The sequence below is a fragment of the Flavobacterium sp. GNP010 genome (assembly GCF_056428945.1).
In genome coordinates this window covers 1-57,671 of the sequence record NZ_JBWJVK010000024.1, presented here as the reverse complement: position 1 = coordinate 57,671, position 57,671 = coordinate 1, and the positions used below count along the sequence as shown (strand labels likewise).

Here is a 57,671-nt window from a genome sequence, read left to right as displayed (position 1 = left end):
CATCCATATTCAATTTTCGCTCTCCAATTTTTTCTTCAAACAAAAAGCCATTGGTGTATACTCGGTGCTTTAACGGGATGGTTTTTACTACTACTTTTTGGTCTTCAAAAATAATTTCACTTTCGTTAGATTCTAATTCATGAAAAAACAAACTATAATTGGGCCAAGAATTGGACAACCTCAACTGTAACTTAATGATTTCCTGAATTCCCTTTGGACCATAAATATGTAAATCTGTAGTTCTGTTTAAGAGCGTAAATGTGGACACTAGACCAATTAATCCAAAAAAATGATCGCCATGTAAATGAGAGATAAAAATATGATTGATTTTCGAAAAACGGATTTTGTTTTTTCGCAATTGCACCTGAGTACCTTCGGCGCAATCAATAAGAAAAATTCTATTTTTTATTTCTAAAATCTGTGAAGTAGGATTCGTAAACGTTCTGGGAGTTGCGGCATAGCAACCTAGTATTGTTAGTTTCAATTTCTAATTTCATTTTAAAAGTTAGGATACAAGTAAATATTGAACAGTAGCAGCTAGTTTTTTAAAACTTATTTACAAACTATCAAGATTTTTTTCCTTGTTGTATTTTTTTATTTTTAAAGCTTGAGAAATTATTACTAATAAGCTAATGATTATGGCCCAATAACTGTGCAAATCATTTGTTATACATAAAGAATACAAATTATGGCAAAGTAGTATCGTAGCCACCACTAATAAAACAATACTAAGATAAGGCACTTTGGTGCTGTTAGTTTTAAAATTCATTACTTGTTTTTAAAATCCTAAATCTCTTTCTATTTCTTCCATTTCAATTATGTCATGTGCTTCCAATAAAGATGGAACTACAGTCAGTTTTGCTGGAACTGCATTATAATCAAAATCAGCAGTAACGATAACAAACGATTTTTTAGCTTTTTTATGAAGTTTTGACAACGGCATAAATAATTTAATATCATTTGTAGTCAAATCTGTGTGCTTTAAAAGATCAACAATGATGTTGTGTTTTTCAAATGTTTTATATTGATGCGTAATCTTCATTAGAAAAGAAGTAAAATCACCTTGAGTATCTCTAATGTTAATTGTGTGTCCTTTTTGATCTACTTTCATCTTTATTAAATTTTAGGTCTACTTTTCGTAGATGATTTCACAAATAGCTGTTTTGCTTTTTTTATCTTAAACTATTGAATTTTTGAAGCCAAAAGATAAATTACCGCCATTCTAATAGCGACACCGTTTTCGACTTGGTTTAGAATAACAGATTGATTGGAATCAGCCACTTCGCTAGTGATCTCTACACCGCGATTGATCGGTCCAGGGTGCATAATAACAATCTCTTTGCTCAAGGAGTCTAAAATAGTTTTATCTACACCATATTGCTGTGCATATTCTCGTGTAGAAGGAAAAAAATTCACATCCATTCTTTCGTTTTGCACGCGTAGCATATTGGCCACATCGCACCACTCTAAGGCTTTTATCAAATTAGGTTCAACCGTAACGCCAAGAGATTCAATATATCTTGGTATAAGTGTTTTTGGTCCGCAAACTTTAACTTCTGCACCTTGCATTTTCAACGCATAAATATTAGACAAAGCAACTCTTGAATGCAAAACATCACCAACAATTACCACTTTCTTTCCGGCTACTTCACCTAGTTTTTCGCGAATGGAATAACTATCTAATAATGCTTGTGTAGGATGCTCGTGCGCCCCGTCACCGGCGTTTACAATACTGGCTTTTACATTTTTCGATAAAAAATAAGCAGCACCAGGATTTGCATGACGCATAACTACCATGTCAACTTTCATCGAAAGTATATTATTAACGGTATCTATTAGAGTTTCCCCTTTTTTGACTGAAGATTGTGCTGCCGAAAAACTGATAACATCAGCAGATAAACGTTTTTGTGCTAATTCGAATGAGAGTTTTGTTCTAGTACTATTTTCGAAAAAAATATTGGCGATGGTAATATCTCGTAATGAAGGTACTTTCTTGATTGGTCGATTGATAACTTCTTTAAAATGATCGGCTGTTTCAAAAATGAGGTCAATATCATTCTTATTGATGTATTTTATACCTAATAAATGATTTACGCTTAATTCTTTCATTTTTGTCTACGATTATAATTTTTAATAGCTAGTATTGAAACAACCTAACTGGTAATTAAATACACCCCGTCTTCTCCCTCATTTTCTTTCCAACTTACTTTTACTTTTTCATTATTAATTGCATCAACTTGTCGGCCTCTATAATCCGGTTGTATAGGTAAATTGCGGCTGAAACGTCTGTCAATAAGAACTAGAAGTTCAATTTCTGATGGTCGCCCAAAAGATTGTATGGCTGTTAAAGCAGAACGAATACTGCGCCCTGTAAATAATACATCATCTATAAAGATGACTTTTTTATTTTCAACGATAAAATTAATCTTGGTTTTATTGGCTTCTAAGGGCTTGTCAGTTCGTCTAAAATCATCTCTAAAAAAAGTAATATCGAGATAACCTAGCTGAATTTCTGGAGTTTGATATTCTTTTTCTAAAATTTCTTTTAAGCGCTCAGCTAAAAAAACACCTCTGGGCTGAATTCCTACTAATATTGTATCGGTAAAATCTAGGTGTTTTTCAATTAATTGACAAGCCAAACGATGCAATATGATAGTAACTTCTTTTGCAGTAAGTAATACTTTTTGGCTCATTGTACTTGTGTAATTTTGTTTGACAAATATACAAATTCAAATGTATCATTTTATAAATAAAAACATAGAAAATGTATGCTCCAATATTTCGACCAGCAGCGATATTTTGAAAGTCAATTTTGTAACTATCTATAAAAATTATATAACAAATACTTTAAGGCAAACTGTAATTTTGAAAATTAATAATTAATAGTTTAAAATATAAAACCATGGAAACCAAAATAACAAGAATACTAATGCTGTTAGTAATATCCCTTTCATTTACAAGTTGTTCCATTATTGAAGGTATATTTAAAGCGGGAATTGGTGTTGGTATCTTTATAGTTGTTGCAGTGATAGCCATTATAATCTTTATTATTAGCAAAATTTTCGGTAGAAAATAAACAACAATACTTTCGAATTACTATTTGAAACCAATTCAAAAAAAAATCTCCCACTATTGCGGGAGATTTTCTACTTTATATAAATCACTTTTTATATGGTATACATTTTAGTTCTTAATTCCTGAACACCTTCGTTATCCAAGTATTCATCAAACGTCATATATCTATCAATAGCGCCATTAGGTGTTAATTCTACTACTCTATTTCCAACGGTTTGAGCAAATTCATGATCGTGTGTGGTGAAAATTACGGAACCTTTATAGTTTTTTAATGAGTTATTGAAAGCCGTAATCGATTCCAAATCCAAGTGGTTGGTAGGCTCATCCAGCATTAAAACATTAGCTCTTTCCATCATCATTCGTGACAACATACAACGCACTTTTTCTCCTCCGGATAATACTCTGCAGGTTTTTAAAGCTTCTTCTCCCGAGAAAATCATCTTTCCTAGGAAACTACGAATGTTTACCTCATCACGCTCTTCTTCGGTTTTTACCCATTGACGCAACCAATCTACAAGAGAATAATCACTTTCGAAAAATGAATGATTATCACCTGGCAAATAGGCTTGGTTAGTTGTAACGCCCCAATCAAAAGTTCCTGAATCTGCGGTTTGATTTGCGTTTAATATTTCATAAAATGCAGTTGTCGCACGTGAATCTTTCGAGAAAAGAACGATTTTATCGCCTTTGGCCATATTCAAATCTACTCCTTTAAACAAAATTTCTCCATCAATAGAGGCGCTTAAGTTTTGTACATTTAAAATTTGATCTCCTGCTTCACGCTCTTGGTCAAAAATAATTGCCGGGTAACGACGGCTTGATGGCTTTATCTCGGAAATATTCAACTTACTGATCATTTTTTTACGAGAAGTAGCTTGTTTAGACTTGGCCACATTCGCACTAAAACGACGAATAAATTCTTCTAGTTCCTGTTTCTTTTCCTCTGCTTTTTTGTTTTGTTGTGCACGTTGTTTTGCGGCTAATTGACTGGATTCATACCAGAAGGTGTAATTTCCAGAATAATGATTTATTTTACTGAAATCAATATCAGAAATATGCGTACAAACTGAGTCTAAAAAGTGTCTGTCGTGAGATACTACAATTACAGTGTTTTCATAATTAGCCAAGAAGTTTTCTAACCACGCGATCGTTTCAAAATCCAAATCGTTGGTAGGCTCATCCATAATAAGCAAGTCTGGATTCCCGAACAAAGCTTGCGCCAAAAGCACTCTCACTTTTGTTTTTCCTTCCAAGTCCCCCATTAAAGTATAATGATGCTCTTCTGTAATTCCTAGATTAGACAACATTGATGCGGCATCAGAATCAGCATTCCAACCATTCATTTCTTCAAATTGTACTTGCAACTCCCCTATTCTGTCTGCATTAGAATCGTTGTAATCTAAATACAAAGCATCCATTTCTTTTTTGATTGCGTATAAGGTTTTATTTCCCATCATTACGGTCTCCAATACGGTACTCACATCAAACATGTTGTGGTTTTGGTTTAAAACCGACATCCGTTTTCCTACCTCTAAATGGATATGTCCAGAGGTTGGATCCATTTCACCCGCAATTATTTTAAGAAAAGTAGATTTTCCAGCGCCATTGGCTCCGATAACGCCATAAATATTACCGTGTGTGAAGGTCGTATTTACTTCGTCAAACAAAATTCGTTTGCCAAACTGAACTGATAAATTATTGACTGTTAACATGAATGTTTATTTTATAAAATTTTTGCAAAAATACGAAAAAAAATACACAGATATGAACTAAATAATAATGTAGTTATCAATAGCTTTTTTTGGCATTTATTAAAATTTTAAAAAGTTGATTTCGGTTTTTTTGTTTGAGAAAAATTGCTTCAATTTTAATACCTTTATCTAAATTATATCTTACATAATTTAATTTTAACACTAATAAATAGAAATACATCAACAGACCGAAACCAATACCTCAATTGATTTAATATGAAAAAAAATTGTACTTTCTTATTGCTTTTAATTTCTTATCTAACGTTTTCACAAACTGAAAAGTTATTCTATTATATTGAAAAAGATAGTCTTCTAGGTGTAAAAAATCAAGATGGAAAAATAATTGTTCCTGCTGATGTGACTTGGGAAACAGTTGCTTATAATGATAGTATTGAAATCAAATCTAGTATTTTCTTATTGAGTTTTAAGAATAGAGGAGATTTATATTTTGACAGAAAAGGAAATTACTTATTCAAAACTGCACTAGCTGCATTGGGAAATAGTGATTTTCATGAAGGATATATTCTTTACGAAGAAAATGGAAAGTATGGATTGGCTAACAGACTTGGAAATAAAATCATTTCAGCCCAATATGATTATATCTCACCTTTGGACTTTGGGTTTGCACAATATTGCAATGGCTGTTATTGGGACACCTCCAAAGATGAAGAACATCCACCTTTAGTTGGAGGTGTTTGGGGTTTTGTTGATAGGAATGGAAAAGAAATTACTACAACTTCAAAACGAAATCATCCGAAAGATATAGAAACAAAAGAGCATCAGTTCATTCCCTATCAGTTTAAGTACAATAAAAAAGAACAAGAAATTTTAGCTTTTTTTGAAAAAAGAAAAAATCAAATCATCAGGATTAATGGCTTTAATTGTTCTGATAAAAAGTTGTTTTTTGAAATTGTCGAAAAACCATCTGAATTTGAAAACTTTTACAAGATTAAAACTTTTGAATTATGTGATAAACATCCTAATGGAGCCGATGAAAATTATGATGATTATAAAAATTTTAAAGTATCTGCAGACGGAAAAAATTATTATGTTTTATACATTGATTTAGTTAATTACAAAGAGTATTCAGAATATGTTGAAAGAAAAATTCCTGTTGATAAATGGATTAAAAAAAATCTTAATAAATAGTTTGGCTTAACACACCGATATCATTGACTTAATTTCTTCAAACTCCCATACACTGCTAATTCTACATCAGCGGAGTTTCTCACGTTACATTTCTCAATTAGCTCTTGTAATACTAATGAATTTACTTTTTGTTTTTTTTCCATTACAAGCAAAAGCTGCTGAGATACATCACTTAAACTTTTTGATAAAGGCAACAGCGGTTGTATAAGAGGAGCATTGGCACTCAAAGCAATTAAATTAGAGTTTAAGGCAATCCACTTCTTGAAAAAATCGGTCACCACAGCTTTATTCTCCTTGCTTTTATTCGCTAAATAATTTTTCACAGCTGCATTAAAATCTAATGCTTCCGAAGCATCCGCGTTACAAGCATCCGCGAATAAGGTTAACGGGGAATGCATGCGGTATTTCTTTCCGCCACCATTGCGTTTGTAATTTTTTAGTGGCTCACAAAGGTTCGAAAAATCATTCAATGCGCGTGTATCTTGGTTGTTGCTAATGTTTCTCAAAATCACTTCTTTGTTTCTAATATGAGTAATTCCAAGTTCTTCTAATCGAAAAGAAATCGTTTTCAACCTTTTGCGCAAGCTGTTCATATCATTTACATCGGCGTTTGACCATAATCGCTCGGCTATTGCGGCGGTTCGTGGCCAAATCCTAGAATCTATATTTAATGGCGTTACAAGTTCGCTCCACATGGCAGCTTCTCCTCCTAAAACCCTTGCTTTTTCCTCTGGAGTAAGAATGATCTTTTTAGGCAAGGGATCATTCAAATAATGACTTTCTAAACCTAGCATCAAATCGATATAAAAGCCATTTGACAAAATAGTATTGTATCCGCTTTTTGCAGCTTTGATTAATGCTCCGCCAGCTTCTTGACCTTCATTTGTGCCTCTCCAAGCATGAATTATGGCGTCTTTAGACATATTTTCGGTCATTATTTCCTCCCAACCCATTAATTTTTTGTCATGTTTTTTTAGCATTGGAATCAACTTCATGTTAAAATATGTTTGCAAATCATTCTTGTTTCCTATACTATTTTCTTTCATAAATTGCTGAATAGCTGGGTTTGCATTCCATTCCTTGCCACTGTTCTCATCACCACCAATATGAAAATAAGTACCTGGAAATAGTGGGCATACTTCATCAAAAATAGAATTTAATATTTCATACGTTTTAGGATTAGTAGGATCTAAAGTTGCATTATAAATACCTGAATTGCGTTGTACTTCATAGGATACTTTGCTATCACTTACTTTGCTCCCAATTTCTGGATACGCCGTCAACAGTGCCGAGGCATGTCCCGGTACATCAATTTCGGGAACTATTAAAATTCCACGGTCATCTGCATATTTTACAATGTTTTTTATTTCCTCTTGCGTATAAAAATTCCCATCCGAAGCTAATTTTGTTAATTTAGGATGATTTTTCAATTCAATTCTCCATCCTTGGTCATCGGCTAAGTGCCAATGAAAAACATTCATTTTCATAGATGCCATAGCATCCAGATTTCTTTTGATGACATCAACTGGTTGGAAATGTCGAGCTGCATCTATCATTAGTCCTCTCCAAGTAAAACGTGGTGCATCTGATATTTTAACAATTGGAAAATAATAGGAAGTACTGTTGTTTTGTAGCAATTGCAAAAGTGTTTCTAATCCATGTAAAGCACCTAAATCTGTAGTTGCATCGATTGCTATTCTTTTGGAGGTAACTGTTAACCGATAACTTTCGTCTTCATTGATTTCTATTTTTCCATTTCGAGTACAATTTATTTGTAATTCGGCTTCGGGATATTCATTGGTTTTAGTCAAAAAGGCTTGCTCTAAAAACAATCCTGTTCTGCCATCCAATCGACGTAAAAAGTTAGTTGCACCAATAAAAATTCTACCATTTGGTTCCCCTGTAATATTTATTTTAAAGCTCTTGCTTAAAGCAAAAGTACCTTCGGTTAAATTTATATTTTGAGGCCAAGGCATAAGGTTCAATTGCTCTTTTTGTATTTGAGCATTTGAAACCATGCCAGCAAATAATAGAATTAAAATGAATTTCATAAGGAGTTGGTATTGTAGATTTTTAAAATTTCGATAAACGCGCAGTTATATTTAGAGAATAGGTTTTAAAATTATAGGTTCAAATACACTTCTGCTTTATTTTTAAAGTACACTTTCTACTTTATTTTTTAATGATTGATAAAGATACCTTTTTTAAATAGCGAGAAAAAAACAATTTGACTGTTCCTAAAAAGAAGGTCGTAAAATTATTGTATTCTCTAAATTTAAACTCAATATTACAAAATAACCCAATACTCTAATTTGTAGCCTGTTCTTTAATTGTTTTGCGTACAGTAAACTTTGAAAAAAAAGCAGACATTTAGAACAAAAAATGGTTATTTAATAATTATATCAACATTTAGCCTGATTTATTTTTTTTTAATTTACTTAACAAATATATTTACAATCTTGCAATCGAATCAAATTCATTTCAATAATCATTAACCAACTTAAACCTATGAATTCAGAACAAACTAAGTCCAACAATTCCGCACTTTATACGCTAATTACCGTATTTTTCTTCTGGGGATTTATTGGAGCATCAAACGGAATTTTCATTCCATTTTGTAAAGCTAAATTTGGCTTAGACCAATTTCAAAGTCAACTTATTGATTTTGCTTTTTACGGTGCGTATTATGTCGGAGCTTTATTGCTTTTCATTTTTAGTAGTATTGCCAAAAAAGACATTCTAAACGGATGGGGATTTAAGAAAGGAATTATTTATGGATTGCTGATCAGCACTTTGGGTGCTGTATTAATGATAGTAGCAGTAACTCAAGGTAGTTACCTTTTTATTCTTGGAGCATTATTTATAGTAGCACTTGGTTTTTCATTGCAACAAACATCAGCACAACCTTTTGCAGCATCTCTCGGAGAACCACATTCAGCATCCAGCAGATTAAATCTAGCGGGAGGTATAAATTCATTAGGAACCACAATTGGTCCAATCGTAGTTTCTATTGCCTTATTTGGTGTTATAGCTGGAGTAAATATTGAAGAATATGCTCAAAAACCAGATTCATTAGATTCCATGAGAATTCTTTATGTTTTTGTAGGTGGCTTATTTTTATTAGCCGCTGCATTATTCCAATTCTCAAAAAAATTACCGTCAGGAAAAAGCGATCCTACTTTTGAAACCGCAAATAAAGCGATGAAGACATTGATTGGTATTACTGTGATTTTAGTTGCAATTTTTGCCTATATCTTTTCCCGGTATGAAGACACTGAATTCATAACACGTTTTATAGAGAATAAAGAAAAAGATTATTTAGGATTAGCATTAACCGCTACAACACTTTTAGTCATTGTTATTGGATTATTATTTGCTAATACAACAGCACAAAAAAATTCTGAAGGATGGGGCGCCATGAAATACCCTCAATTGGTTTTGGGAATGCTTGCCCTTTTCTCTTATGTAGGTGTCGAGGTTACAATAGGAAGTAATCTAGGTGAGCTATTGAAAACGGATGTATTTGGATCCATTACTGGACCATCATTAGCACCATACATGTCTATGTACTGGGGAAGTTTAATGATTGGTCGTTGGGCTGGTGCTATTACCGTTTTTAACCCATCATCACAATTAAAGAAAATCTTATTAATCGTAGTTCCTTATATCGCTTTTGGCGTGGTATTGGCCGCTAACGCAATTTCTGGTCAAGATGTAACACCGTTATATGCTTACGCATTCGTGATTTTGTTTCAAATTGCTGGTTTCTTTTTAGGGAAAGATCAACCATCAAGAACCTTAATGATATTTGGTTTAATGGGAATGACAGCCATGCTTATTGGTTTATTCACTACTGGAACAATAGCTATTTTTGCTTTTATGAGCGGTGGATTATTCTTAAGCATTATGTGGCCATCTATTTTCTCATTGGCAATTGCAGGATTAGGTAAATACACTTCTCAAGGTTCTGCCTTCTTGGTTATGATGATTCTAGGTGGTGGAATTATTCCGCCATTACAAGGAAAACTGGCAGATATCATCGGAATTCATGCTTCCTACTTTATTCCTGTTTTATGTTTTGCATTCATCGCATTCTACGGATGGAAAGTAATTGGAATTCTAGAAAAACAAGGAATCGGAAAAGAAATAGAAGTTGGTGGAGGACATTAATTTCATCACAAACTAACCAAAACCAAACCAACCAAAAAATCCCATTTCAAATTTGAAATGGGATTTTTTTATTTAATTCGCTGAAACTAAAAACTGCTCACTAAAAACTTTTTTTATTTATTTCCTTTCTCGAAATCAGCCACAAATTGCGCCAATCCAATATCCGTTAAAGGATGTTTCAATAAGCCGTATATTGCCGAAAGTGGCCCCGTCATTACATCAGCACCAATTTTAGAACAGTTTACAATGTGCATTGTGTGACGCACTGAAGCTGCAAGAATTTGCGTTTCATACCCGTAATTATCATAAATCAGTCTAATTTCTTCAATTAAAGCCAAACCGTCAGTAGACACATCATCCAAACGACCAATAAATGGAGAAACGTAAGTAGCACCCGCTTTAGCTGCTAGTAAAGCTTGCCCAGCAGAAAATACTAAAGTGACGTTTGTTTTAATTCCTTTGTCAGAAAAGTATTTAGCCGCCATAACACCCTCTTTGGTCATAGGCAATTTAACCACTATTTGCTCGTGTAAATCTGCTAATTCTTCGCCCTCTTTAATCATTCCGTCGTAGTCAAGCGCATTTACTTCGGCACTAACATCACCATCAACAAGGTTACAAATATCTACATAATGTTTCAAAATGCTGTTTTTTCCTGTAATGCCCTCTTTGGCCATCAACGAAGGATTTGTTGTAACGCCATCCAAAACGCCTAATGCTTGTGCTTCCTTAATTTGAGCTAAATTAGCCGTGTCAATAAAAAATTTCATAATATATAATTTAATTGTGTGTTTCTAATTCTTTGGGCGTGACCCTACGTAAAAATTTCGGGTCAGGCTTTCCGCTGTATCCTCGCTAAAAAGCGAGGGATGCCGCTGCAATCCTTCACGCAAATTGCGTACAAAATTACAACTTATAATGGTTCATCAACATTTTTTCATATACTTTATCCGGAAGAATTCGCTTTAAGACAATCGAAAATTTTTGTATCAGAGCGCCTACTTTATAATGGATTTTGGGACTTGGATTTTGAATAATAGTATAAATGGCCGCTGCCATTTCATTAGGATTACCACCATTGTCTACATGTGCATTCATTGTTTTTAATGAAGTTCCATAGGTTTGCTCATAAGCAGATCCTTTCAATACAGGTGCGTGAAAACGACCTGCTGCAATATTGGTGGCAAAATCTCCTGGTGCCACATTTGTTATAGCAATCCCAAAGGATTTAACTTCCATACGCAACGACTCTGTTACCAATTCGAGCGCACCCTTTGAAGCGGAGTAAATACTACGATACGGCAATCCCATGTAGGCCGCAATAGAGGTAATATTAATAATCAACCCAGATTGTTGTGTGCGCATTTGTGGCAATACCGCTTGCATCACTGCGATAGGACCAAAGAAATTAGTCTCAAAATTGTTCTTAATCTCTTGCATCGGAATTTCTTCTAGTGGTCCCGTAATACCAATACCTGCATTGTTAATTACTACATCTAGTCGACCAGTGAGCGCTATAACTTTGGCAACAGCCGCTTGAATGGATTCTGTATCACGGACGTCCAGAGTCACTAAAGGAAAGACTGAATTCGAGATGCGGTCTGGGTTTCTGCTAGTACCATAAACGATAAAGCCTTTTTGATGCAGATACTCCCCCATCGATTTCCCAATTCCTGACGAACCGCCTGTTATTAAAACTACTTTACCCATTAGTATTGCTATTTGTGCTAGAAGAGTCCAAAAATAAAAAAATCCTCCCGAAGGAAGACCAAATATTGTTTTAAATTTCGAAAAGAATCTGAAAATCAGTTAAATAAAAAATGGCAAGCGACCTACATCGCACCGCTCAACCACGTACCCTTGCTATGTTCCCATCCTGGGGGAGTCTGCAGGAGCTGGTCGTGTAGGACTTGCCGGTGCAAATATACAACCTTTTTATATTTTCGCAAGAGCTTTAATCATTAAAAATATCGTTGTATATTGGTACATCAAAAAAAGAAACTATGAAAAACTATAACTTCCTATCTATCATTTTATTAGGAATCACCTTAGCAAGCTGTTCAGACACAAAAAAAAATGAAAACACTTTATTTTCATTTGATAATTCAAAATTTAAGGAATTATACAACCCAAAAGAATCACTTTCATTGACCATTTTGAACTCGAATTCAAAAAGTATTGACAGCATTGTGTATTTTATCAATGACAAAAAAATGGGGTCTAAAAAAGGAGCTGAGAAATTCTCTTTTGAATTAAAGGATCAAAAACTAGGGTATCAAAACCTAAAGGCTATGGTCTATTATGAAGGTCAAAACGCTGAGGCCACCACAAGAGTAGAATTAGTTTCAGACATTCAACCTAAATTATTAAAGTATACCATCGTAAATACATATCCGCACGATACATTAGCCTACACACAAGGATTAGAATTTTATCGTGACACTTTATATGAAGGAACTGGAAATGGATCTGGTCCAACTGGAAATAAAGGAATTTCTAGCTTGAGAAAAACAAATTATAAAACGGGTGAAGTTTATAAAAAGGTTGAATTAGCTGATAAATACTTTGGGGAGGGAATTACAATTCTAAACAATAAAGTATACCAACTAACATGGCAAAATAATGAAGGATATGTTTATAACGCAGATACGTTCCAGAAAGAGAAAACATTTACCTATTTTAAACCTATTGAAGGATGGGGATTGACGAATGATGGGAAAAATTTATACCAATCGGACGGAACCGAAAAAATCTGGATTATGGATCCAACTACCTTAAAAGAAGTAGATTATTTGAACGTTTACTCTTTTGAAACTAAGATAAAATCCATTAATGAACTAGAATGGATCGATGGAAAAATTTACGGTAATGTGTATCAAAAAGATGCCATCGCCATAATAAACCCTAAAAATGGTGCTGTAGAAGCGATCATCAATCTTGCCGATTTAAAGAAAAAAATAACCAAATTACCCGATACCGATGTGCTAAACGGAATCGCCTACAATCCTAAAACGAAAACCATTTTTGTAACTGGAAAAAATTGGGATAAAATGTTTGAAATTAAAATTTCAGAATAATTACACTTAAATGATCACATTAATTGTAAATATTAAAGAATTATTGCAGGTTCGGGAAACAGCAATTGATAAAGTTTGTGGTGCCGAAATGGCCATTCTTCCCACAATTAAGAATGCTTTTTTAGTAATCAATGACCACCTAATTGCTGATTTTGGTACGATGGATCATTTGCCTAAAATAAACGCAGATAAAACTATTGATGCAACAGGAAAAATGGTTTTACCCTCTTGGTGTGACAGTCATACGCATATTGTTTATGCGGGTAACCGCGAACAAGAATTTGTAGATCGAATCAATGGCATGACTTATGAAGAAATTGCCAATCGTGGTGGTGGAATACTAAATTCAGCAAAAAAACTCAATGAAACTGCCGAAGAAGAAATTTACAATCAATCAAAAATTCGGCTCGAAGAAGTGATGCGTTTGGGAACTGGAGCAGTAGAAATTAAATCTGGCTACGGATTAACAGTTGATGGAGAGTTAAAAATGCTTCGTGTTATCAAACAATTATCTCAAAACTATCCAATTACTATCAAAGCAACTTTCTTGGGCGCTCACGCTTTCCCATTAGAATTTAAAGAAAACAATAAAGGCTATATTGATTTAATAATTAATGAAATGCTTCCTGAAATTGCTAAAAATAAACTAGCAGATTTTATAGATGTCTTTTGTGAAACTGGATATTTTTCAGTTGAAGAAACCGAACAAATTATGGAAGCAGGAATTCAATTTGGCTTAAAACCAAAAATTCATGTCAATCAGTTTAACTCTATCGGCGGAATTCAGGCTGGTGTAAAACACAAGGCACTTTCTGTAGATCATCTTGAAATAATGAAACCAGAAGATATTGAAGCGTTAAAAAATACGGAGACAATGCCTGTTGCATTACCTTCATGCTCTTATTTTTTGAGTATTCCTTATACTCCAGCACGAGAAATGATTGCAGCGGGACTTCCATTAGCACTCGCAACAGATTATAATCCCGGTTCTACTCCATCCGGAAATATGAACTTTGTGGTAGCTACTGCTTGTATTAAAATGAGAATGACACCCGAAGAAGCCATAAATGCTGCTACTATAAACGGCGCTTATGCTATGGGGATATCTGAAACGCACGGAAGCATTACCATTGGTAAAAAAGCCAATATAATTATTACCAAACCTATTCCCTCTTACAATCAAATTCCTTACGCTTTTGGCAGTAATCTAATTGAAACTGTATTGATTGAAGGTCAAATTTTTTCATAAAAAAAGAGGAACATTACGTTCCTCTTTTGATTTTTATTTTCTGATTTTCTTATTTCAAAGTAAAACTAGTTTTTGAAACCAATTGATTTTTTTCAAAAATATTTACATAATAAGTTCCTTTTGGAAAATCTTTACCTCGCAAGTTCTCTGTTACATCAATAGTTTTATTTTCGTAATTAATATTCGAAATAAAACTATACACGAGAGTATCGTCACCAAAAGTTTCTGATTTCTTGTCTCCTAAGACATTGTTTTTACTATCGATAACCTGAACGTAATATGATTTTGTACCTGATTGTGCAACTTGATTTTCTGCAATTGTGTAACTTATTCTTAGAACATCAGCTCTGCTCGCTTTATCAGTAGAAACCTCTTTACCAGAGCTTTTCAATTTAAATGCTGAACCCCTTGTGTTCAATACCGTCAATTTAGCTGCCTTTTCTACAACTCTAGATAATTCTTCATTTTGTCCAGTTAGCGCTTCGTTGTATTTCTTAGATTCGCCTAGCACTACAACGGTACTATCACGTTGTGCGGTAAGTGTTGTATTTGCCTTTTTTAACTGATCATTTTCAGCTATTAAAACCTTCATGTTTCCTTGTAAAGAATTGTACTGCGATCTGTATTTAGCTAAAGATGCAACATCTCCTTTTGACTTATTTAAATCAGACATCAAGTTAACTACTTTGTCTCTTTCTTGAATTAATTCATCAGACATCGATGTGTTTTCTGCAATAGCAGCATCGTAAGTCGATTTTAATTCTTCCAGATCCTTCATCACTGTTTCTTTATCGCTTAGTGTGGTTTTCAATTCTGTTTTTACGGTTTCGGTATCTGAAGTCAATTTAAAAATATAAACCAAACTCCCCACTAATAAAATAGCTAATATTGCTACAACCGCTTTGAGACTTGAACTACTTTTTTGATTTTCCATTTTTAGTTTTAATTTAATTTATTTTACAAATTTAACAATATATAACCACCTCATAACGTCAGTTAACGTATTTATATTATTTTTGATGAAAAATATTTTTTTTAATGGAAAAAATAATACCATTTACCATCAAAGATCTTGCGAAGATTACGAACCATCGCAGTGGTGAAATCAAATTTGGTGAGAAAATGATAACTGTACCAAAAGACACTGATTCATTAACGTTTCTTACAACTTGTGAAGCAAAATATGTGTTGTTTGGAATCCCGGAGGATATAGGCATTAGAGCGAATTTTGGTAGACCTGGCGCTGCTTCAGCCTGGGATAGTGCCATTAAAAGTATTGCTAACATCCAGCACAATCGATTTTGCAAAGGAAACCAACTTTTTATTTTAGGCCAACTGAATGTTAGTGCCGAAATGAAAGAGGTAGAGCATTTGGATTTTAATGATATTGACGATCGTTCTAAACTGAGTCAATTGGTAGAAAAAATTGATAAAGATGTTTCTCATATTATTTTTAATATTATTAAATTAGGAAAAATTCCCATAATAATAGGAGGCGGACACAATAATGCTTACGGAAATATTAAAGGTTCGGCTCTAGCCAAAGGAAAACCAATCAATGCCATAAACTTTGATGCACACTCCGATTTTAGAATTTTAGAGGGACGACATAGCGGGAACGGTTTTTCGTATGCTTTTGAAGAAGGGTTTTTAAAAAAATATTTTATTTTCGGTTTACACGAAAATTACACTTCAAAAAGCGTCTTAGATATTATAAAAAAAATAGAAGATCGTGTACGATACAATACCTACGATAGTGTAAACATTCGAAAAGAAAAAGATTTCAATCAAGAAATGGCTCTAGCCTTAGAGTTTATAAATGACGATTTTTTTGGAATTGAAATTGATTTAGATTCTATTCCAAATATTGCCTGTAGTGCAATGACTTTGAGCGGTTTTTCAGTAGAGCAACTTCGTCAATTCATTTCTTACTTTGCAAAAAATAAAAACGCAACCTACTTGCATATTTGTGAGGGAGCACCTGATCTAGGTGAAGAAAAAAACAATCACTTGATAGGTAAACTTATAGGTTACTTAGTCACCGATTTCATGAAATCAAATTCAATTTAATCCGCACTGAACGTACAGTTTTGTAGTTGAATTATATTGATTACTATCCTAAATCCTGTATAAAAAACCATCAAAAATATTAATCCTATCTTTGTTGCACTATTTCTGTACTTATTACAGGATATTTAATACCAAAAATATGTTATTCGAAGATTTATCACTTTCTAAAAGTATACAAAAAGCCGTATTTGAGCAAGGCTACCTTAACCCTACTCCCATTCAAGAACAATCAATACCAATTGTATTATCAGGCAGAGATTTAATTGGTTGTGCTCAAACAGGAACAGGAAAAACAGGTGCATTTGCCATACCAATTATTCATCAATTACACCGAATTGTTGGTTCTTCAAAGAAAGCAAAACAAATTCGTGCCTTAGTTGTAACGCCTACCAGAGAATTAGCAGTGCAAATTGGACAAAGTTTTGATACATACGCAAAATATACCAATCTGACTCAGCTTACGATTTTTGGTGGAGTATCACAAAATCCACAAGTAGATACTTTAAAAAATGGGGTTGACATTTTAATCGCGACACCAGGGCGCTTGCTAGATTTACATAAACAAGGTTTCATAGATTTAGACCACTTACATGCTTTAGTACTCGATGAAGCTGATCAAATGCTTGATATGGGATTTGTAAATGATGTCAAGAAAATTGTAAAGCTTACGCCAAAAAACAGACAGACCTTATTTTTCTCGGCTACAATGCCAATTGCAATCCGAGAATTAGCTGAAATGTTTTTGACTGATCCTGAAACAGTAAGCGTTTCTCCTGTATCATCAACCGCTGAAAATGTAGAACAACGAGTATATTTTGTTGAAAAAGGTGAAAAAAGAAATTTATTATACCACCTGATTAATACTGAGAAGCTAACGGATGTTCTAGTTTTTTCGAGAACAAAGCATGGTGCTGATAATGTTGTAAAAGCGTTAAGGAAAAATAATATCGCTGCAGAAGCCATTCATGGTGACAAATCACAAAATGCAAGACAACGCGTATTAGATGCTTTCAAGAATAAAGAAGTTGGTGTATTAGTGGCTACTGATATTGCTGCACGAGGAATTGATATAGACCAATTACCCGTTGTTATCAACTTTGATCTACCAAATATACCTGAAACCTACGTCCACCGAATTGGTCGTACTGGACGTGCTGGAAATGGTGGTATTGCAATCTCTTTTTGTAGTAAAGATGAACATACCTATTGGAAAGACATTCAAAAACTTATAAAAGTAGATGTAAAAACGGTTAGTGATCATCAATATCATTGGCATTCTGGAAGTCCTGAACTGCCGGCAGGTTCACAGCAAAAAAATTCAAACCGAAGCGGAGGAGCACACAAATCAAGAAAATCGGAAGTTTCTAAACAAAATAAAAAACGTTGGTATTGATCTAGTGCACATGCTAACAATAAAAACGCCTTTTGTTTTGATAACAAAAGGCGTTTTTATTGTTAATTTTTTGATTGCTTGTTTAATGCAACTTGATTTTGTGCTTCGTACTATTTTTTTGATTTAGAAGTTAGTATTTTGATAATTTCAAATAATTTAAAGGAGTCAAATGGTTTTATTATAATGTCATTGATTCCTGCTGAAAGTGCTTCTTCGGTAATTTCAGCTTTATTAAAGGCTGTTAATGCTACAATAGGAATATCAATTCCTTTGAGCCGAATTAGTTTTGTAGTTTCAAAACCATTGATTAACGGCATGTTTATATCCATTAAAATTAAATCGAAATTCTCCTTTTCTAAAATTTCTAAGGCATCATATCCATTGTCTACAACACTACATTTGTAATTATTTTTTTCAATTGTTTTTCGGGTAATCATTTGATTTATTCGATTATCCTCCACTACCAAAACATGTATCATTTGTGTTGAACTTATTTCTACTTGTATGTTATTAATAATTTCGGCCGTTCGATCCATATTGTGTTCAAAAGCAATTACAAATTGAAATTCAGTTCCTTTCCCAACAGAACTTTGAAGTGTAATATCACTATCAAAAAGGCCTAAAAGCTGCTTAACAATAGAAAGCCCTAATCCAGTTCCTTGATAATCTGTTTCTTTTCTATTGACTTGGACAAATTTATCAAAAATCTTTTCTTGATCTAAAGGGTCAATTCCAATCCCATTATCTTGAATTTTAAATTCTAAAAAATAAAAATTGTTCTCCTCCTTCGCCAGATTAACATGGATACTTACTACTCCATTTTTTGTGAACTTTAATCCATTACTGACTAAATTCATAATGATTTGAGAAAGGCGTAACTTATCTCCAATTAAATACTCTGGAATGCGATCATCAATATTCACAATGATTTCGTTGGCATTAGTTTTAGCCATAAAGGAGAGCGAACTTTTAATCATTTCAATTTCATCAGAAATATTAAAAGTTAAACTTTCCAGGACAATTCTATTATCTTCAATTTTATTTATTTGCAAGATATCATTCACTAATGATAATAAATAACGCGCTGAAAATTTTAAAGAATTTAAATGTGGACTATTGACTAGTTCTTTATGCTCATCCAGCAACATATTAGTAATTCCAACTACACCATACAAAGGAGTTCGTAACTCATGACTTATTGTAGAAAAAAATTGTGCTTTTAGCGCAGATACTTCTTCTATTTTTTCTTTGGCAGCTAAGAGTTCTGTATTAGTTTGAGAAAGCTTTATGTTCGCTTTTTTCTTAAAACTATTATTTTTGAATAAGGTATAAAGTAATACTATTAAAATACAAACAATCAGAACAAACAATCCTACAATGATTTTTGATTTGCGAATACTTTGTTCTTGTGCCAGTTTCTCTGATTCAATTTTATCAATTTCTCTTTTGTAGGCATCTAATTCTAAATTTATACCTACTAAATTAGCATTTTCAAGCTTTTCTTTGTTGTATAAATCGTTGGTGATAGTATTGTAAAGTGTAAGATTTTCATACGCCTTTTTGTAATCGCTATTTTTCAACAAATGTTTAGAATACTCCAGGTAAGAATACGATAAATCAGACTTCTCATTTCCTTGATTTCCAAATTTAATGGCTTTTTCAAAAAAGGAACTGGCAGTATCTTGATTCCCTTTATTTGAAGAATACATCCCATTCAACAAATTTACTGCGACTACAGTACTTTCATCTCCAAATGTTTTGTTGTATTTGTTGATAAACTCTAAACTAGGGAAACCTTTTTCAAAAAAACCACTATCAAAATAAGCCCAAGCAATATTTAATTTAGTCATAAAAACCTGATAATTATCAGCTAATTTTTGGCTATAAATCAATGAATTCTTGTAATAGTTGATTCCTTTATCATATTGCATTTTCTCAAAACAATAAATATTACCTAAATTATTAAAGATTTTTTTTCTTAAGGTGTCATTATTAGTTTCGTGCGCATAAGAAAGACTCTTATTGTAAAAAAATATTGCTTTATCAAACTCAGCCATCTCCGCATAATTTCCAGCAATAATTGTATAAGAAATGGCTGTAGATCGTAAATCATTACTTATCATGGCAGAACGAAGTGCCATTTTAGAAATATTTAGCGATTTCTCAAAATTAGCATTCTTTAAGTAGCGAGATGCTTTATCGTTTAATTTGGTGATTTCTTGTTGAGAATATATTTTTGTTTGCGCGAATGAATCTCCGCCGAAAAGATATAGACTTAAGATTAAAACAATACGTAAATGTTGCATAAACAAATAATATTTATCAAATATACATTTTATTGTTAAAAAATAAAGGAATAATTATATCGTATCTATTAAAATAAATTAAATTTATGTAATTTTAAAAAAGGAGATTAATTGTGCCAAAAATCTAATCATTTAAATTTTATAAAAAAACCCGTTCAATTGCTTGAACAGGTTCCATATGATAGATACATTTATAAATACTTGCAATTAATATTACACTGGCAAAACTTCATTTTCATTTTCATCGTCACCTTCCCACTGCCCAACAACTGATGTAGCTAAAGCATTTCCTAGAACATTTGTGGCGCTGCGGAACATATCACAAAAATGGTCAATTGGCAAAATTAATGCGATGCCTTCAATTGGAATATCAAACATTCCGCACGTAGCGGCAACTACAACTAAACTCGCTCTTGGAACGCCTGCAATCCCTTTGCTGGTTAGCATCAAAACTAAAAGCATAGTCATTTGTGTTCCTAAATCTAAATCAACTCCATAGGCTTGAGCAATAAATATACTGGCAAAAGTCATGTACATCATACTTCCATCTAAATTAAATGAATAACCCAATGGCAACATAAAAGAAACTATTTTATCTTTTACACCAAAGCGTTCCAGCTCTTCTGTCAATTTTGGAAAAACGGCTTCACTGCTAGTTGTTCCAAAAGCTATAATTAAAGGACTCACAATTCTTTTAAGTAAAACAGTCATTCTACTTTTTAGAAAAATATATCCCACCACTATCAATACCAACCAAAGCGAAGAAATACCCACTAAAAAAGAACCAAAAAACTTAAAATAAGTAATTGCTAATTCTTGAAAATCTCGCACTGCAAATACGCCAGCTATAGCGCCAAAAACTCCAATTGGAGCAAACTTCATCACGTAATTCACCATTTTTAGTACAATGTGTGATGTTTTATCTAAAGCAGTGATAACAGGCTTAACATAATCTCCCAATGAAGCTGCGGCTAAACCGAAGAAAATGGAAAAAATTACAATTTGCAAAATTTCATTAGTAGCCAATGCTTCAAAAATACTTTTAGGAACAATATGCTCAATGAAATTTTCAAAAGATATATTTTGAGTTTTCGCTGTTACATCAGCTGCAGTGCCTAAATCTATATTTGATAAATTAAGTCCCACTCCAGGTTTTAATAAATTTACAAATAACATTCCTAACAATAATGAGATAAACGAGGCTGTAAAAAACCAACCCATCGCTTTACCACCAATTCTTCCGACTGCTTTGATATCCCCTAATTTTGCAATTCCTACAACAAGTGTTGTAAAAACAAGAGGTGAGATAATCATTTGCACCAACCTAATAAATATTGTTGCTAATATTTTAACTTTTGTACTAAAACCTTGTGCTGCTTCGGCTGATATTGAATTATGGATAACGATGCCAAGAATAGCACCTAACACCATTGCAATTAATATTTGTCCTGTTAATCCCGAAAAAAAGGATGGTTTTTTGGTTGTTTTGGTATTCATTAAATTGGTTTTTAGATTAAATTTATTCTATATTTTCATACAAATACTTCTCAAGGCAAGAAATGTAGTTAACTAAATTACCTTGTATTTTTTATTAAGAAATGGAGGTAAGAAAATAAAAAGAAAAACGTAACGATTAATTATAAATAAGTTTTGTTTATCAAATAAAAATCGGCTAACACGATAGCTGCCATGGCTTCAACAATAGGCACTGCGCGAGGCACGACACAAGGATCATGACGCCCTTTTCCTGTCATCTCAGTAATTGCCCCTGTATTGTCTAATGATTCTTGTTTTTGCATAATTGTGGCAACGGGCTTAAAAGCAACTCGGAAATAAATATCCATACCATTGCTAATTCCGCCTTGTATGCCTCCTGAAAGATTCGTTCTGGTGCTACCATTAGCATTAAACAAGTCATTATGCTCACTTCCTTTCATCTGTGATCCATCAAAACCACTTCCAAATTCAAATCCTTTTACAGCATTAATCGAAAGCATTGCTTTTCCTAATTCAGCATGAAGTTTATCAAAAACGGGCTCGCCAAGTCCTAAAGGTACATTTTGAATTACACAGGTTACAATTCCGCCTACAGTATCTCCTTGTTTTCTAATATCTCGAATATAATCCTCCATTGCAACTGCAGTTTCTGCGTCTGGACAACGAACAGGATTTTTTTCTATGTTTAAAAAATCTAATTCATGATAAGATTTCTCCAAAAAAATTGGCCCTACTGAGGAAACATAAGCATTAATTTTAATCTTTGACAGCATTTGTTTAGCTATAGCTCCTGCCACTACTCTACTTGCAGTCTCTCTTGCAGAACTTCGTCCGCCACCACGATAATCTCGAATACCATATTTTTTTTCATATACATAATCAGCATGACTGGGTCTGTAATTGTCTTTTATATGAGAGTAATCATCTGATTTCTGATTGGTATTCGGAATAATAAAACCGATCGGTGTTCCTGTAGTTTTACCTTCAAAAATCCCCGAGAGAAATTGAACATCATCTGGTTCTTTGCGCTGGGTAACGATCGCGGACTGTCCCGGTTTTCTTCGAGACATTTCCATTTGAATGGCATCAAAATCTATCGATATTCCTGGAGGACAGCCATCTATTATACCGCCTAAAGCCTCTCCATGTGATTCACCAAAAGTTGTTATCCTAAAAAGAGTTCCAAAACTATTTCCTGCCATAGTGTACGTTTTGAACAAAAGTACCATTTTACTTCAAAGGTAAAAAGTTTATACCCACATTTTAGAATAAAGATTCAAACGGTTTTCGACATTTATTGTTATAAAATTAACTTTGTGTTGCATTTCTTAACGCACTTTTTGATTTCATTCACTAAAAATTCAATTATTTTGATAAACTTTAAATTCAAAAAACCATTGAAAAAGAGAAAAGTCGAGTTGGTGGTGATTTCTGATGTACATCTGGGAACTTTCGGCAGTCATGCGAAAGAACTATACAATTACTTAAATTCTATAAAACCAAAAACGCTTATATTAAATGGAGACATTATTGATATATGGCAGTTTAGAAAATCCTATTTCCCAAAAGCACATCTAAAAGTCATTCAAAAAATAATAGGTTTTGCTACAAAAGGAACAAAAATATACTACATCACAGGCAATCACGATGAAATGCTTCGAAAATTTAGCGATATAAACATGGGTAATTTAGTTTTAGTAGATAAATTAATACTAGAGCTTGATGGCAAAAAAGCATGGATATTTCATGGCGATGTTTTTGATGCATCAGTTCAGCATTCAAAATGGATTGCTAAACTTGGCGGGTTAGGATATGATTATTTGATACTTTTGAATCGTTTTGTTAATTGGTGTTTGTTTAAAATAGGAAAAGAACCGTACTCGTTTTCTAAGAAAATAAAAGCTAGTGTAAAAAAAGCAGTAAAGCACATCTCTGATTTTGAAGAAACAGCAACAGAGCTGGCTATTGAAAAAAAATATGATTACGTTATTTGTGGACACATACATGAACCAAAAATGATTTATAAAGAAAACAAAAACGGGAAGATATTATATTTAAATTCAGGTGATTGGATAGAGAATTTAACGGCATTGGAGTACAATAAAAAACGATGGAAGATTTATAATTATTGTGAAATTGATCCTGTTGAAGACGAAAATCTTTTTGAAATGGAGGATGTTTTAAGCAATCAAATTATGGCATCAGCGCTTTTTTCCAAACAAAACATCTTATAATTGAAAATTTAATTGCTGCTATTATTTGTACAAAAAACGTAAATTATATAACTTTTATAGAAAATTTTATAAGACATGCTAGCAACTAAATAATACATTTGTACCTATAAAAACAGACTTATGAAAAAAATTATTTTATCGGCTATTATGTTAATTGGATTAGCATTTACCGCACAAGCACAAGACATCTCAAAAAACGCATTAGGTTTACGCTTTGGTAGCAATAATGGTTTTGGTGGCGAACTTACTTACCAAAGAGCCTTAGGAAGCAACAATAGATTAGAACTTGATTTAGGATTGAGAAATAGAAGTAACTATAATAACAATGGTTATGATGATAATGCATTAAAATTAACAGCTTTGTACCAATGGGTATGGAACATTGATGGTGGTTTTAACTGGTATGCTGGTGTAGGTGGTGGTGTAGGAAACTATAGTTATAACTATAATGGTGATAAATACAGTGATACTTTTGTATTTGCAGCTGGAAACATCGGTATTGAATATAACTTTGATATTCCTTTGTTAATCTCTTTAGATTTCAGACCTGAGTTTGGTGGAAACGGATATTACGAAAACAATTATGGTTCTGATGTAGCTTTAGCATTGAAATATCAATTCTAATATTTTAGACAATATATTAAAACGCCACTAGAAATAGTGGCGTTTTTTTATTTAAAAATAATATCTTTCTTAGAATTTATTTTGACTACACAAAAAGGATTTGTAAAAGCTTGTGTAACCATACTACCCGGTTCCGGACTAGTTTCTTTTATAGTGATAACAATATTTTTATCGGTTTTCAACTACAGAATCAATACCTATACTGTACCCTCCCGAGGTTTTCTCTCCCATATTCAAAACTAAAAAATTAGAAGTCTGAACATCATTTGGATTAATTTTATTTTTTAAATTTTCATCATTCTGCAACATGGCTATTTGATCCTTCTCCGAAAGGATTTCAAAAAAACGAATACTTGCACCTCCATTTGACTGCTGTGTCAAAACTTCGTACAAAAAATTCTTCTCGGAATTTTTTGTTGCTTTCGCTCCGCAGGAAACTAAAGCTAAAGCTACTAATGATACTACTGTTTTTTTCATTGCTAGATTTTATTTATTAATAGATCAAAATTGTAGGTCTTACTACATTCTACTATTGAAAAATATAAAGTCTATCCGTATTTTTCTATAGCTTTTTTATACAAAGCCTCATAAAGTGGTAGTATGTTTTTGATGTCAAATTGTTTTGCAACTGCCAACGCATTTTCTTTAAATTTTTGCAGAATAACTTCATCTTTTAAAATTTTTAAAGCATTTTGTGCCATTTCATCTGTATTTCCCACATCGCTAAGATATCCAGAGATACCATCAAAATTTACTTCTGGTAATCCTCCAGAATTACTTGAAATAACTGGGACACTCCAAGCCATTGCCTCAAGTGCGGCAAGTCCAAAACTTTCTGTTTCTGAAGGCAATAAAAATAAGTCTGTGTAGCTCAAAATTTTATCAATCTCGTTACTGTTCCCAAAAAAGATAACTTTATCCAAAATTCCTAATTCCTGACACAAATACTCTGCTTTTTCTTTTTCTGGACCATCTCCTACCATCATCAATTTAGCCGGTATCTCTTTTTGAATATTATAGAAAATTTTTATTATATCTGGAATTCGTTTTACTTTTCTGAAATTACTAATGTGCGTAATGATTTTCTCTTCTTTGTTAGCCATCAATGAACGGTTACAAGCAGTGTGCGGATCATTCAAGTTGTTATTTAATTCAATAAAGTTCGGAATAACTTCAATTTCATTTTTGATATTGAATAATTTTTGAGTGTCGTCTTTCAAACTTTGGGAAACCGAAGTAACAAAATCTGATTTATTGATACTGAAAGTAACTGCTGGTTTATAAAAGGGATGATTTCCAACTAAGGTTATATCTGTTCCGTGTAATGTTGTAACCATTGGGATATTTATTCCTTCATCTTTCAACATTTGCTTTGCCATATAGCCCGCATAAGCATGTGGAATTGCATAATGAACATGAAGCAACTCAATTTTATATAATTTCACCATGTCTACTAATTTACTCGACAAGGCCAATTCGTAAGGTTGGTATTGAAATAAAGGATACTCTGGAACATTTACCTCATGGTAATGTACATTAGGATTCAAAAGTGCTAAGCGAACCGGTTGACTGTATGTAATAAAATGGATTTCGTGACCACGTCGTGCTAATTCAAGTCCCAATTCTGTTGCGACAACACCACTTCCTCCAAAGGTAGGATAACAAACTATTGCAATTTTCATCTCTGTATTTTAGTGAAACGAAATTACTAAAAATTGGAATTGGTTTTATGGAAATTTTAGTTAAATAAGAACCGATTATTAAATCTAATTCCTTGAATATTCAAACTTTTAAAATAATTATAAGAACTACCATTATTACTAAACAATAGCTAATCGTGATTAAAAATCATTTCCTATCGGTTCTCTACTTTTTTATTAATCCATTTATTCACTTTGTAGGTAAGATACGCTGATCCACTACCGATTAATGCGCCAGCAACTACATCACTAGGATAATGAACTCCTAAATGCATACGGGAATAGCCAACGGTGCTTGCCCAAATAAAAGAAGGGGCAATAACATACCATTTGGGATAGGCCAAACTAAGCGAGGTAGCGGTTGCAAAAGCCAAAGAAGTATGGCCAGAAGGAAAAGATTCTCCTGTAGAAGATGAAACTTGATCAATATCTGGGTAAGTTTCAAACGGTCGATCCCGTTTTACTGCTTTTTTTAATGCTAAAGTTATAAATCCATTAACTAGGAATGTTTCACCGATAAAAATAGCTTGTTTCTTAATAGTGCGGTCTTTTTTAATTAATCCAACAGTAAACAAAAGAATAGGAGTTCCAATACTCACCGGAGCCGAACTATTGGTAACAAATTTAAAAGTTGGATCTAAACTTTTATTTCTACTTAAATTAATATCACGAAGCAAATTAATATCAACATTTTGAGCATTAACAAAAGTTATACTAAAAAGCACTACCCATATTTTTATTTTTGCAAAAGCTGAAATCGTGTTTTTCATCAAGTTATTTTTAGAATGGTAATAGGGACTAAATACTGGTAACTAAAACACATTCTTGCACTACTTACACACCAAATCAACTTAGTCCATAATTGCTTCATAAGTGATTTTTTGAATGTCCTCTCTAATATTTTCTTTTGATAATTTATTTTCAGTTGCAACTGGAAAAGTTCTATTAGATAAAAACACATAAACAATTTGCTTTTCAGCATCAGCCCAAGCCATAGTTCCAGTATAGCCAGTGTGCCCAAAGCTAGTCATCGAAGCACAACCACATGTAGGACCTTCTGCACCCAATTGTGGTTTATCAAAACCGAGTCCTCGCCTATTTCCTGCTGCACAAAAATAACAGGTATTAAAATCACTAAAAGTTTTTTCAGAAAAATACTGTTTATTGCCGTAATTTCCTTTTTGTAGGTATAATTCCATTATTTTAGCCACATCCATAGCGTTTGAAAAAACACCAGCGTGACCCGAAACACCGCCTTCTAAGCCTGCAGATAAATCATTAACATAGCCTTGTAAAAGTTGCTTGCGAAAATAAGAATCCATTTCTGTTGGCGGAATTCTATTTTTATCAAACTTTTCTAGTGGATTAAAACTAGTATTATTCATTCCGAGTGAGCGATAAAAATTTTCTTGTACCAGAATATCTAATGTTTTACCCGTTGTTTTTTCTAAATAATCCTTTAAAATCATAAAGGTCAAATCGCTGTATTTGTATTCTTTTTTAGTCGAAATTTTACTTTTAACAATAAGATCCATGATAGTATTGCTAAAATCATTTCTGACAAAAAGACTGTCCGCCAATCGTTTTGAGAAATTTTCTTCAGATACTTTTCTAAAAAAAGCTTCCGAAGGAAATTTCGAATTATCCATTGTGGCTTTATAAAACGGTATTCCAGCCGCCAGTCCAGCGTAATGAGAAAGCAAATCTTTAAAATTGATATTGGCCTTATTTGAATCTTTAAATATTGGAGACATTGTTCCTAGTGTAGTTTCTAGATTTATTTTTTGCTGATCGTACTGCAGCATCACATTTGGCAACGTTGCTACAATTTTAGTTAAAGACGCAAGATCATAAATATCTGAATCTTTTACTTTGATTGCTTTATCGTAGGTGTGAAATCCATAGGATTTTTGAAAAATAACTTTTCCTTTTCGGGCCACTAAAACTTGGATTCCTGGTGTCATTTTGCTATCAATCGCTTTATTAGCAATTGCATCAATATTTGACAATATAACTCCACTCATACCCACATTTTCAGGAGTCGTAAATCCCAATCGATTTAATTTCTCGGTAGGCAAACCATCATTTACTTTGAAACTTGAATGAATCGAAACTGGTAATTTCCCTTTGGCTTCAATAGCACCAAAAATTAATTCTGCAGATACAGTTTGTGCAATTACACTATTTTGATAGGAAACGACTAATCCTTCGATATCGTCAAAATTAGTGATAGGCAATAACGAATACGGTTTAGCAAAAACATCTAGAATAACAGTATTGTTTTTGGCAAGAAAATTAATTTTAAACAATTCATCTGATCGTAAATCATCCTTTTTGAAAGCTACATCAGACTTGTGATATCCAATAATAACGGTTGTAAACGGTTTTAGTTTTACTTGTAAACTATCTAAATTAGAATCGGCAATAACAGTTACTTCAGCGTATTTTTGTAACGTAGAAATAAAGGCATCATTAGTATCATCTCCTATTTTTACGTAGGCAATTTTTTGTTTGTCTAAATTTTTAATAGGCAGCACAGCATCTTCATTTTTTAGCACCGTCAATGCATTTTCGAACAATTCATACTGCAAAGCATCATTTTCAAGGGCGTTTAAATCATTGAAGACATTAGCTGTGATGATAGGTTTGTAGGAATTCAATCCAGCTTTGAATTTAAATTTCAGAATTTTCTTTACCGATGAAGCCAATCGTTCTTCAGAAAATAAATTAGTAGAATAGGCTAAAACGAACTTTTCTATTGCTGTTGGAACATCTTCTGGAAATAACAGTACATCGTTTCCTGCAATAAAGGCTTCAAAACTGATTTCGCTAGGAAGTTTATTATTTTTTATACTTTTCATATTCAAAGCATCGGTAAAAATAAGGCCCTTGAAACCTAATTCTTTTTGAAGCACATCTGTCACTACGTTATAGGAAATCGAGGACGGATATTCTGATCTTGGTTCTAAACTAGGTACATTTAAATGCGCTACCATCACAGAAGATAGTCCCTCATGAAACATTTTCTTGTAAGGATAAAATTCGATTTCCATTAATCTTTCTTTAGAAAAATTAATGGTTGGCAATCCTTTATGAGAATCTATTTCTGTGTCACCGTGACCAGGAAAATGCTTACCAGTTGAAAAAACACCTTGGCTCTGAGCTCCTTTCATTATTGCAATAGCACGTTCTGTAACTTTGAATTTATCTTCTCCAAAAGAACGAAAGCCTATGATGGGATTTCTGGGATTTGTATTAATATCTAGAACTGGAGCAAAATTGAATTGCAAACCTAATCGCTTGCTTTGTTTTCCCATTTGAACACCTACACGCTCTAATAATTTCATGTCCTGGATGGCTCCAAGTGTCATGTTCCAAGGATAACGATAAGTGGAATCTAGCCGCATGTTTAATCCCCACTCGGCATCACTACCAATAAACAATGGGATTTTGGACTTAGATTGAAAACGATTGGTTAATTTAATTTGACGGATTGGTCCACCTTGAAAGAAAATTAAACCTCCGATTTTATTTTCTTCAATTAACTGATCTATGGCATTTACATGAACTGAATCTTTGTTCGAATAAGCAGCAACCATAAATAATTGACCTATTTTCTCCCGCAAATTCATTGCATAGTATACACTATCTACCCATTTTGAACCTTCAACAGATACCTCAAAAAGTTGAGGAGTATTACTGAGTTTTATACTGTCTAAATTCTCTATTTTGGACTTTTGGTTGGCAGTAACTAATAAAGTGCTTTTGACTTTTGTCCCAACACAACTTGAAGCAATTAGGAAAAGTAAGCCATAAAATAAAACAATTTTAACGCCTATTTTTCTCATAGAATTATTTTGTTTAAAAAAAGCGACTGTGCCAGCTATCAATGGCAGCAACTTCCCATGATTCATTGTATTCCTCTACATTATTGACCAAGTTATTAAAAACTATGGTGTTCTCTGTAACTGCTTTATCCTTAACCATTTTTTTAAAATCAATCAACGGTTTGTGTGCAATGTGCTCACCAAGTTTAAACGTTACATTCATCTTATCTAATAAATCAACAGAATATTTTTGTTCTAAACTTTGAATAAACTCTACTGAAGAATCAATAGAACAACCTGTGGCAGGCTGCACATCTTGATTCACCGCAATAATAATAAATCGGTTGTATTTTAGTTGATATGATGACTCCAAGCTGGTTCCATGTGCAGCCCAAGTTTCAAGAAAGGATTGCAAAGCAGTTTCGATTTCGGAAAACTCGGCATCCGAAAATTTTCTGTTGGATTGATAAATCCAGATTCTAGATTCTTCGGGTAAATTTTCAAATGGAACGTACATTATGATACTGGGTTATGAGTTAATAATTTTGAATTTGAGCAGTATTAAAAATGCTACTTTTTTTCTAAATCCGTTATAATTTTAAAATATCTAAATTCTTTGCTTTTGGGATCAAAGAGTTCAATTTCTGAATAACTTATCTTTATATTATCTTTTTTATTAATCTCATTGTTAGTTAATATTGAAGCGTTTTCAAAATAATCTAATAATAGAAACGTAAAATTTCTTCCGTTTTTATCTTTTACTTGCAAGGAAAGGAACTGTTCTGTTTTGATCTCGGTAACTTCACCTTCAATAAAAAGACTCTCTTTTTCGACTTCACTAGTATCATCCTCATCAACCGATCTTCTTCCCATTTCTAAAATAATTGCTGGGCAATCTGCTAACATTTTCATCGCAACTTTTTCTCCAAGGTTTCTCATACCCGCTTCATCATCAAAACTTACTTTATCTTCTGACTTAAATTCGGACGCATGAGAACTATAACTCTGAATCATACACAATCCCACTTGGGTTTGCATATCTTTTTTATTCAACTTTGTGTAATCTAATTTTTTGGCTTCTAAACAAGTGCACGTTTCTTTACCAATAATATCGTAAACATCTTGAGAAAAAGAGTTTGTACTAAAAATTAAAAGAAGTACTAAAATTATTTTTCTCATCATTACAAGTCTTGTGCATTAGCAATAAGCTCCGCAATATCCATCACCTTGACATCGCTTTCTCTTTCTTTATTTTTAATACCATCGGTCATCATGGTATTGCAAAAAGGGCAACCCGCTGCAATTATTTCTGGTTTTGTTTCTAAAGCATCTTCGGTTCTTTCAATATTTATCTCTTTGTTACCGTTTTCAGCATCTTTAAACATTTGTGCGCCACCGGCTCCACAGCATAAACCATTTGCTTTAGAACGTTTCATTTCAACTAACTCCGCATCTAATTTAAGAATCAAATCTCTTGGAGCTTCATATACATTATTGGCTCGACCTAAGTAACAAGGATCGTGAAACGTGATTCGTTTTCCTTTGAATTGTCCACCTTCAATAGTAAGTCTACCATCATCTAATAATGATTTTAAAAATTCAGTGTGATGAATCACTTCATAGGTTCCTCCTAATTCTGGATACTCATTTTTAAGTGTGTTAAAACAATGCGGACATGCAGTAACAATTTTTTTTGCTTCGTAAGCATTCAAAACCTCGATATTCATCATGGCTTGCATTTGAAACAAAAATTCATTTCCAGCTCTTTTTGCAGGATCTCCAGTACAACTTTCTTCGGTACCTAAAACAGCAAAAGGTACATTTGCACGGTTTAAAATACGCACAAATGCTTTGGTTATTTTCTTAGCTCTATCGTCAAAACTTCCTGCGCACCCAACCCAAAACAATACTTCTGGTTGTTTTCCTTGAGCTAACATTTCGGCCATTGTTGGCACTATTAAATTCTCTGACATATTATATTGTTGATTCGGTTATCTTTTTCTTTAAATACTCCTAAGTTCAATTTGCTTAGTCCTCTTAGAACAAAACAAATTAAAAATTCAAATAGCTATTCGTTTTTCCAGTTCAATCGATCTTGTTGATTGTATTGCCAAGGTGCACCATTATTTTCAATATTGGTCATCATGGCGTTCAAAGGCATTGGTGCAGCACTTTGTTCCATTACCAAGTAGCGTCTCATATCCATAATAATAGAAAGAGGGCTAATGTTTACAGGACATTCTTCAACACAAGCATTACAAGATGTACAAGCCCAAAGCTCTTCTGCTGTAATATAATCGTTTAATAATGTTTTGTTGTCTGGAATAAAGATACCTTTATTAGCATCAATATTTCTTCCCACTTCTTCCAATCGATCTCTAGTATCCATCATGATTTTACGGGGAGACAATTTTTTACCCGTAAGATTAGCAGGACAAGACGAAGTACAACGACCGCACTCTGTACATGTATAAGCGTTCAATAGTTGCACCCAATTTAAATCCTGAACATCACTTGCACCAAATTTACTTGGAACTGCATTCTCATCAATTGGTGCAGCTGCAAAAGGATCAGCATTAGGATCCATCATTAACTTTACCTCTTTGGTTACCGATTCTAGATTATCAAACTGCCCTTGTACATTCAAGTTTGCGAAATAAGTATTAGGAAAAGCTAGCAAAATATGTAAGTGCTTAGAAAAGTATAGATAGTTCATAAATACCAAAATACCCGCAATATGTATCCACCAGAATATCTCCGAAAGTAACATTACTAATTCATTCGACACTCCATTAAAAATTGGTTCTATAAATTGGCTTATAGGAAATGAACCTGCTTTAATGAAATGCGAGTATCCTCCAGGAACCATTTGTAAATGTAAATCTGAGGCATTCATTAACAAAAATAAAGTCATCAATACCACCTCAAAATACAGGATGTAATTCGCATCACTTTTAGGCCATCCTTTTAAATCAGAACTTACAAATCGCTTCAGTTTGATTGCATTTCTTCGACTCCAAAAAGCAAAAACGGCTACTAGTACTAAAAAAGCTAAAATTTCAAACGATGCAATCAAGATGTTGTAGGTAGTTCCTAAAAAAGCAAAAACACGATGCGTACCAAAAAGACCATCAATGATTATTTCTAGCAATTCGATGTTAATGACCACAAAACCAACATATACAATAATATGAAGTATCCCTGCAATAGGCCTTTTTACCATTTTTGATTGACCTAATGCGATCATGGCCATATTTGTCCATCGTGCTTTGGGATTATCAGAACGATTAACAGCTGTTCCAAGATTAATGTTTCGTCTAATTTTTTTAACACTGATAAAAAAATATCCAAAACCGACTGCCAATAAAATGGCAAATAAAATATTATCTAGATAACTCATAAGTACTAATTTTTCACAGTAGAAATAGTATCCTTTGCAGGACCTACATAGGGTTTATTTTTCTTTCCAAATACAGATATATTGACATACCTTGTAGGATAAAGTCTAACATCTTGTAATAATAATTCTAATTCTTTAGTAGAGCTTTTAATGTTTTGATAAAAAGCATCGTCGTTAAGTAATTTGCCCATAGAACCTTTGCCTGATGATAAATTAGTCATAATACCATCAACTTTAGCTAAAGTTGCATTCAAGTTTCTTACTGACTTTCCAATATCGGCCTTGTTTAATGAATCTGATATTTTAGAAAAATTTCCAGACAATTTATTTAAATTGGCAACGGTACCATTTATTTGAGTTTTATTTGAATCTAGTAAAGCATTTACACTTTCAGCTGCTTTATGAAACTGCGCTACGGTCTTGCTCAATTCCGCTAATGTGATTTTTAAATCTTGCTGTCCTTTCTGATCTAAAACGTTATTCAATCCAGAAATTAATTTCTCTGTACTACCCAATACCTTTTCTAATTTTTCTTGAAGCGGCGCCAGTTGATCCCCTACTTTATCCGTAAGACCCATTTTTACTCCACCTTGTAACATTTGGCCATCTACTGCTAATGTCTTGTCCTCAAAATTAGGAATAATTGCAATTTGTTTTCCTCCAATAAAACCAGGTTCATAAATAGAAGCCATGCTTGATCTAGATATAGGAAAATCTGTTTTTAATTGCAATTGCACTAGCAATATCCCTGTTTTTTCATCAATTGTGATACTACTAACTTTTCCTATTACCAACCCATTTAAGGTCACAGGTGCCGAAGTAGCTAACCCCTCTACACTTTTATACTCTACAAAAAATGTTTTGTAGTTCGTAAACAGATCTCTGCCTTTCAAAAAACTGTAGCCCCAAATAAATAATAAAATTGATGCAATTACTAAAATAGCAGTTTTAATTTCTCTTGATATTTTCAAAATTTAAGTATTTTTTACAAATTTAATATAAAATATTTGACTTGTTGTAATTATTTAAGCGCTTCTTGTATAGTAATATTCTTTCCATCTTTAAAAGCTATAATATAAGCTGAAGTGTACCCTTTTGATTGAACAACTTTCAAATCCTCCTTGGCAATACTAAAGTCTGATGTAGAGCCATATGCATACTTATACAATTTACCATTGCTTGTTGTCATTGAAACATCTTTTAATCCATTAAAATTTGCGGGATTTAGTTTAATATTGTTTGTTCCTGCTGCAAATTGAACTTTAAAAACCACATTGGTCTTTACAGCTTTTAACTCCTGTTTACTCAAAACTTGTTTGGCTTTACTGGTTTTTGAAGTGTCCTTTGCACCATGATCCAGTATTTTTTTAGGCTGTTTCTCTTCGTAAGTTTCATCTGATCCCGAAGCACTATATTCTTTGCGATAAGCGATAATAGCCGATGCAATAGACTCTGCCATACTATTTTGCCCTTCCTCAGAATTTAAATACTGTCCTTCCTCCCCATTAGATAAAAAACCCAATTCGATTAACACACTTGGCATGTATGCTGCATCTAAAACCCACAAAGGAGTTTGTTTTATCCCGCGTGATTTTCGGTGTAATTTATTTTTAAAATTACTTTCTATTTTTGAAGCTAAATTGATACTGCGATCCAAATAATCTTCTTGAAGAATTTTTAATCCAATTAGAGTCTCTGGTTTTTTGGGATCGAAACCTTTATACGTTTGCTTGTAGTCTTTCTCGAGCAATATTACCGAGTTTTCTTGTTTGGCAATTTCTAAATTACCTTTGCTTCTTGCTAATCCCATTACAAAAGTCTCTGTGCCAAAAGGAACTGGGTTATCAACTGAATTGCAGTGTATCGAAACAAAGAGATTAGCATCAATACTATTTGCTTTTTTAGGTCTGTCTTTTAGTTCTATAAAAACATCTGATTTTCTGGTGTAAACAACAACAATATTAGGATCTCTTTTAAGATATTTTTCTAATTTTAAAGTAGTTTTTAGTGCAATCTCTTTTTCAACAAAACCATGATACGAATTCCCTGGATCTTTACCTCCATGACCCGCATCTAAAATAACTGTAAACTTTTGATTGGATTGTGAAAAGGAAATATACCCATAAAATAAAAATAAGGACAAAATTATCTTTTTGAATGCCGTGGTTAGTTTCAAAATTTGTGTTTTTTTTCTAAAATTATAAAAGCAATTGTATTCTTAATTTATAACATCTTGAATGTTGACTTTCGCTCCATTTTTAAATGCAATTAAAAATGCAGAAGCGTACCCTTTCGCTTTCGCCTCGCTTAAATACTTTTTTGCTTCATTATAATCTGTAGTTTCTCCAAACATGTATTTGTAAACTCCGCCTTCATAAGTAACAGAAACATTATTAAGACCCTTAAAATTTCTTGGAACTAACTCTACTCGTTTTCGCGTAGCAGAAAGTTGCACCTTAAATAAAGGTAGTGCAACATCTCCCACTTGTTTTGAGTTCTTCGTAACTGTTTCAGGCTGAGAGTTAACTTTTGTTTTATCAGGAGTTATAGTTTCTATTATTGGTTTTTCATTAACTTTTTGCACGGGTCTTTCTTCAAAAACTTCCATTTCTCCGTTACCATAATATTCTTTTTTATAGCTAATTACAGCATCTGCAATTGCTTTTGCTATTTCATCTTGCCCTTCTTCAGAATTCAATTTATTTCCTTCAATGGTATTGGATATGAAACCCATTTCGATAAGCACTCTGGGCATATAAGCTTTATGAAGTACCATAAAAGGAGCTTGTTTCACACCTTCACCACGAATTTTTTTTCCTAGATCCTCAAAAGCATCTTCGACTTTGCTGGCAAGTGAAATACTATTATCTAGGTATTCCTCTTGCATGATTGTCATTCCAATCATTGTCTCGGGCGAGTTAGGATCAAATCCTTCATATTTTTGCTTGTAATCCTTTTCCAAAGTGATTACAGAGTTTTCTTTTTTGGCAGCTTCTAAGTTGGAAGATACCTTACTTAAACCCATCACATAAGTTTCTGTGCCATCAGCAGCAGTATTTCTATTTGCATTACAATGAATGGAAACAAATATATTGGCATTGAATCTATTGGCAATATTGGCTCTTTCAATTAAATCAATAAAAACATCTGTTTTTCGGGTATAATTGACTTCCATTTGTGGAGTAGCTTCTAATATTTTTCCAACTTTTAAAACTACAGCCAATGCAATATTTTTTTCGATGCGCCCTTCATAGACAGCACCAAAATCGTGTGCGCCATGTCCGGCGTCTAAAGTTACTTTAAAAGTATTAGATTGGCTGAATCCAACCAGGGAATTAAGCATCAAAATAAAAGTAACAATTATTCTAATTTTACTTGTACTATGCATAAAGCGATAAGTTAATTTAATTAAAATACTAAGTCTATAAATTTATTTATTTGCCTATTTTTGACAAAAAATAATATGTAAGTTTGACATGTCAAAAAACAGGCCATAATTTTACAAAAATAGCATTTAAACCTTTGCATACAAACTTATTTAATATCGTTTTATTATCAATTCTCCTATCATTAGGTTCTGGTAAATTATATTCCCAAGATATAACAAAAAAAAAGACGGTTATACCAACTACAAAGAAATCTGATATCCTACAATCGAAGGATACTGGTATCAAAAATTCTGAAATAGCCGCGACAAAACAAACTGACACCATAAAATTAGACAGTATTAAGCCAAAAAAAGGTTTTCTTGATGGAAAGGTTCGTTACAAAGCGGAACAATATGCTAAAATTGATCAAAAGAAAAAAATAATCACGCTGTACGACAAAGCCGAATTGTATTATCAAGACGTCGAATTGAAGTCGGGTATAATTGTAATGGATTATGAAAAAAATGAAGTATATGCCGGACGAATTAAAGATTCTACAGGAGCATACACGCAATTTCCAAATTTCAAACAAGGTACCAATGTAATTGAACCGGATTCTATTCGTTTTAATTTTAAAACAAAAAAAGCGTTAATCTGGAATTCAAGATCAGATCAAGGCGAGTTTAAAATTAAAGCAGCAGTTACTAAAAAAGAAAATGATTCTGTTTACTTTTTAAAAGGTGCACGTTTTACCACTTCAAAAGACGTTGATAATCCTGAATATTATTTCCAAACTAACAAAGTTAAATTTATTCCTGGTAAAAAAGTTGTAACAGGATTAACCAATATGGTTATAGCAAATGTACCTACTCCTATTGCATTACCTTTTGCTTTTTTCCCGATGAGCAAAGAGACCAGTATTTCAGGTTTAATTTTACCTAGCTACAATGACTCCAATAACAGAGGTTTTTCATTACAAAATTTAGGATACTACTTTGCACTCAGTGACAATTATGATTTAACCGTTTTAGGCGATTATTATACAAATGGAAGTTATGGATTGCGTTTTGAATCTAGTTATGCCAAAAGATATAATTTCAGAGGAAACATAAATGTAAGATTCGAAAACTTAATCACCAGCGAAAGAGGATATCCTGATTATTTAAAACAAAACATTTACAACATTCAGTGGTCACATTCTAAAGATTCTAAAGCGAATCCTAATTCTAGCTTTTCAGCATCTGTGAATTTAGGAAGTAGTAAATATTTTAAGCAATCTATTAATCAAATCAATATAGGATCGAATCTTAATAACACATTAAGTTCTTCTGTATCCTATTCTAGAACATTTACTACAGTTCCGCAAGTTCGATTATCATTGACTGCAACTCATTCGCAAAATACCCAAACCGAAGAGATAAATATGACTCTGCCTACGCTACAATTAAGTGTAGATAGGATTTATCCTTTTGTAGGTAAAGATGGTGTCAAAAAAGGATTTTTCAAAAATATCAACTTGCAATACAATCTTAATGGAAGAAACAGTATTGTAACCACTGATTCCTTATTTTTTAAACCTCAAATGTTTAGAGATGCCAAAGTTGGCTTTCAGCACAGTATTCCGTTGGCTACTAACTTCAAATTATTTAAATATTTTAGCGCTTCAACGTCAATGAATTACGAGGAAATTTGGTATACTAAAACAATCGAAAGGAGTTATGATGTGGACCAAAGCAAAGTAGTTGACAAAACAATCAATGGATTTGATGCTTTTAGAACCTATTCTTTCTCTTCGAGTTTGGGAACCACTATTTACGGAACATTCAACTTTGGTAATGATAAAAAAATAAAATCGATTCGTCATGTCATGAGACCTTCTGTTTCCTACGGTTACACTCCTAGTTTTGAAAAATATTATAATACTTACGCTACTGATGCAACTGGAACCATGATCAAGCAATATTCTAGATTTGAAAATGGTATTTATGGTGCTCCAGGATTAAGTAACGCGAATACTTTAGGTTTTGATTTGAGTAATACGTTTGAAGCCAAAGTGACAGATAAAGACAGTACAAAGGTTGAGCCTAAGAAAATCATGCTTTTAAATAACTTGAATCTTTCGACTAGTTATAATCTAGATGCTGATGGAGTAACCTCTCTTGCATTCGCTCCAATTAGAGTAAGTGGAGGTACCACTTTGTTAGACAACAAAATGAATGTGAATTTTGGAGCCACATTAGATCCCTATGCCATAGATAATTCTGGAACACGTATCAACGTATTTAATATTGATAATGGTGGTAGTCTTTTTAGAATGACCAGTTCTAATATGACATTAAACTATTCGATTTCAAGTCAAGGTAAAGACAAAAAAGATAAAGATAAAAATGCACAAAGCCAACGTAATGGTGGTCGTGAAGATGATCTATTTGGAACTAATACAGATCTTGGCGATAGTAGAAGGAGCCAATTTAATGAAGAAGACGAAGAAGAAGGTGAAGACAAAATTTCAGAATTCTTTAATTCAAAACTACCTTGGGACATGACATTTGCCTATTCATTAACGTATGGCAATAACAATAGAGAAAATCAAATTATTGGAAATTCCATCATGATTTCTGCCAATGCTGACATAACTCCAAAATGGAAAGCAGGAGTATCAACCGGTTATGACTTTGTACAAAAGGGAGTTACATTTACGCAACTTCGCTTTGAAAGAGATTTACTAAGCTGGAGAATGGATTTTAACTGGTCACCCTTTGGAACCAATGCCAATTGGGGATTTTTTATCGGAATAAAATCGGGTGTTCTTAGTGATATCAAATGGGACAAACGAAGTACGATCAACCGCTAATTCTTTTTAAGAAATAAAAAATAATTGTTTTATGAAAAAAATAATCTTTACAGCAAATGCACCTGCTCCTATTGGACCCTACAATCAAGCTGTTTTAAAAGGAGATACGCTTTATACTTCTGGTCAAATTGCCATTGATCCAATATCTGGAGAGCTGGTTATGGGAAGCATAGAAGTAGAAACCGAACAAGTAATGAAAAACATGAAAGCGGTATTACTAGAAGCTGGAATGACCTTTGAAAATGTCGTGAAAACAACCATTTTCATCATGGATATGAATGATTTTGCAAAAATAAATACCGTTTATGGTTCTTATTTTAATGAAAAAACCGCCCCAGCGCGAGAGACAGTTCAAGTAGCTTGTTTGCCAAAAAATGTTAATGTAGAAATTTCTATGATTGCAATTTTATAGAAAATGTCAAAAAAAAATCCAAATTCCGATATTAAATATTGGAATTTGGATTTTATAATTTTAGAATAACACTTTCTATTTATTAGCGATATGATAGGCTATTAATCCGTCAATTGGTCTTCTTAGTACATTGCCCAATTGTAATTCGTATTTATCAAACGTTTCTTGTAATTCTTCTTTTAAGTAAAAAGCAATAGAACCTACAAAATGTACCGGAACCTCCTTGCAATTACTAAATTGTTTGATATAATTTTTGACAAAAGATTTCATCCCTTTGAAAATAATTTTTCTGCAAAACTCCGTTTCTTTATGTTGAATTAAGAACTTTGCAAATGTGGCTAAATAGGCATTTGGATTGGGTTCCTTATACAATTTACTTTTTACGCTATCCGGTTCTAAATCGTATTCTTTTTCGAATTGAGCCGTTAATTCTTTTGGCATTTTATTGAAATAGTACTTTCTAATTAATTCTTTTCCAAAAACATTACCACTACAGTCATCCATAACGATATAACCGAGTGATTGCACTTTTTGATGCAACTCTTTTCCATCAAAATAACTACAATTTGAACCTGTTCCTAGAATACTCACTATGGCTTGTTGTCCTTTTGGTGTGGTGGCATAAACCGCTGCATAGGTATCTTCTTCTACAGAAATAATAGCATTTGGAAAATAGTTTTGAAATATTTGTGAAAGCGATATCTTCATTTTATCTGTCCCACAACCAGCGCCATAAAAAAATAAGTGAGTGGTGTTTTTTTTATTTTGCAAAATATCAAAGCGATCATTGAGACGATCAATGATTTCATTATTCTCCAAAACTTCTGGATTTAATCCAAGAGTTTGTGTTGTAAACAATACTTTTCCATCTTCATCTATCGCAATCCAATCGGCTTTGGTAGAACCACTATCAACTATTAATCTCATTTCTTTTGGTTTTATTTTGGTTTTTAGAAGTACTTTTCAAAATGTAAAATTTTATTTTTTGAAAAGCGAACAAAAACAAAATCCCGTCACAAGTTAAGATAACGGAATTTTGTAGCTGTATATAATTATTTTAAACCTGCTATGTGTACAGACAAATCAATTAATTTACTGGAATATCCGTACTCATTATCGTACCAAGATATAATTTTAAAGAAAGTAGAATTCAGTCCAATTCCTGCATTAGCATCAATAATCGAAGTTCTAGAATCAGAAACAAAATCCTGAGACACTACCAAATCTTCAGTATATCCTAAAACGCCTTTCATGGTAGTTTCTGAAGCTAATTTTAGAACAGCCATAATCTCTGCATAAGAAGTTTCTTTTGCAACTTTTACAGTTAAATCTACTACAGAAACATCTGTGGTAGGAACACGCATTGACATTCCTGTTAATTTTCCATCAAGTTCTGGAATTACTTTACCTACTGCTTTTGCAGCACCAGTTGAAGAAGGAATAATATTTACCGATGCAGCACGTCCGCCTCTCCAGTCTTTTCTAGATGGACCATCAGTGGTCATTTGTGTAGAAGTTGTTGCGTGAACTGTAGTCATTAATGCCTCTACAATTCCAAAATTATCATTGATTACTTTGGCCAGTGGAGCCAAGCAGTTTGTAGTACAAGAAGCATTAGAGACTACTCTATCTGATGCTTGTGCTTTTTCATGATTAACTCCCATAACAAACATTGGCGCATCAGCAGAAGGCGCAGAAATAATTACTTTTTTAGCACCGCCTTTAATGTGCTCAGTTGCAGTTTCGATAGTTGTAAAGAAACCAGTACACTCAGCAACTACATCAACATCAACTTCATTCCATTTTAAATCAGCAGGGTTTCTCTCCGCTGTAATGCGAATATTTTTACCGTTTACAAAAAGTTTCCCATCTACAACTTCAACAGTTCCATTGAAACGTCCGTGAACAGAATCATATTTTAACAAGTAAGCCAAATGATCCACATCAAGTAAATCATTAATCGCTACCACCTCTACATTATCTCTATTGTAAGATTCTCTGAAAACAATTCTTCCAATTCTTCCAAAACCGTTTATTCCTAATTTTACTTTTGACATTTTACTTTAATTTTTTTGTTTATATATTAACTCAACCTAAAGCCTAATTTCCTCACAATAAACTTTAACCATTTATGTAGACATAATGTCTGAAACTCTTAATAATTCTCTATCAATCATCGTTTTACCTTTAATGGCTTGTTCTAAAGGCGTCAACGATACTTTATCATTTTGCAAACCAACCATATAACTTGATTTTCCTTCTAGCAATGACTCCACGGCTTTTACACCTAATCTACTTGCTAAAACTCTATCAAAACATGAAGGCGAACCACCTCGTTGCATGTGTCCTAAAACCGAAACTCTAACATCATACTCTGGCAAATTGGCTTCAACATAATCTTTCAATTCAAATACGTTTTTGCCAATTTTATCGCCCTCTGCAATAACCACTATACTAGATGATTTACCTGATGCTTTACTTTTTTGTAGCGATTCTAGAAGGCGGTCTAATCCTAAATCTTCTTCGGGAATTAATATTTCTTCTGCTCCTGCACCAATACCTGCATTCAAGGCTATATGCCCAGCATCTCTACCCATTACTTCTACAAAGAACAATCGGTTATGAGAACTTGCAGTGTCTCTAATTTTATCAATCACTTCCACAACAGTATTCAGAGCCGTATCGTAGCCAAGGGTGTGACTCGTTCCAAAAATGTCATTATCTATTGTTCCAGGAATTCCCATTACTGGAAAATTGAATTCGGAATTGAATAATAAGCCTCCGGTAAAAGTTCCGTCTCCGCCAATAACTACTAAAGCATCAATACCCGCTTTGGTCAGGTTCTCATATGCTTTTTTTCTTCCTTCAGGCGTTTTGAACTCTAAAGATCGAGCCGATTTAAGAATCGTCCCTCCTTTATTAACAATGTTGTTTACGCTTCGAGGTCCCATTTCTTTGAAGTCTCCTTCAATCATTCCTTGATACCCTCTATAAATTCCTATACATTCTATATTATGATACGCACATGTACGAACAACCGATCGTATAGCAGCATTCATTCCCGGGGAGTCGCCACCCGAAGTAAGAACACCAACTTTTTTTATTGTTTTTGGCATTATTTAAGTATTAAAGGGTAAAATTAGCAAACATCAAGCAGTTTTAAAGCTGTGTTTTTAATAAATTAGTAAACAACTCAGAATTCAAACGTTTTCGTTGATAAGTTTTTAGAAAAACAAAATAAAATCGTTTTTTAGTATCAAAACTTAAAAATAATGGATTTTTATTTGATAATTAACAATTAGTTTGTTTTTTTTGAGAAATCGATACCAAATGATAAGTACGAGCTACTAAAATTTCAAATAAAAAAAACAGATAGCTACATTTGTAATTTAGTGAAGATAAAGTATTGCTATTGTTTACTCTAAGTAGGAGGCAAAATGATAACGGAATACCTTTTTTTTTTAAATTTTTATATTTAAATATCGCTATTCGTTTTCTTCGGGAAGTAGACCTTCTTGATTTTTTTTGACCTTCTTTTTGGTCGATTTTGTTGGTGCAGAAAAATTTATATAATCTGGAGACATATCTGAATCTTGATCTTCAGCAACAGGAGCTGGCGCTCTATCAATTTTTAGATTTTTAAAAATTTTATTTACAAACTCTTTAAAAGTATCAAAATCAACCTCGTAAGAAACTCCTAAACCTTGTGTATACCCTATTCCTTGTCCGATATAATTGATATCATTTTCTTTATTAAAAAGACGTAAATTAAGTGTTCCATCTTCATTTACTCGATACAATACTTCAATATCTCCCACAATCGCAGATTCATTTATTCCTCCAAAAGGAACTCCTAATTTTCCATTGATGGTTATTCTTTCGTTTATTTTAGATGAAATTGTTGCGACAAATCTACCATCAGTTTCCTTCCCTATTCGCCTGTCGGCGCCAATGAAATTCAATCCGACTTTAAATTTCTCATCATCAGATTGTATGATACCGCCCAATATACTGGAGGCCGTTTCAAATAAACTTCCAGAAAAATCAGATTGACTCACTCCTTCCGGACTTAAAAAACCACCAGATGATAATAAGTACAACGCCTGAGTTTGTCGTACATCCTTATCATTTAATTTATATTGAATTTCAGATTTCAAAACATTGCTTACTGTTGGGAATTCAATATTAAAATCAGGTTCTGGACTTGTTAAATCGCCTCGAATACCAATAATTACTTCAACTGGAACTTTTGCATTGAATGAAGAATTATCAAGTAAAACCGCAGGATTTGCGGTCGTTTTGTATACGGCTTCTAAGTTCAATTGTGCTCTCATAGGATTGCCTTCCCATGTTATTGAACCACCTTTTCGAACGGCAAATTTCTTATCAATAAGTCCTCCATATTTAAAATTATAGGTTCCTTCATAGGCCTGGAAATCTCCCCACATATTAAACTTTCCTAAAGTATTAATTTTAAACAACAAAGATCCAAATCCCTTTCCTCTCATTCCATGACCCGTATTTCGGTCTAAAATTACTTCTACTTCGGCATCTGGTGTTATATCAAAATCAAATTCAAGTTCTAGACCATTGTAATTTCTGGCACTTTCAGTAATTCCATGCTTTAAATTGTATTTTTCTTGTGCAGTCACAAAATGCAGAAAAACATTATCACTTACACTTTCAGCATTGTTAATCGGTATTTTTATGGCTGTTCCTTTTTCAGATTTTGCATCTACTTTTATAAACAAAGAATTCGTTTTTCCTTTAATGGTGGCCATTCCATCAATAAAAGCAGTACCGTAATAGGCTGCATCTTCACTGTCTTGGGTATCTAATGCCAAAAGTCTTTTAGAATTTATAGCTAAATCTAGTTTCCAATCGGCAAAATTATTATGTTCAATATTTCCATTCAATTGCCCTTTGGTTCCGTATTTGGTATCGGTTAGTGTGTTGTTCCTAAACAAGAATTTTTCATCAGTCAAATCAATAATAGTATTATCGCTTAATGCGTAATCAACATTCAAATACGGAACCGTCAATCCAGCATCATTCAAAAACAAACGCCCATTGATATTTGGTTTTTTTAGGTTGCCTTCAATACTAGCATTACCTGATATGGAACCTCTTATATTTGACAAAACTTCACCGCCCAGGGAGTTAAGCGTTGCAATATTGAACTTTTCGAATTTTAACTTTAAATCTAAAATAGTTTCCTTGTTGATTATTTCGAAGCTTCCGTTTGCATTAAACGATTCTATATTTTTGTTTTCTAAGTTAGAATTTATTACAAACTTTCTAAGACTTTCATCACCTTCAATATCAAAATTCAAAGTTCCTAAATCTGTTTTGTTTACGTTTAAATTATCAATAACTATAGAAGCTGTTGGCTGATAAACTGCATTGTTTTGCTTAAAATTGACCTCGCCATTAATGTTTCCTTTGGTTATTAACTTGTTATTGAGAGGCGTAATTTGGTTGAGATCGACATCTTTAAAACTTAGTTTTAAATCCTTCTTGTTCGGTCCGTCAAAAGTTCCCATTAAAGAAATTGACTGATTTTCATGCGACATAATTATATTGTCGATGTCAAAAGTTTTGAATGATTTATCAAATACAATTTGATTATTTGGCGCATCATTTTCATTTAAAAACCAGAGATAATCCTTGAATTTGACTTCTGATTTGCTAATTCCCACTACATTATTATTGTCCTTATTGATCGTATGGTATAAATTCAGATTGTAGTAATCCTCCCCTTTTGATCCACCTTTAAACTCTGAACGAAAAAACAAAGTGTCTTTCATTGTGACATTAATAACACTAAAATCTCGTATTTTATAATATTTAGTTTTGATACTATCTAACTCTATAAAAGCATTATAAAGTGGATTTTTATTATCTACAGACACTCTTATATTATCGAATGTGGTATTAGCTGCAATAATTTGAGGCGAATTGAAGTTCAGCTTAAATTCTTGATTATCAGAACTTATATTCCCTTTCACAACGGTATTAGCACCAATAACAATGTCTGGATAAAATATTTCGATAATTTTATTATAAATAGAGAAATTGAATTGAAGAAACTGTCCTTTTTTAACCTTACTCGGTTTGAAATTTGTGTACAAACTTCCCAAAGAATTTTTTACTAAGTTTTCTAATTGATTGAATTCATATTTACCAACTATTTCTCCTTCTACAATATCTGGCGAATTTACAGTAATGGTTCTAACGTTATTGGAATCAAAACTGGATGCAATTGTAAAATCATCAAAGTCATAAATTCCCTTGCTGTTTTGATAGGATGTTTTGTTGATATACACATTTCCTTGAAAATTTTCAATGTTATTGCCAGATGCTTGTACGACAACATCTCCCTTAAAAAAAGAAATAGGATCTTTTACTAATTTCAATTTATTTAAGTCGGCATTCTCAACATTGATATGAAAATCATAACGACTGTCTTTTTTGCTTAAATCTAATAACCCATCGAAAGTCATCGTTAAATTAGGGTCATTTATAGAAATTTGTCCTTTATAATTAGGGCTTTTTAATGTTCCATTGACAACAATATTAGTATAATTATAATTTTTATATTCTATTTGACTAATGTCACCAATAATGGCAGTATTAAGAAATTCCCGTTTAAAGCCTTTTCCATCAACATCAAAATTTAAACTTACGGTACCAAGTTCTTTCTGTTCAAATAAAGTTCCAATATCAAATTTTTCTAAGATTACATTCCCAGTGTAGGACGCCTTATCAATTACATCAATATTCTGTATTTCCAGATTACTAGAGACAATCCCTAGTGCCGTTACCATATAAAAATCAGCTTCAACGGCAGTAGTCGAAACGTTAGCAGTTCCCGAAGCGGTAAACCTGCCTAATTTTTTTAAAGAAGTTGGTAATTTGGTTCCTAAAATATTGGGAAGTATCACGATTAAGTCATCATAACTCGATGTTAGCTTACTAAACTTCGCATACATAGAAAATTTTTGTCCTTTTTTTGCAAATAAATTCTTGAAATTGAGATCGCCATTAATTTGGGTTTTACGATCATCTACCAACTCTAATTTTTTAAATCGCAAATCATTCAGAGTCCCTTTAATATTGGTTTTGGCGTAAAAATGTTGATTTTTACCAATTTCTTTATAAAAATAACGAATATCATTAGAGGCGATAGAAGCAGCATCTAATTTAATATCAAATAGAACTTTATCTGTAAAACTAGAAAAATCTTCAATTTTATATTTTAAAACTACCGTTCCTTTAAACGTAGATTCTTTGGTCAATAGATCTAGCTTTTCTAATTTGATATTCTCTCTTGAGTACGTGAATTTTGAATTTAAATTCTTGACATACAAACCTCGGAAATCCAAAAATGACATTTTATCAATCAAGGTCGTTACCTCCGGTCCATATATTTGAAAGTCTGTCAAGGACGCATTCAGTTTGGTAAAATCTAAATCCTTGGGATTTTCTCTATTTTCATCAGTTAAAACAAAACGACCATCAAAAATTTGAGCCTTATTTATTTTAAGTAAAAATTTCTTTTTTGATTTTTTCCCTTTTTCAAAAGCTGCGAAAAATACATTAAGATTGGATTTCTTTTCATTTTTATAGGTTTTAAAATTAAAAAATAACCCATGTAAATTTAGATCATCAAAGATCAAATCTCCATCTAGCATTTTTTTACCTTCTAAAATGGTTGTAGAAATCCTATTAGAATAAATCAAAGTATCATTGCGATGATCTAGAATCAATACTTTCTTAAATTTCACGCCTCCAAAAATTGAAATAGCAACTTCATCAATAGAAATCTTAGTTCCAAAATCTTCATTTATACTATTGGTGAAGTATCGAGCAATTTTTGTTTGTACTGATGGCATGCTCAATGCAATACCAAGCACTAACAAAAGTAGGATTAGTCCAAGCAAAGAACGAAATACTATTTTTCTAAATTTTTTGATACCTTTAAACTATTTAATTCTATAATATTTTAATTTGCACTTGGAAACAGCAACACTTTCAATAAAAATTCTTTAATTTTGAATGCTACAAATCGATTTACTGAATCGACTTGTCAAATGTAATTCAAAATTTATGCCTTTTTATGCAAAATTCCGAGGTTTTTATTCTTGCGATCGAAAGTTCTTGTGATGATACCGCTGCCGCTATTTTACAAAACGATAAAGTATTGTCAAATGTCGTGGCGAATCAATTAATACACAATCAATATGGTGGCGTTGTTCCTGAGCTAGCCTCACGTGCACACCAACAAAATATTGTTCCGGTGATCGATGCAGCGCTTCGAAAAGCAAATATACAAAAAGAACAGTTATCAGCAATTGCCTTCACTCAAGGTCCTGGACTCATGGGTTCATTGCTGGTGGGAAGTTCATTTGCAAAATCTATTGCATTGGCTTTAAAAATTCCATTAATTGCTGTGAACCACATGCAAGCGCATGTTTTAGCTCATTTTATTGATGAGGATGGATATGAAAAACCAACATTCCCTTTTTTGGCGTTGACTATAAGTGGTGGACATACTCAGATTTTAAAAGTTGATCATTTTTTTAACATGACAATAATTGGCGAAACCACAGATGATGCTGTTGGCGAAGCTTTTGATAAAAGTGCTAAAATATTAGGGCTTCCTTACCCAGGTGGACCTTTGATTGACAAATATGCCCAATTAGGAAACCCAAAAGCATTTGCTTTTACAAAACCAAAAGTTCCAGGATTGAATTTCAGTTTTTCCGGTTTAAAAACAGCCATTCTCTATTTTATTCAAAAGAAAAAAATAGAAAATCCAAATTTTGTGGATGAAAACTTAAATGATATTTGCGCATCAATTCAACATACCATTATTGAAATTTTAATGGATAAATTAAAGTTAGCAGTCCAAGAAACAGGTATTACACAAATCGCTATTGGCGGGGGAGTTTCGGCAAATTCTGGAATTCGAAACACCTTAAAAGAAACAGAAAAAAAATACGGTTGGAAAACCTTTATTCCGAAATTTGAATATACGACCGATAATGCCGCTATGATAGGTATTGTGGGGTATCAAAAGTTTTTATCACAACAATTTGAAACTTCCTCTGTTGTTTCTAAAGCTAGAATACAAATATAAATTATGCAATTATTTTACAATCCGAATATTTCGGAAACTACAGCAACATTTGCTTTTGATAAAGAAGAAAGCAAACATATTATTAAAGTACTTCGAAAAAAAGATACCGATATTTTACATGTAACCAACGGACTTGGTTTTTTATTCAAAACTGAAATTACATTAGCCTCCGATAGCAAGTGCACTGTAAAAATTCTTTCTTTCGAAAAAGCTGCTGCTTCGAAATTTCATTTGCATTTAGCAGTAGCACCTACTAAAATGAATGATCGTTTTGAATGGTTTCTCGAGAAAGCCACAGAAATAGGCGTACACGAAATAACACCTATTATTTGTGACCATTCAGAGCGAAAAGTGATTAATAACGAGCGATTTGATAAAATTTTATTAGCTGCTATGAAGCAATCTAATGAATTGTATTTGCCTAAATTAAATGATGCCATCACCTTTAAAGAGTTTGTTAAAGGGAATAGAAAAGGTTTAAAACTAATTGCACATTGTGAGGAAACTGAAAAAAAGACCCTAAAATCAATTGTGAAACCCAATGTAGATGTAACCATATTAATAGGACCAGAAGGTGATTTTTCAGAAAAAGAAATTACTTTGGCGCTTGAAAATGAATTTGTTGCAGTAACATTAGGCACAACCAGATTAAGAACAGAAACTGCTGCAATTGTAGCCTGTCACAGCGTGGTTTTTATAAATGAAGAAGAATAAACATTTATTTAATCCATTATGAGACAACTATTTTATCTACTACTATTACTTTCAATACCATCATTTTCTCAAGAAATTGCTTTGGTTAAATACAGTGGTGGTGGTGATTGGTATGCAAATCCTACATCGCTCCCCAACTTGATAAAATATTGTAACGCCAACATTAATACTCGAATAAAAACAAAACCAACAACGGTTGAACCCAGCAGTCCCGATTTATTTTCATACCCATACATTCATATGACTGGGCATGGAAATGTAGTTTTTAATGACGCTGACAGCAATAATCTTAAAAATTATTTACTCGCTGGAGGTTTTCTTCATATTGACGATAATTATGGTATGAATCAATATATTAGAAAAGAAATAAAAAAAATATTTCCAAATAATGAGTTGGTTGAAATACCTGCCACGCACGCCATTTTTCAAAAACCATATTCCTTTCCAAATGGATTACCAAAAATTCATGAACACGACGGAAAACGACCACAAGCTTTTGGTATTTTTATAGCTAATAAGTTGGTTTTGCTGTACACCTACGAATGCGATTTAGGTGATGGTTGGGAAGATGCTGAAGTAAATAATGACCCCTTAGCAGTACGCGAAAAAGCACTTAAAATGGGAGCTAACATCCTAAACTACATTTTTAATAATTAAAAGTCAATTTTGGTGATTATACAATAATGTAATTCATCTATTTTTTTTAATAATTCTTTGTCATCTTACAATTTTGGTTTTCAAATTTTAATTCAAATTTATTTAGATGGAACCAATTACCTAAATAAAAATTGTTTAATTTCTAATTCTAGGTTTTTCAGAATAAAACAACAACCTACACATTTCCAATACTTTTAAGATATTGCATTGCATAATGACATAAAATTTCTTAAAAATCCTTTTGTTTTTATGAAATAGAGCATTACTTACATTGGTAATTTCTATTTGTATGAAAGCACTTGTAAATAATAAATCGTTAAAAATAAACAAAAGCAGTAAAATCGATTGTTTACTATTTTTATTTGATTTTTTTAATTGAAAAAATTTTTATTATGAAATAATTGTTATACAATTGTGAAATAATTAACCAATCCTATTAATTTATAACAAATTATTTATGAAAAAGATTCTTTTATCTGCAGTAGCATTAGTAATGCTTTTCTCTTGTCAAAATGAAACAACAGAAGCAGCTCCAGAAGCTAATGCAATTGCAAAACGTGGTTGTGCATCACAAGAAGTTCTTGAAGCGCAATTGAAAGCTGATCCAACTTTAGCTTTAAGAATGAATGAAATTGAAGCTTTTACTCAAAAAGCTCTGACAAACGGTCGTTTAGTAAATGGTAAAGTTGAAATTCCTGTAGTGGTGAATGTTTTGTATAGAACTGCTGCTGAGAATATTTCATTAGCTCAAATTCAATCTCAAATTGATGTATTAAATGCAGATTTTAATGCAACTAATTCAGATTTCAGTAGTACTCCTGCTGAATTCTCTGGAGTAGCTGCAAATGTAGGAATCACATTCGTTTTAGAAACAGTAAATAGAAAATCTACTACTAAAACATCTTGGGGAACTAGAGATGCAATGAAAAAAACAAAACAAGGAGGTTTAGATCCTACATCCCCAACAACTAAATTAAATATGTGGGCTTGTACTATTGGTGGTGGAATCTTGGGTTACGCTCAATTTCCTGGGGGAGCAACTGCTACAGATGGTGTTGTAATGGACTCTAAATATTTTGGATTATCAGGATTTGCTGCTTTTCCTTATAACTTAGGAAGAACTGCTACTCACGAAGTGGGTCACTGGATGAACCTACGTCACATTTGGGGAGATGCTACTTGTGGAAGCGATTTAGTGTCTGATACACCTACGCACAATGATGCTAACTATGGTGTTCCTGCTTATCCTCACTATAGCACTTGTACTGGTACACCAGTAGAAATGACTATGAACTATATGGATTACACTGATGATAGAGGAATGTATATGTTCTCTAATGGTCAAAAATCAAGAATGGCTGCAATTTTTGTTTCAGGTGGAGCAAGAGCAAGTTTCGGAATATAATTTTTAAAATTCATAAAAGGAGGTGATTCAATAATTCACCTCTTTTTTTTATGCAATTTTTCAAAGTATTCTTTAAATAACACCTCTTATTGGTATTATTTTTTTGTTGAATTTTTCATTAATATTTTTTTATCCATAAAATTTAGGCTACTACTCTTACAATTTTAAATCCAAAATGAAAGTAGAAATAGTATTCTAAATTTTTTAAAAAATAATTGATTAAAAAATTGTTGTTTTAAATAAAATGTTATAAAATTGTTAAATAATTAACCAAAACTAATTTATTACCTATTCATTATGAAAAAAATTTTTTTATCTGCTGTAGCATTAGTAATGCTTTTCTCTTGTCAAAATGAAACGACAGAATCTGCTCCAGAAACTAATGCAGTAGCACAAAGAGGCTGCGCATCTCAGGACGTGTTATTAGCTCAAATGAAAGCTGATCCAAAACTAGCACTAAGAATGAACGAGATTGAAGCATTTACACAAAAAACAATGGCAACCTCTCGTATTGTAAATGGGAAAATTGAAATTCCTGTAGTAGTAAATGTATTGTACAGAACAACTGCTGAAAATATTTCATTAGCACAAATTCAATCTCAAATTGATGTTTTAAACAAAGATTTTAACGCTGCTAACTCTGATTTTAATCAAGTACCTTCTTTATTTGCAGGAGTAAAAGCAAATGTTGGAATCTCTTTTGTACTTGAAGCTGTTTACAGAAAAGCAACTACTAAAACTTCATGGGGTACAAACGATGCAATGAAAATTGCTTCACAAGGTGGTATTGCTCCAACATCTCCAACTACAAAAATGAACCTTTGGGCTTGTACAATTGGTGGAGGTATATTAGGTTATGCTCAATTTCCTGGTGGATCTTCTTCTACGGATGGTGTTGTAATTGATTCTAAATATTTAGGAACAACAGGTACAGCAGCCTTTCCTTTCAACTTAGGAAGAACAGCAACTCATGAAGTTGGACACTGGATGAACTTACGCCATATATGGGGTGATGCAACTTGTGGTAGTGATTTAGTATCTGATACACCTACTCACAATGCTGCCAATTCTGGAGTTCCAGCTTACCCACATTACAGTACTTGTTCAGGAAATCCAGTTGAAATGACAATGAACTATATGGACTATACTGATGATAGAGGAATGTACATGTTCTCTAACGGACAAAAATCAAGAATGGCTGCAGTTTTTGTTTCTGGTGGATCAAGAGCTAGTTTCAGATTATAATTTTTTGTTTTTTTTAGATTATAAAACTCGCTACTTGTTAGCGAGTTTTTTTATCTTTATAACCTAAAACAAAAGTATGATTACACCTAAAACCATTTCAAATGGTATTATCAGAGCATTATTAATCGTTCTTATTATAGGTTTGATTTTGTTCTTCTTTTACAAAATTCAATCGGTGCTTATCTATCTCGTTGTATCACTGATACTCACCTTAATTGGAAATCCTATTTTAGACTTTTTTAAAAAGCGATTGAAATTCAATCATATTTTTGCGACTATCCTCACCATAGTACTTTTTATATTGATTATATCTGGTTTTATAATGATGTTTGTTCCTTTGATTTTATCACAAGGTCAAAATTTATCCCTATTGAATACTTCAAAAATAGAAAGTAATATAATCCAATTAATAAGTCAGATTAGTACCTATCTAGAGAGTCATCAAATAGATTCTTCTCAGGTTCTAAAAGAAACTAATCTTACGTCTAAAATCAATTTTAATTTCATTCCTAATTTTTTGAATACAGTAATCAACACTATCAGTAGTCTCGGGGTTGGCTTAGGTTCCGTTTTGTTTATTACTTTTTTCTTTTTAAAGGATCGATTAATTTTTATTATTGGTTTCAAAAAACTAATTCCGGACAGCCATGAAGATCAAATATTAAGTTCATTAGAAAAAATCAACCACCTGCTTTCTCGATATTTTATTGGTTTACTGCTTCAATTATTTATTGTTTTTCTTTTATACTTAATTGTATTATTCCTTTTTGGTGTTCCAAATGCTATTGTTATTGCTTTTTTATGCGCAGTACTAAATATCATTCCTTATATCGGACCATTAATAGCCTCCATTTTAGCAGCTATTTTAACGATGATGAGTACTTTAGGGAGTGATTTTAGAACCGAAACCTTACCAACTACTATATATGTTTTAATTGGTTTTTGGATAGTTCAAATCATCGATAATAATGCGTCACAACCCATCATTTTTTCTAAAAGTGTTAGTTCACATCCCCTCGAGATTTTTTTAGTAATACTCATTGCAGGTTTCCTTTTTGGAATTCTAGGAATGATAGTTGCTGTTCCTCTTTACACTATTATCAAAGTGATTGGGAAAGAATTTTTTCCAAATAATAAAATCATTATGTTATTAACCAAAGACATCTAATTGTGGATTTAAAGATTTTAGATGCCAAATTGCAGGCATTTATCAATGATAATATTGGTAAAAGCATAACAAAACTAGCTTTACAAAAAAATCCTTTTCAAGAAATGAATTGGCATTTCATTTTGAATCAAATAGAAGCTAAAACAAAAGCAAAGGAAAAGCTGCCTACTTGGTTTTTTGCTCACAATATTATATATCCTAATAAAATTTCAATAGAACAAACATCCTCAGAAAAAACAGCTTGTTACAAAGCTTACTTAATTTCAGGAGAATCAATAATCGATTTAACTGGAGGTTTTGGAGTAGATGATTATTATTTTGCCCAAAAAATTAAAAACGTAGCTCATTGTGAAATCAATTCAGAGCTATCTGCCATTGTTCAACACAATTTTAAACAATTAAATATATCAAATATCAACTGCTATGCAGGAGATAGTATAGTTATTTTATCAGATCTAAATAAAAAATGGGATTGGATTTATATTGATCCTTCGAGACGGAACGAAACCAAAGGCAAAGTATTTATGTTGAAGGATTGCTTGCCTAATGTTCCTGAAAATCTTGATTTTTATTTCTCCTATTCAAATTCTGTACTCATAAAGACTGCGCCTATACTGGATATTTCAGCAGGTTTATCTGAATTAAAAAACGTCAAAACTATTCATATCTTAGCATTAGAAAATGAAGTAAAAGAGTTGTTATGGGAATTACACCAAGATTATATTGGCAATACAGAAATCAAGACTGCTAATATCGTTAAGAATAATGTTGAAATGTTTAATTTCATTTTAAACGAAGATTCTAAAATTCCAAATTACAGTCCGCCCCAAAAGTATTTATACGAACCCAATAGCGCAATCATGAAATCAGGTGGATTCGATGAAGTTGGAACATTTTACAATTTAAATAAAATACAAAAACACTCCCATCTATACACATCTAATGAGTTAATTGCATTTCCAGGACGAACTTTTGAAATTCTACATGCAATATCTTACAGTAAATCTGAGATGAAAGTTTATTTAGAGAAGAAACAAGCAAATTTGACCACAAGAAATTTTCCAGATAGTGTAGAAACTATTCGGAAAAAATGGAAAATAAAAGAAGGAGGAAATACCTATTGTTTTTTTACAACTGATGAAAACAATCATAAAATAGTTTTAATTTGCACGAAAATAATATAAAAATGAAATACATAATTACCCTATGCTTGTTGTTCATTAGCTTCAATAGTGTAGCACAAAATCCATGTGATTATAGTGTCAATGTAAATGATTCTATTGGCACTTATAAATCTACCCGAGACTATATGCTTAGTGAAAAAAACTTTGGCGGAAGCTCCAGTTATATTTTTTGTACTTTGTCATTGACAGATGGATTACCAACTTTGACTGTTCAAAATATTCAAAAAAGTAAAGATTTTATGAAAGCCAATTGCTTCGATAAAAATTCTAAATTAATCTTACAGCTAAATAACGGTAAAATAATTACATTAATTCATATCGATCAAGAAAATTGTGGAACTATGATTAGGGATGATAAAGGATTTGATAATAGAATTACTTCCGGAATTTTCATGTTCATGAAAGAAAGCTTTGAAGACCTAAAAAACTCCCCTGTTTCTTTGATGCGTATAAAATACTTGACAGATACAGAGGATTATGTTTTAAAAAATGAGTTAAAATCAGAATTAAATAATGAAACATACTATCCCGAAGACTACTTCATTAATTACTTAAAATGTATAGAATAGTATTATTCACAGTCCCATTTAGCGTTTGATATTTTATCATTTAAACCTGACTTTAAATTGTAATGCCACCATTCTGAATCAAAAGAGTTGAAACCATTGCTAATCATAAGTGTTCTGATAAGAATTCTATTTTTTTTTACTTCCATAGATACATTGGGATAGTTATGACTCGCTTCGATTCCAAAAAAATCGAAAGAAGTTCCCATGTTTAACTCTTTCCCTGTTGCATCAACCAAAGTAATATCTACCGCTCCTCCTCTATTATGAACCGAACCTTTGGCCGGATTTGCAACATATTCTGGATTAGAAACAATTTTCCACATTTTTTTTTGAATATCTAAAGGACGATAACAATCAAAAATTTTGATTTTAAATCCTTTTTTCATGAATTTCTTATTCACTTCTACCAAAGCAGTCACCGTTTTAAGTCGTAAAAAACATGCTTCACAATCATAAACTTTAGCTTTCAAAAAATTATCAGTAGTTGCATATTTCATGTCATATACAAAATCTAGGCTGTAGTCCTTTAAATTTACAAATGTAGTATCATTAATAATTGAACTATTATTTTCTTTAGCATCAGAAACGATAGTTTGTGATTTACAAGAGACAATACACAAAAAGGTACAAAGAAGTGCAAATGGTTTGAAACAGGAAGTCATAAATGCTATTTTTTATAAAAATAGAATAAATAAAGGAAATTCGAGAACTATTAAAACAAAAAAACCGATACTTATTGAGTATCGGTTTTTGTGAAGGCAGAAGGATTCGAACCTTCGACCGCCTGCTTAGAAGGCAGGTGCTCTATCCAGCTGAGCTATGCCTCCATTTTAAAAATCTAAATCGACTCCTAAAAGTCGGGGTGGCAGGATTCGAACCTGCGGCCTCCTGCTCCCAAAGCAGGCGCGATAACCGAGCTACGCTACACCCCGAAAAAAATTATAAAGCGGAGGGACAGGGACTCGAACCCTGGCACCGATTACTCGATGACAGTTTAGCAAACTGCTCCATTACCACTCTGGCACCCCTCCAAGCTCAAGAAAACGTGTTCTGTTTTGCGGTTGCAAACTTATGATATCTTTAGACTTCTCACAACTATTTTAAAGCTTTTTTTTAATATTTTTTGATACATCGATAAAAAAGCTTCACAATCAAACATATAGAATCAAATTAAATTTAAAAGTGATTATCTAACTCCCAAAATATGAATTTATCTAAAAAAGCTTAAATTTGCTAGATAAACCAACATTATCATAGTTATGAACAAAAGAGTTGTTATCGTATCTGCCGTTAGAACACCTATCGGAAGTTTTATGGGGGGATTATCTACAGTAACTGCGCCAAAATTAGGAGCAGCAGCAATCAAAGGTGCTTTAGATAAAATTAATCTAGATCCAAATTTAATAGATGAAGTATTTATGGGTAATGTAG

Annotated in this window: 50 protein-coding genes, 3 tRNA genes and 1 other RNA gene (1 of these 54 running past the window's edge); 20 read left to right on the top strand and 34 right to left on the bottom strand. The window is 32.6% G+C overall.

Annotated features, from left to right (window positions below; all coding sequences use genetic code 11):
• The 5 genes from AC061C_RS11230 to pyrR form a co-directional block, all read right to left on the bottom strand.
• Positions 1 to 484: part of a ribonuclease Z coding region (locus AC061C_RS11230; RefSeq protein ID WP_478291246.1), annotated on the bottom strand (this coding region is incomplete at its 3' end). The annotated region extends 203 nt beyond the left edge of the window; the window shows 484 of its 687 annotated nt.
• 72 nt (positions 485 to 556) lie between these two features.
• Positions 557 to 769 (bottom strand): hypothetical protein, encoded by a 213-nt coding sequence (locus AC061C_RS11225; protein ID WP_478291245.1) that lies wholly within the window; start codon positions 767 to 769, stop codon positions 557 to 559.
• Positions 770 to 778: 9 nt separating this feature from the next.
• Positions 779 to 1,111: a ribonuclease Z gene (locus tag AC061C_RS11220; protein WP_309759786.1), complete on the bottom strand. Its 333-nt coding sequence runs from the start codon at positions 1,109 to 1,111 to the stop codon at positions 779 to 781.
• Between the two features lie 71 nt (positions 1,112 to 1,182).
• Positions 1,183 to 2,109 carry an aspartate carbamoyltransferase catalytic subunit gene (locus tag AC061C_RS11215; protein WP_478291244.1) on the bottom strand — a complete coding sequence of 309 codons (927 nt, stop codon included), beginning with the start codon at positions 2,107 to 2,109 and terminating at the stop codon, positions 1,183 to 1,185.
• Positions 2,110 to 2,153: 44 nt separating this feature from the next.
• Entirely contained in the window at positions 2,154 to 2,693 is a 540-nt protein-coding gene (gene pyrR, locus AC061C_RS11210; RefSeq protein WP_417944285.1) for a bifunctional pyr operon transcriptional regulator/uracil phosphoribosyltransferase PyrR, read from the bottom strand.
• Positions 2,694 to 2,902: 209 nt separating this feature from the next.
• Between pyrR and AC061C_RS11205 the strand changes: the two genes are divergently transcribed.
• Complete coding sequence (locus tag AC061C_RS11205; RefSeq protein WP_478291243.1) at positions 2,903 to 3,076, top strand: hypothetical protein; 174 nt, start codon at positions 2,903 to 2,905, stop codon at positions 3,074 to 3,076.
• A gap of 91 nt (positions 3,077 to 3,167) precedes the next feature.
• Here AC061C_RS11205 and AC061C_RS11200 read toward each other — a convergent pair whose 3' ends face one another.
• Positions 3,168 to 4,787: an ABC-F family ATP-binding cassette domain-containing protein gene (locus tag AC061C_RS11200; protein ID WP_478291242.1), complete on the bottom strand. Its 1,620-nt coding sequence runs from the start codon at positions 4,785 to 4,787 to the stop codon at positions 3,168 to 3,170.
• Between the two features lie 255 nt (positions 4,788 to 5,042).
• Between AC061C_RS11200 and AC061C_RS11195 the strand changes: the two genes are divergently transcribed.
• Entirely contained in the window at positions 5,043 to 5,975 is a 933-nt protein-coding gene (locus AC061C_RS11195) for a WG repeat-containing protein (protein WP_478291241.1), read from the top strand.
• A 20-nt stretch (positions 5,976 to 5,995) separates the two neighbouring features.
• Here AC061C_RS11195 and AC061C_RS11190 read toward each other — a convergent pair whose 3' ends face one another.
• A complete protein-coding gene (locus AC061C_RS11190; protein WP_478291240.1) occupies positions 5,996 to 8,026 on the bottom strand; it encodes a beta-N-acetylhexosaminidase in 2,031 nt (676 codons plus the stop codon).
• A gap of 457 nt (positions 8,027 to 8,483) precedes the next feature.
• Between AC061C_RS11190 and AC061C_RS11185 the strand changes: the two genes are divergently transcribed.
• The gene (locus tag AC061C_RS11185; protein ID WP_478291239.1) at positions 8,484 to 10,145 is read left to right on the top strand and encodes an MFS transporter; all 1,662 of its coding nucleotides are present in this window, start codon (positions 8,484 to 8,486) and stop codon (positions 10,143 to 10,145) included.
• Between the two features lie 113 nt (positions 10,146 to 10,258).
• Here AC061C_RS11185 and fsa read toward each other — a convergent pair whose 3' ends face one another.
• From fsa to ffs, 3 genes are all read right to left on the bottom strand, one after another.
• Positions 10,259 to 10,915 (bottom strand): fructose-6-phosphate aldolase, encoded by a 657-nt coding sequence (gene fsa, locus AC061C_RS11180; RefSeq protein ID WP_478291238.1) that lies wholly within the window; start codon positions 10,913 to 10,915, stop codon positions 10,259 to 10,261.
• Positions 10,916 to 11,051: 136 nt separating this feature from the next.
• Positions 11,052 to 11,855 carry an SDR family oxidoreductase gene (locus AC061C_RS11175; protein ID WP_478291237.1) on the bottom strand — a complete coding sequence of 268 codons (804 nt, stop codon included), beginning with the start codon at positions 11,853 to 11,855 and terminating at the stop codon, positions 11,052 to 11,054.
• A gap of 108 nt (positions 11,856 to 11,963) precedes the next feature.
• An RNA gene (ffs, locus tag AC061C_RS11170) (signal recognition particle sRNA small type) lies at positions 11,964 to 12,061 on the bottom strand.
• 87 nt (positions 12,062 to 12,148) lie between these two features.
• Between ffs and AC061C_RS11165 the strand changes: the two genes are divergently transcribed.
• Entirely contained in the window at positions 12,149 to 13,222 is a 1,074-nt protein-coding gene (locus AC061C_RS11165; RefSeq protein ID WP_478291236.1) for a glutaminyl-peptide cyclotransferase, read from the top strand.
• Positions 13,223 to 13,232: 10 nt separating this feature from the next.
• Positions 13,233 to 14,471, top strand: coding sequence for an imidazolonepropionase (gene hutI, locus AC061C_RS11160; RefSeq protein ID WP_478291235.1), 1,239 nt, complete (start codon positions 13,233 to 13,235; stop codon positions 14,469 to 14,471).
• 49 nt (positions 14,472 to 14,520) lie between these two features.
• On the opposite strand, the gene AC061C_RS11155 is transcribed toward hutI, so the two are convergent.
• The gene (locus AC061C_RS11155) at positions 14,521 to 15,405 is read right to left on the bottom strand and encodes a DUF8428 domain-containing protein (RefSeq protein WP_417944294.1); all 885 of its coding nucleotides are present in this window, start codon (positions 15,403 to 15,405) and stop codon (positions 14,521 to 14,523) included.
• A 104-nt stretch (positions 15,406 to 15,509) separates the two neighbouring features.
• Here AC061C_RS11155 and AC061C_RS11150 point away from each other — a divergent pair, with 104 nt between their 5' ends.
• Both AC061C_RS11150 and AC061C_RS11145 read left to right on the top strand, forming a co-directional pair.
• Positions 15,510 to 16,541, top strand: coding sequence for a formimidoylglutamase (locus tag AC061C_RS11150; protein WP_478291234.1), 1,032 nt, complete (start codon positions 15,510 to 15,512; stop codon positions 16,539 to 16,541).
• 139 nt (positions 16,542 to 16,680) lie between these two features.
• Entirely contained in the window at positions 16,681 to 17,934 is a 1,254-nt protein-coding gene (locus tag AC061C_RS11145) for a DEAD/DEAH box helicase (RefSeq protein ID WP_478291233.1), read from the top strand.
• Between the two features lie 110 nt (positions 17,935 to 18,044).
• On the opposite strand, the gene AC061C_RS11140 is transcribed toward AC061C_RS11145, so the two are convergent.
• The 3 genes from AC061C_RS11140 to aroC form a co-directional block, all read right to left on the bottom strand.
• Positions 18,045 to 20,240 (bottom strand): tetratricopeptide repeat-containing hybrid sensor histidine kinase/response regulator, encoded by a 2,196-nt coding sequence (locus AC061C_RS11140; RefSeq protein ID WP_478291232.1) that lies wholly within the window; start codon positions 20,238 to 20,240, stop codon positions 18,045 to 18,047.
• Between the two features lie 213 nt (positions 20,241 to 20,453).
• Positions 20,454 to 21,737 carry a dicarboxylate/amino acid:cation symporter gene (locus tag AC061C_RS11135; protein ID WP_478291231.1) on the bottom strand — a complete coding sequence of 428 codons (1,284 nt, stop codon included), beginning with the start codon at positions 21,735 to 21,737 and terminating at the stop codon, positions 20,454 to 20,456.
• 140 nt (positions 21,738 to 21,877) lie between these two features.
• Positions 21,878 to 22,939 carry a chorismate synthase gene (gene aroC, locus AC061C_RS11130; protein WP_478291230.1) on the bottom strand — a complete coding sequence of 354 codons (1,062 nt, stop codon included), beginning with the start codon at positions 22,937 to 22,939 and terminating at the stop codon, positions 21,878 to 21,880.
• A gap of 195 nt (positions 22,940 to 23,134) precedes the next feature.
• Here aroC and AC061C_RS11125 point away from each other — a divergent pair, with 195 nt between their 5' ends.
• Entirely contained in the window at positions 23,135 to 23,971 is an 837-nt protein-coding gene (locus tag AC061C_RS11125) for a UDP-2,3-diacylglucosamine diphosphatase (RefSeq protein WP_478291229.1), read from the top strand.
• 120 nt (positions 23,972 to 24,091) lie between these two features.
• Positions 24,092 to 24,595 (top strand): hypothetical protein, encoded by a 504-nt coding sequence (locus tag AC061C_RS11120; RefSeq protein WP_478291228.1) that lies wholly within the window; start codon positions 24,092 to 24,094, stop codon positions 24,593 to 24,595.
• Between the two features lie 47 nt (positions 24,596 to 24,642).
• Here the strand turns inward: AC061C_RS11120 and AC061C_RS11115 are convergent, their stop codons facing one another.
• The 12 genes from AC061C_RS11115 to AC061C_RS11060 form a co-directional block, all read right to left on the bottom strand.
• Positions 24,643 to 24,777: a protease complex subunit PrcB family protein gene (locus AC061C_RS11115; RefSeq protein ID WP_478291227.1), complete on the bottom strand. Its 135-nt coding sequence runs from the start codon at positions 24,775 to 24,777 to the stop codon at positions 24,643 to 24,645.
• On the bottom strand, positions 24,764 to 25,072 hold the full coding sequence (locus AC061C_RS11110; protein ID WP_478291226.1) for a protease complex subunit PrcB family protein: 309 nt from the start codon (positions 25,070 to 25,072) through the stop codon (positions 24,764 to 24,766). Before AC061C_RS11110 ends, AC061C_RS11115 begins: the two co-directional genes overlap by 14 nt.
• Before the next feature lie 71 nt (positions 25,073 to 25,143).
• Entirely contained in the window at positions 25,144 to 26,277 is a 1,134-nt protein-coding gene (gene bshA, locus AC061C_RS11105) for an N-acetyl-alpha-D-glucosaminyl L-malate synthase BshA (RefSeq protein WP_478291225.1), read from the bottom strand.
• A gap of 173 nt (positions 26,278 to 26,450) precedes the next feature.
• On the bottom strand, positions 26,451 to 27,065 hold the full coding sequence (locus AC061C_RS11100) for a phosphatase PAP2 family protein (RefSeq protein WP_478291224.1): 615 nt from the start codon (positions 27,063 to 27,065) through the stop codon (positions 26,451 to 26,453).
• A gap of 81 nt (positions 27,066 to 27,146) precedes the next feature.
• On the bottom strand, positions 27,147 to 30,143 hold the full coding sequence (locus AC061C_RS11095) for a serine hydrolase domain-containing protein (RefSeq protein WP_478291223.1): 2,997 nt from the start codon (positions 30,141 to 30,143) through the stop codon (positions 27,147 to 27,149).
• A 13-nt stretch (positions 30,144 to 30,156) separates the two neighbouring features.
• Entirely contained in the window at positions 30,157 to 30,639 is a 483-nt protein-coding gene (locus AC061C_RS11090) for an ABC transporter ATPase (RefSeq protein WP_417978611.1), read from the bottom strand.
• 53 nt (positions 30,640 to 30,692) lie between these two features.
• Positions 30,693 to 31,301: a hypothetical protein gene (locus tag AC061C_RS11085; RefSeq protein ID WP_478291222.1), complete on the bottom strand. Its 609-nt coding sequence runs from the start codon at positions 31,299 to 31,301 to the stop codon at positions 30,693 to 30,695.
• A gap of 2 nt (positions 31,302 to 31,303) precedes the next feature.
• Positions 31,304 to 32,095, bottom strand: a complete 792-nt coding sequence (locus tag AC061C_RS11080; protein WP_478291221.1) for a (Fe-S)-binding protein — start codon at positions 32,093 to 32,095, stop codon at positions 31,304 to 31,306.
• A gap of 95 nt (positions 32,096 to 32,190) precedes the next feature.
• On the bottom strand, positions 32,191 to 33,522 hold the full coding sequence (locus AC061C_RS11075) for a 4Fe-4S dicluster domain-containing protein (protein WP_478291220.1): 1,332 nt from the start codon (positions 33,520 to 33,522) through the stop codon (positions 32,191 to 32,193).
• A 5-nt stretch (positions 33,523 to 33,527) separates the two neighbouring features.
• Positions 33,528 to 34,493, bottom strand: a complete 966-nt coding sequence (locus AC061C_RS11070) for an MlaD family protein (protein WP_417978601.1) — start codon at positions 34,491 to 34,493, stop codon at positions 33,528 to 33,530.
• 50 nt (positions 34,494 to 34,543) lie between these two features.
• Positions 34,544 to 35,698 (bottom strand): N-acetylmuramoyl-L-alanine amidase family protein, encoded by a 1,155-nt coding sequence (locus AC061C_RS11065; RefSeq protein ID WP_478291219.1) that lies wholly within the window; start codon positions 35,696 to 35,698, stop codon positions 34,544 to 34,546.
• Between the two features lie 42 nt (positions 35,699 to 35,740).
• Positions 35,741 to 36,910: an N-acetylmuramoyl-L-alanine amidase family protein gene (locus tag AC061C_RS11060; protein WP_478291218.1), complete on the bottom strand. Its 1,170-nt coding sequence runs from the start codon at positions 36,908 to 36,910 to the stop codon at positions 35,741 to 35,743.
• Positions 36,911 to 36,993: 83 nt separating this feature from the next.
• Between AC061C_RS11060 and AC061C_RS11055 the strand changes: the two genes are divergently transcribed.
• Both AC061C_RS11055 and AC061C_RS11050 read left to right on the top strand, forming a co-directional pair.
• Positions 36,994 to 39,744: a putative LPS assembly protein LptD gene (locus AC061C_RS11055; protein ID WP_478291217.1), complete on the top strand. Its 2,751-nt coding sequence runs from the start codon at positions 36,994 to 36,996 to the stop codon at positions 39,742 to 39,744.
• Positions 39,745 to 39,775: 31 nt separating this feature from the next.
• Positions 39,776 to 40,156, top strand: coding sequence for a RidA family protein (locus tag AC061C_RS11050; RefSeq protein WP_417984091.1), 381 nt, complete (start codon positions 39,776 to 39,778; stop codon positions 40,154 to 40,156).
• A 75-nt stretch (positions 40,157 to 40,231) separates the two neighbouring features.
• On the opposite strand, the gene AC061C_RS11045 is transcribed toward AC061C_RS11050, so the two are convergent.
• From AC061C_RS11045 to AC061C_RS11030, 4 genes are all read right to left on the bottom strand, one after another.
• The gene (locus AC061C_RS11045) at positions 40,232 to 41,083 is read right to left on the bottom strand and encodes an N-acetylglucosamine kinase (RefSeq protein ID WP_478291216.1); all 852 of its coding nucleotides are present in this window, start codon (positions 41,081 to 41,083) and stop codon (positions 40,232 to 40,234) included.
• A gap of 125 nt (positions 41,084 to 41,208) precedes the next feature.
• Positions 41,209 to 42,213: a type I glyceraldehyde-3-phosphate dehydrogenase gene (gap, locus tag AC061C_RS11040; RefSeq protein ID WP_478291215.1), complete on the bottom strand. Its 1,005-nt coding sequence runs from the start codon at positions 42,211 to 42,213 to the stop codon at positions 41,209 to 41,211.
• Positions 42,214 to 42,285: 72 nt separating this feature from the next.
• A complete protein-coding gene (gene pfkA, locus AC061C_RS11035) occupies positions 42,286 to 43,272 on the bottom strand; it encodes a 6-phosphofructokinase (RefSeq protein ID WP_417944316.1) in 987 nt (328 codons plus the stop codon).
• Between the two features lie 369 nt (positions 43,273 to 43,641).
• A complete protein-coding gene (locus AC061C_RS11030) occupies positions 43,642 to 48,051 on the bottom strand; it encodes a translocation/assembly module TamB domain-containing protein (RefSeq protein ID WP_478291248.1) in 4,410 nt (1,469 codons plus the stop codon).
• Positions 48,052 to 48,275: 224 nt separating this feature from the next.
• Here AC061C_RS11030 and tsaD point away from each other — a divergent pair, with 224 nt between their 5' ends.
• The 8 genes from tsaD (at position 48,276) to AC061C_RS10990 (ending at position 56,240) form a co-directional block, all read left to right on the top strand.
• Complete coding sequence (gene tsaD, locus AC061C_RS11025) at positions 48,276 to 49,298, top strand: tRNA (adenosine(37)-N6)-threonylcarbamoyltransferase complex transferase subunit TsaD (RefSeq protein ID WP_478291214.1); 1,023 nt, start codon at positions 48,276 to 48,278, stop codon at positions 49,296 to 49,298.
• Between the two features lie 3 nt (positions 49,299 to 49,301).
• The gene (locus AC061C_RS11020; RefSeq protein WP_478291213.1) at positions 49,302 to 50,012 is read left to right on the top strand and encodes a 16S rRNA (uracil(1498)-N(3))-methyltransferase; all 711 of its coding nucleotides are present in this window, start codon (positions 49,302 to 49,304) and stop codon (positions 50,010 to 50,012) included.
• A gap of 18 nt (positions 50,013 to 50,030) precedes the next feature.
• The gene (locus AC061C_RS11015) at positions 50,031 to 50,669 is read left to right on the top strand and encodes a DUF4159 domain-containing protein (RefSeq protein ID WP_417970908.1); all 639 of its coding nucleotides are present in this window, start codon (positions 50,031 to 50,033) and stop codon (positions 50,667 to 50,669) included.
• A gap of 457 nt (positions 50,670 to 51,126) precedes the next feature.
• Positions 51,127 to 52,074 (top strand): zinc metalloprotease, encoded by a 948-nt coding sequence (locus tag AC061C_RS11010; protein ID WP_478291212.1) that lies wholly within the window; start codon positions 51,127 to 51,129, stop codon positions 52,072 to 52,074.
• Between the two features lie 297 nt (positions 52,075 to 52,371).
• Positions 52,372 to 53,319 (top strand): zinc metalloprotease, encoded by a 948-nt coding sequence (locus AC061C_RS11005; RefSeq protein WP_478291211.1) that lies wholly within the window; start codon positions 52,372 to 52,374, stop codon positions 53,317 to 53,319.
• A 76-nt stretch (positions 53,320 to 53,395) separates the two neighbouring features.
• Entirely contained in the window at positions 53,396 to 54,487 is a 1,092-nt protein-coding gene (locus AC061C_RS11000) for an AI-2E family transporter (protein WP_478291210.1), read from the top strand.
• Positions 54,488 to 54,489: 2 nt separating this feature from the next.
• Positions 54,490 to 55,671, top strand: coding sequence for a THUMP-like domain-containing protein (locus AC061C_RS10995; RefSeq protein ID WP_478291209.1), 1,182 nt, complete (start codon positions 54,490 to 54,492; stop codon positions 55,669 to 55,671).
• Positions 55,672 to 55,673: 2 nt separating this feature from the next.
• Complete coding sequence (locus tag AC061C_RS10990; protein ID WP_478291208.1) at positions 55,674 to 56,240, top strand: hypothetical protein; 567 nt, start codon at positions 55,674 to 55,676, stop codon at positions 56,238 to 56,240.
• Between the two features lie 2 nt (positions 56,241 to 56,242).
• Here AC061C_RS10990 and AC061C_RS10985 read toward each other — a convergent pair whose 3' ends face one another.
• From AC061C_RS10985 to AC061C_RS10970, 4 genes are all read right to left on the bottom strand, one after another.
• On the bottom strand, positions 56,243 to 56,902 hold the full coding sequence (locus AC061C_RS10985) for a M15 family metallopeptidase (RefSeq protein WP_478291207.1): 660 nt from the start codon (positions 56,900 to 56,902) through the stop codon (positions 56,243 to 56,245).
• Between the two features lie 91 nt (positions 56,903 to 56,993).
• A tRNA-Arg gene (locus AC061C_RS10980) sits at positions 56,994 to 57,067 on the bottom strand.
• A gap of 30 nt (positions 57,068 to 57,097) precedes the next feature.
• A tRNA-Pro gene (locus tag AC061C_RS10975) sits at positions 57,098 to 57,172 on the bottom strand.
• 15 nt (positions 57,173 to 57,187) lie between these two features.
• Positions 57,188 to 57,271 (bottom strand) — tRNA-Ser (locus AC061C_RS10970).
• A 228-nt stretch (positions 57,272 to 57,499) separates the two neighbouring features.
• Between AC061C_RS10970 and AC061C_RS10965 the strand changes: the two genes are divergently transcribed.
• A partial coding sequence (locus AC061C_RS10965; protein WP_478291247.1) for a thiolase family protein occupies positions 57,500 to 57,671 on the top strand: 172 nt, incomplete at its 3' end.

Coding starts and splice junctions, on each gene's coding strand:
- AC061C_RS11090 (WP_417978611.1), bottom strand. CDS start 30,639: ATGTACGTTCCATTTGAAAATTTACCCGAAGAATCTAGAATCTGGATT.
- aroC (WP_478291230.1), bottom strand. CDS start 22,939: ATGGCAGGAAATAGTTTTGGAACTCTTTTTAGGATAACAACTTTTGGT.
- AC061C_RS10985 (WP_478291207.1), bottom strand. CDS start 56,902: ATGACTTCCTGTTTCAAACCATTTGCACTTCTTTGTACCTTTTTGTGT.
- pyrR (WP_417944285.1), bottom strand. CDS start 2,693: ATGAGCCAAAAAGTATTACTTACTGCAAAAGAAGTTACTATCATATTG.
- AC061C_RS11175 (WP_478291237.1), bottom strand. CDS start 11,855: ATGGGTAAAGTAGTTTTAATAACAGGCGGTTCGTCAGGAATTGGGAAA.
- AC061C_RS11200 (WP_478291242.1), bottom strand. CDS start 4,787: ATGTTAACAGTCAATAATTTATCAGTTCAGTTTGGCAAACGAATTTTG.
- AC061C_RS11155 (WP_417944294.1), bottom strand. CDS start 15,405: ATGGAAAATCAAAAAAGTAGTTCAAGTCTCAAAGCGGTTGTAGCAATA.
- AC061C_RS11060 (WP_478291218.1), bottom strand. CDS start 36,910: ATGCATAGTACAAGTAAAATTAGAATAATTGTTACTTTTATTTTGATG.
- AC061C_RS11120 (WP_478291228.1), top strand. CDS start 24,092: ATGAAAAAAATTATTTTATCGGCTATTATGTTAATTGGATTAGCATTT.
- bshA (WP_478291225.1), bottom strand. CDS start 26,277: ATGAAAATTGCAATAGTTTGTTATCCTACCTTTGGAGGAAGTGGTGTT.
- AC061C_RS11030 (WP_478291248.1), bottom strand. CDS start 48,051: ATGCCATCAGTACAAACAAAAATTGCTCGATACTTCACCAATAGTATA.
- AC061C_RS11190 (WP_478291240.1), bottom strand. CDS start 8,026: ATGAAATTCATTTTAATTCTATTATTTGCTGGCATGGTTTCAAATGCT.
- AC061C_RS11150 (WP_478291234.1), top strand. CDS start 15,510: ATGGAAAAAATAATACCATTTACCATCAAAGATCTTGCGAAGATTACG.
- AC061C_RS11095 (WP_478291223.1), bottom strand. CDS start 30,143: ATGAGAAAAATAGGCGTTAAAATTGTTTTATTTTATGGCTTACTTTTC.
- AC061C_RS11185 (WP_478291239.1), top strand. CDS start 8,484: ATGAATTCAGAACAAACTAAGTCCAACAATTCCGCACTTTATACGCTA.
- tsaD (WP_478291214.1), top strand. CDS start 48,276: ATGCAAAATTCCGAGGTTTTTATTCTTGCGATCGAAAGTTCTTGTGAT.
- AC061C_RS11010 (WP_478291212.1), top strand. CDS start 51,127: ATGAAAAAGATTCTTTTATCTGCAGTAGCATTAGTAATGCTTTTCTCT.
- pfkA (WP_417944316.1), bottom strand. CDS start 43,272: ATGCCAAAAACAATAAAAAAAGTTGGTGTTCTTACTTCGGGTGGCGAC.
- AC061C_RS11085 (WP_478291222.1), bottom strand. CDS start 31,301: ATGAGAAAAATAATTTTAGTACTTCTTTTAATTTTTAGTACAAACTCT.
- AC061C_RS11100 (WP_478291224.1), bottom strand. CDS start 27,065: ATGAAAAACACGATTTCAGCTTTTGCAAAAATAAAAATATGGGTAGTG.
- AC061C_RS11110 (WP_478291226.1), bottom strand. CDS start 25,072: ATGAAAAAAACAGTAGTATCATTAGTAGCTTTAGCTTTAGTTTCCTGC.
- AC061C_RS10990 (WP_478291208.1), top strand. CDS start 55,674: ATGAAATACATAATTACCCTATGCTTGTTGTTCATTAGCTTCAATAGT.
- AC061C_RS11225 (WP_478291245.1), bottom strand. CDS start 769: ATGAATTTTAAAACTAACAGCACCAAAGTGCCTTATCTTAGTATTGTT.
- gap (WP_478291215.1), bottom strand. CDS start 42,213: ATGTCAAAAGTAAAATTAGGAATAAACGGTTTTGGAAGAATTGGAAGA.
- AC061C_RS11205 (WP_478291243.1), top strand. CDS start 2,903: ATGGAAACCAAAATAACAAGAATACTAATGCTGTTAGTAATATCCCTT.
- AC061C_RS11015 (WP_417970908.1), top strand. CDS start 50,031: ATGAGACAACTATTTTATCTACTACTATTACTTTCAATACCATCATTT.
- AC061C_RS11080 (WP_478291221.1), bottom strand. CDS start 32,095: ATGTCAGAGAATTTAATAGTGCCAACAATGGCCGAAATGTTAGCTCAA.
- AC061C_RS11215 (WP_478291244.1), bottom strand. CDS start 2,109: ATGAAAGAATTAAGCGTAAATCATTTATTAGGTATAAAATACATCAAT.
- AC061C_RS11220 (WP_309759786.1), bottom strand. CDS start 1,111: ATGAAAGTAGATCAAAAAGGACACACAATTAACATTAGAGATACTCAA.
- AC061C_RS11020 (WP_478291213.1), top strand. CDS start 49,302: ATGCAATTATTTTACAATCCGAATATTTCGGAAACTACAGCAACATTT.
- AC061C_RS11000 (WP_478291210.1), top strand. CDS start 53,396: ATGATTACACCTAAAACCATTTCAAATGGTATTATCAGAGCATTATTA.
- AC061C_RS11145 (WP_478291233.1), top strand. CDS start 16,681: ATGTTATTCGAAGATTTATCACTTTCTAAAAGTATACAAAAAGCCGTA.
- AC061C_RS11195 (WP_478291241.1), top strand. CDS start 5,043: ATGAAAAAAAATTGTACTTTCTTATTGCTTTTAATTTCTTATCTAACG.
- AC061C_RS11005 (WP_478291211.1), top strand. CDS start 52,372: ATGAAAAAAATTTTTTTATCTGCTGTAGCATTAGTAATGCTTTTCTCT.
- AC061C_RS11075 (WP_478291220.1), bottom strand. CDS start 33,522: ATGAGTTATCTAGATAATATTTTATTTGCCATTTTATTGGCAGTCGGT.
- fsa (WP_478291238.1), bottom strand. CDS start 10,915: ATGAAATTTTTTATTGACACGGCTAATTTAGCTCAAATTAAGGAAGCA.
- hutI (WP_478291235.1), top strand. CDS start 13,233: ATGATCACATTAATTGTAAATATTAAAGAATTATTGCAGGTTCGGGAA.
- AC061C_RS11135 (WP_478291231.1), bottom strand. CDS start 21,737: ATGAATACCAAAACAACCAAAAAACCATCCTTTTTTTCGGGATTAACA.
- AC061C_RS11045 (WP_478291216.1), bottom strand. CDS start 41,083: ATGAGATTAATAGTTGATAGTGGTTCTACCAAAGCCGATTGGATTGCG.
- AC061C_RS11050 (WP_417984091.1), top strand. CDS start 39,776: ATGAAAAAAATAATCTTTACAGCAAATGCACCTGCTCCTATTGGACCC.
- AC061C_RS11140 (WP_478291232.1), bottom strand. CDS start 20,240: ATGCAACATTTACGTATTGTTTTAATCTTAAGTCTATATCTTTTCGGC.
- AC061C_RS11165 (WP_478291236.1), top strand. CDS start 12,149: ATGAAAAACTATAACTTCCTATCTATCATTTTATTAGGAATCACCTTA.